General features: G+C 41.9%; 69 protein-coding genes, 3 tRNA genes and 4 pseudogenes (1 of these 76 running past the window's edge). 31 read left to right on the forward strand and 45 right to left on the reverse strand.

The annotated features are described in order from the left end of the window. Positions 1–181: 181 nt before the first annotated feature. Positions 182–255, reverse strand: a tRNA-Val gene (locus tag DYY67_RS01745). 80 nt (positions 256–335) lie between these two features. Here DYY67_RS01745 and bluB point away from each other — a divergent pair. Next, the gene (gene bluB / locus DYY67_RS01750; protein WP_166390243.1) at positions 336–1,040 is read left to right on the forward strand and encodes a 5,6-dimethylbenzimidazole synthase; all 705 of its coding nucleotides are present in this window, start codon (positions 336–338) and stop codon (positions 1,038–1,040) included. A 34-nt stretch (positions 1,041–1,074) separates the two neighbouring features. Then, positions 1,075–1,168: transfer RNA gene (locus tag DYY67_RS01755), tRNA-Arg, on the forward strand. A 20-nt stretch (positions 1,169–1,188) separates the two neighbouring features. Here DYY67_RS01755 and DYY67_RS01760 read toward each other — a convergent pair. The 3 genes from DYY67_RS01760 to DYY67_RS01770 all read right to left on the reverse strand — a co-directional run bounded on the left by DYY67_RS01760 (position 1,189) and on the right by DYY67_RS01770 (position 2,573). Beyond that, complete coding sequence (locus DYY67_RS01760) at positions 1,189–1,608, reverse strand: hypothetical protein (protein WP_166390245.1); 420 nt, start codon at positions 1,606–1,608, stop codon at positions 1,189–1,191. A gap of 177 nt (positions 1,609–1,785) precedes the next feature. After that, on the reverse strand, positions 1,786–2,073 hold the full coding sequence (locus tag DYY67_RS01765; protein WP_166390247.1) for a hypothetical protein: 288 nt from the start codon (positions 2,071–2,073) through the stop codon (positions 1,786–1,788). A 257-nt stretch (positions 2,074–2,330) separates the two neighbouring features. Further along, positions 2,331–2,573: a hypothetical protein gene (locus DYY67_RS01770; protein ID WP_166390249.1), complete on the reverse strand. Its 243-nt coding sequence runs from the start codon at positions 2,571–2,573 to the stop codon at positions 2,331–2,333. A gap of 281 nt (positions 2,574–2,854) precedes the next feature. Between DYY67_RS01770 and DYY67_RS01775 the strand changes: the two genes are divergently transcribed. Both DYY67_RS01775 and DYY67_RS01780 read left to right on the forward strand, forming a co-directional pair. Beyond that, the gene (locus DYY67_RS01775) at positions 2,855–3,334 is read left to right on the forward strand and encodes a peptidylprolyl isomerase (RefSeq protein ID WP_166390251.1); all 480 of its coding nucleotides are present in this window, start codon (positions 2,855–2,857) and stop codon (positions 3,332–3,334) included. 7 nt (positions 3,335–3,341) lie between these two features. Further along, positions 3,342–4,250 carry a hypothetical protein gene (locus tag DYY67_RS01780; protein WP_166390253.1) on the forward strand — a complete coding sequence of 303 codons (909 nt, stop codon included), beginning with the start codon at positions 3,342–3,344 and terminating at the stop codon, positions 4,248–4,250. 208 nt (positions 4,251–4,458) lie between these two features. Here DYY67_RS01780 and DYY67_RS01790 read toward each other — a convergent pair whose 3' ends face one another. Further along, entirely contained in the window at positions 4,459–4,932 is a 474-nt protein-coding gene (locus DYY67_RS01790) for a hypothetical protein (RefSeq protein ID WP_166390257.1), read from the reverse strand. 174 nt (positions 4,933–5,106) lie between these two features. Here DYY67_RS01790 and DYY67_RS01795 point away from each other — a divergent pair, with 174 nt between their 5' ends. Genes DYY67_RS01795 through DYY67_RS01805 form a run of 4 tightly spaced genes read left to right on the forward strand, consistent with a single transcriptional unit; the run spans position 5,107 to position 6,813 of the window. Then, positions 5,107–5,541 (forward strand): hypothetical protein, encoded by a 435-nt coding sequence (locus DYY67_RS01795; RefSeq protein ID WP_166390259.1) that lies wholly within the window; start codon positions 5,107–5,109, stop codon positions 5,539–5,541. Between the two features lie 12 nt (positions 5,542–5,553). Beyond that, positions 5,554–5,811 carry a hypothetical protein gene (locus DYY67_RS10440; protein ID WP_255492661.1) on the forward strand — a complete coding sequence of 86 codons (258 nt, stop codon included), beginning with the start codon at positions 5,554–5,556 and terminating at the stop codon, positions 5,809–5,811. Beyond that, positions 5,808–6,446, forward strand: a complete 639-nt coding sequence (locus tag DYY67_RS01800; protein WP_255492662.1) for a PfkB family carbohydrate kinase — start codon at positions 5,808–5,810, stop codon at positions 6,444–6,446. Before DYY67_RS10440 ends, DYY67_RS01800 begins: the two co-directional genes overlap by 4 nt. A 34-nt stretch (positions 6,447–6,480) precedes the next feature. Continuing rightward, positions 6,481–6,813, forward strand: a complete 333-nt coding sequence (locus DYY67_RS01805) for a dUTPase (protein ID WP_166390261.1) — start codon at positions 6,481–6,483, stop codon at positions 6,811–6,813. Positions 6,814–6,815: 2 nt separating this feature from the next. On the opposite strand, the gene DYY67_RS01810 is transcribed toward DYY67_RS01805, so the two are convergent. The 4 genes from DYY67_RS01810 to DYY67_RS11415 are packed head-to-tail and all read right to left on the reverse strand — an operon-like array spanning position 6,816 to position 8,382. Then, on the reverse strand, positions 6,816–7,295 hold the full coding sequence (locus tag DYY67_RS01810; RefSeq protein ID WP_255492663.1) for a tetrahydromethanopterin S-methyltransferase subunit A: 480 nt from the start codon (positions 7,293–7,295) through the stop codon (positions 6,816–6,818). Further along, on the reverse strand, positions 7,292–8,071 hold the full coding sequence (locus DYY67_RS01815) for a DegT/DnrJ/EryC1/StrS family aminotransferase (RefSeq protein ID WP_320415910.1): 780 nt from the start codon (positions 8,069–8,071) through the stop codon (positions 7,292–7,294). Before DYY67_RS01815 ends, DYY67_RS01810 begins: the two co-directional genes overlap by 4 nt. After that, entirely contained in the window at positions 8,058–8,249 is a 192-nt protein-coding gene (locus DYY67_RS11410) for a DegT/DnrJ/EryC1/StrS family aminotransferase (RefSeq protein WP_320415911.1), read from the reverse strand. The genes DYY67_RS01815 and DYY67_RS11410 overlap by 14 nt, the downstream gene beginning before the upstream one ends. Positions 8,250–8,256: 7 nt before the next feature. Continuing rightward, positions 8,257–8,382, reverse strand: a complete 126-nt coding sequence (locus tag DYY67_RS11415; RefSeq protein ID WP_320415912.1) for a hypothetical protein — start codon at positions 8,380–8,382, stop codon at positions 8,257–8,259. A gap of 90 nt (positions 8,383–8,472) precedes the next feature. On the opposite strand from DYY67_RS11415, the gene DYY67_RS01820 reads away from it, so the two are divergent. After that, complete coding sequence (locus DYY67_RS01820; RefSeq protein ID WP_166390263.1) at positions 8,473–9,024, forward strand: hypothetical protein; 552 nt, start codon at positions 8,473–8,475, stop codon at positions 9,022–9,024. A gap of 65 nt (positions 9,025–9,089) precedes the next feature. Continuing rightward, positions 9,090–10,146: pseudogene (locus DYY67_RS01825) on the forward strand (tyrosine--tRNA ligase). Here DYY67_RS01825 and DYY67_RS01830 read toward each other — a convergent pair. The 9 genes from DYY67_RS01830 to DYY67_RS01865 form a co-directional block, all read right to left on the reverse strand. After that, positions 10,139–11,119: a TIGR03560 family F420-dependent LLM class oxidoreductase gene (locus DYY67_RS01830; protein ID WP_166390265.1), complete on the reverse strand. Its 981-nt coding sequence runs from the start codon at positions 11,117–11,119 to the stop codon at positions 10,139–10,141. The pseudogene DYY67_RS01825 and the gene DYY67_RS01830 overlap by 8 nt on opposite strands. A gap of 7 nt (positions 11,120–11,126) precedes the next feature. Next, positions 11,127–11,909: a precorrin-3B C(17)-methyltransferase gene (gene cobJ / locus DYY67_RS01835; protein ID WP_166390267.1), complete on the reverse strand. Its 783-nt coding sequence runs from the start codon at positions 11,907–11,909 to the stop codon at positions 11,127–11,129. A gap of 37 nt (positions 11,910–11,946) precedes the next feature. After that, positions 11,947–12,450, reverse strand: coding sequence for a DUF7482 domain-containing protein (locus DYY67_RS01840; RefSeq protein ID WP_166390269.1), 504 nt, complete (start codon positions 12,448–12,450; stop codon positions 11,947–11,949). Then, a complete protein-coding gene (locus DYY67_RS01845) occupies positions 12,434–13,408 on the reverse strand; it encodes a DUF7482 domain-containing protein (RefSeq protein WP_166390271.1) in 975 nt (324 codons plus the stop codon). The genes DYY67_RS01840 and DYY67_RS01845 overlap by 17 nt, the downstream gene beginning before the upstream one ends. Before the next feature lie 50 nt (positions 13,409–13,458). Then, positions 13,459–14,637: an aspartate kinase gene (locus DYY67_RS01850; RefSeq protein ID WP_255492664.1), complete on the reverse strand. Its 1,179-nt coding sequence runs from the start codon at positions 14,635–14,637 to the stop codon at positions 13,459–13,461. Then, positions 14,624–14,860, reverse strand: coding sequence for an amino acid kinase family protein (locus DYY67_RS10445; protein WP_255492665.1), 237 nt, complete (start codon positions 14,858–14,860; stop codon positions 14,624–14,626). The genes DYY67_RS01850 and DYY67_RS10445 overlap by 14 nt, the downstream gene beginning before the upstream one ends. Positions 14,861–14,897: 37 nt before the next feature. Beyond that, positions 14,898–15,524, reverse strand: coding sequence for a proliferating cell nuclear antigen (pcna) (gene pcn, locus DYY67_RS01855; protein WP_255492666.1), 627 nt, complete (start codon positions 15,522–15,524; stop codon positions 14,898–14,900). A 224-nt stretch (positions 15,525–15,748) separates the two neighbouring features. Then, the gene (locus tag DYY67_RS01860; RefSeq protein ID WP_166390273.1) at positions 15,749–16,063 is read right to left on the reverse strand and encodes a transcription factor S; all 315 of its coding nucleotides are present in this window, start codon (positions 16,061–16,063) and stop codon (positions 15,749–15,751) included. Then, positions 16,064–16,345: an RpoL/Rpb11 RNA polymerase subunit family protein gene (locus DYY67_RS01865; RefSeq protein ID WP_166390275.1), complete on the reverse strand. Its 282-nt coding sequence runs from the start codon at positions 16,343–16,345 to the stop codon at positions 16,064–16,066. It abuts the gene before it with no gap. A gap of 44 nt (positions 16,346–16,389) precedes the next feature. On the opposite strand from DYY67_RS01865, the gene DYY67_RS01870 reads away from it, so the two are divergent. Beyond that, positions 16,390–16,743 carry a hypothetical protein gene (locus DYY67_RS01870; RefSeq protein WP_320415913.1) on the forward strand — a complete coding sequence of 118 codons (354 nt, stop codon included), beginning with the start codon at positions 16,390–16,392 and terminating at the stop codon, positions 16,741–16,743. Then, the gene (locus DYY67_RS11420; protein ID WP_320415914.1) at positions 16,740–16,931 is read left to right on the forward strand and encodes a hypothetical protein; all 192 of its coding nucleotides are present in this window, start codon (positions 16,740–16,742) and stop codon (positions 16,929–16,931) included. Before DYY67_RS01870 ends, DYY67_RS11420 begins: the two co-directional genes overlap by 4 nt. 186 nt (positions 16,932–17,117) lie before the next feature. On the opposite strand, the gene DYY67_RS11810 is transcribed toward DYY67_RS11420, so the two are convergent. The 3 genes from DYY67_RS11810 to DYY67_RS01880 all read right to left on the reverse strand — a co-directional run bounded on the left by DYY67_RS11810 (position 17,118) and on the right by DYY67_RS01880 (position 17,995). After that, entirely contained in the window at positions 17,118–17,363 is a 246-nt protein-coding gene (locus DYY67_RS11810; protein ID WP_445082562.1) for a dual specificity protein phosphatase family protein, read from the reverse strand. A 61-nt stretch (positions 17,364–17,424) separates the two neighbouring features. Further along, a complete protein-coding gene (locus DYY67_RS11815; protein ID WP_445082563.1) occupies positions 17,425–17,616 on the reverse strand; it encodes a hypothetical protein in 192 nt (63 codons plus the stop codon). 79 nt (positions 17,617–17,695) lie between these two features. Then, positions 17,696–17,995, reverse strand: a complete 300-nt coding sequence (locus DYY67_RS01880; RefSeq protein WP_166390277.1) for an NADH-quinone oxidoreductase subunit I — start codon at positions 17,993–17,995, stop codon at positions 17,696–17,698. A gap of 172 nt (positions 17,996–18,167) precedes the next feature. On the opposite strand from DYY67_RS01880, the gene DYY67_RS01885 reads away from it, so the two are divergent. From DYY67_RS01885 to DYY67_RS01895, 3 genes are all read left to right on the forward strand, one after another. Then, positions 18,168–18,443: a peptidylprolyl isomerase gene (locus DYY67_RS01885; protein ID WP_166390279.1), complete on the forward strand. Its 276-nt coding sequence runs from the start codon at positions 18,168–18,170 to the stop codon at positions 18,441–18,443. A 208-nt stretch (positions 18,444–18,651) separates the two neighbouring features. Continuing rightward, complete coding sequence (locus DYY67_RS01890; RefSeq protein WP_166390281.1) at positions 18,652–19,044, forward strand: hypothetical protein; 393 nt, start codon at positions 18,652–18,654, stop codon at positions 19,042–19,044. A 41-nt stretch (positions 19,045–19,085) separates the two neighbouring features. Next, positions 19,086–20,234, forward strand: coding sequence for an aminotransferase class V-fold PLP-dependent enzyme (locus DYY67_RS01895; protein ID WP_166390283.1), 1,149 nt, complete (start codon positions 19,086–19,088; stop codon positions 20,232–20,234). Here the strand turns inward: DYY67_RS01895 and DYY67_RS01900 are convergent, their stop codons facing one another. Beyond that, positions 20,235–20,492 carry an Lrp/AsnC ligand binding domain-containing protein gene (locus tag DYY67_RS01900; protein ID WP_166390285.1) on the reverse strand — a complete coding sequence of 86 codons (258 nt, stop codon included), beginning with the start codon at positions 20,490–20,492 and terminating at the stop codon, positions 20,235–20,237. It abuts the gene before it with no gap. 80 nt (positions 20,493–20,572) lie between these two features. On the opposite strand from DYY67_RS01900, the gene DYY67_RS01905 reads away from it, so the two are divergent. Further along, the gene (locus tag DYY67_RS01905; RefSeq protein ID WP_166390287.1) at positions 20,573–21,214 is read left to right on the forward strand and encodes a cyclase family protein; all 642 of its coding nucleotides are present in this window, start codon (positions 20,573–20,575) and stop codon (positions 21,212–21,214) included. On the opposite strand, the gene amrS is transcribed toward DYY67_RS01905, so the two are convergent. The 7 genes and pseudogenes from amrS to hsp20 all read right to left on the reverse strand — a co-directional run bounded on the left by amrS (position 21,211) and on the right by hsp20 (position 26,048). After that, entirely contained in the window at positions 21,211–23,043 is a 1,833-nt protein-coding gene (gene amrS, locus DYY67_RS01910; protein WP_166390370.1) for an AmmeMemoRadiSam system radical SAM enzyme, read from the reverse strand. The two genes, DYY67_RS01905 and amrS, sit on opposite strands and share 4 nt — an antisense overlap. 21 nt (positions 23,044–23,064) lie before the next feature. Beyond that, positions 23,065–23,346 (reverse strand): annotated as a pseudogene (locus tag DYY67_RS01915) (AmmeMemoRadiSam system radical SAM enzyme); the annotation flags it as partial. A gap of 13 nt (positions 23,347–23,359) precedes the next feature. Then, positions 23,360–23,728 carry an AAA family ATPase gene (locus tag DYY67_RS11820; RefSeq protein ID WP_445082567.1) on the reverse strand — a complete coding sequence of 123 codons (369 nt, stop codon included), beginning with the start codon at positions 23,726–23,728 and terminating at the stop codon, positions 23,360–23,362. After that, positions 23,702–24,038: pseudogene (locus DYY67_RS11825) on the reverse strand (AAA family ATPase); the annotation flags it as partial. The gene DYY67_RS11820 and the pseudogene DYY67_RS11825, both read right to left, overlap by 27 nt. Before the next feature lie 31 nt (positions 24,039–24,069). Further along, positions 24,070–24,927 (reverse strand): AAA family ATPase, encoded by an 858-nt coding sequence (locus DYY67_RS11830; protein ID WP_445082564.1) that lies wholly within the window; start codon positions 24,925–24,927, stop codon positions 24,070–24,072. After that, the gene (locus tag DYY67_RS11835; RefSeq protein WP_445082565.1) at positions 24,924–25,502 is read right to left on the reverse strand and encodes a hypothetical protein; all 579 of its coding nucleotides are present in this window, start codon (positions 25,500–25,502) and stop codon (positions 24,924–24,926) included. Before DYY67_RS11835 ends, DYY67_RS11830 begins: the two co-directional genes overlap by 4 nt. 30 nt (positions 25,503–25,532) lie before the next feature. Then, positions 25,533–26,048, reverse strand: coding sequence for an archaeal heat shock protein Hsp20 (hsp20, locus tag DYY67_RS01925; RefSeq protein ID WP_255492668.1), 516 nt, complete (start codon positions 26,046–26,048; stop codon positions 25,533–25,535). A 96-nt stretch (positions 26,049–26,144) separates the two neighbouring features. Between hsp20 and DYY67_RS01930 the strand changes: the two genes are divergently transcribed. Continuing rightward, entirely contained in the window at positions 26,145–26,813 is a 669-nt protein-coding gene (locus tag DYY67_RS01930; RefSeq protein ID WP_166390289.1) for an ACT domain-containing protein, read from the forward strand. 9 nt (positions 26,814–26,822) lie between these two features. Here DYY67_RS01930 and DYY67_RS01935 read toward each other — a convergent pair whose 3' ends face one another. Together DYY67_RS01935 and DYY67_RS01940 are read right to left on the reverse strand one after the other, a co-directional pair. Beyond that, positions 26,823–27,143, reverse strand: coding sequence for a hypothetical protein (locus DYY67_RS01935; protein WP_166390291.1), 321 nt, complete (start codon positions 27,141–27,143; stop codon positions 26,823–26,825). Positions 27,144–27,305: 162 nt separating this feature from the next. After that, positions 27,306–27,980: a hypothetical protein gene (locus tag DYY67_RS01940; RefSeq protein ID WP_166390293.1), complete on the reverse strand. Its 675-nt coding sequence runs from the start codon at positions 27,978–27,980 to the stop codon at positions 27,306–27,308. 84 nt (positions 27,981–28,064) lie between these two features. On the opposite strand from DYY67_RS01940, the gene DYY67_RS01945 reads away from it, so the two are divergent. Next, positions 28,065–28,766 (forward strand): SAM-dependent methyltransferase, encoded by a 702-nt coding sequence (locus DYY67_RS01945; RefSeq protein ID WP_166390374.1) that lies wholly within the window; start codon positions 28,065–28,067, stop codon positions 28,764–28,766. 7 nt (positions 28,767–28,773) lie between these two features. Here DYY67_RS01945 and DYY67_RS01950 read toward each other — a convergent pair whose 3' ends face one another. From DYY67_RS01950 to DYY67_RS01960, 3 genes are read right to left on the reverse strand one after another with little or no spacing between them, the layout of a single operon-like run. Beyond that, the gene (locus tag DYY67_RS01950) at positions 28,774–30,471 is read right to left on the reverse strand and encodes a cupredoxin domain-containing protein (protein ID WP_166390295.1); all 1,698 of its coding nucleotides are present in this window, start codon (positions 30,469–30,471) and stop codon (positions 28,774–28,776) included. 57 nt (positions 30,472–30,528) lie between these two features. Further along, positions 30,529–31,263, reverse strand: a complete 735-nt coding sequence (locus DYY67_RS01955) for a PAC2 family protein (protein WP_166390297.1) — start codon at positions 31,261–31,263, stop codon at positions 30,529–30,531. 36 nt (positions 31,264–31,299) lie between these two features. Then, positions 31,300–31,836 (reverse strand): stage II sporulation protein M, encoded by a 537-nt coding sequence (locus tag DYY67_RS01960; protein WP_445082566.1) that lies wholly within the window; start codon positions 31,834–31,836, stop codon positions 31,300–31,302. A gap of 78 nt (positions 31,837–31,914) precedes the next feature. Here DYY67_RS01960 and DYY67_RS01965 point away from each other — a divergent pair, with 78 nt between their 5' ends. Then, positions 31,915–33,345: a DNA-directed DNA polymerase II small subunit gene (locus tag DYY67_RS01965; protein ID WP_166390301.1), complete on the forward strand. Its 1,431-nt coding sequence runs from the start codon at positions 31,915–31,917 to the stop codon at positions 33,343–33,345. Here DYY67_RS01965 and DYY67_RS01970 read toward each other — a convergent pair whose 3' ends face one another. Beyond that, positions 33,346–34,554: a Cdc6/Cdc18 family protein gene (locus DYY67_RS01970; RefSeq protein WP_166390303.1), complete on the reverse strand. Its 1,209-nt coding sequence runs from the start codon at positions 34,552–34,554 to the stop codon at positions 33,346–33,348. A gap of 472 nt (positions 34,555–35,026) precedes the next feature. Here DYY67_RS01970 and DYY67_RS01975 point away from each other — a divergent pair, with 472 nt between their 5' ends. After that, on the forward strand, positions 35,027–35,449 hold the full coding sequence (locus DYY67_RS01975) for a hypothetical protein (RefSeq protein WP_166390305.1): 423 nt from the start codon (positions 35,027–35,029) through the stop codon (positions 35,447–35,449). Here the strand turns inward: DYY67_RS01975 and DYY67_RS01980 are convergent. The 3 genes from DYY67_RS01980 to DYY67_RS01990 all read right to left on the reverse strand — a co-directional run bounded on the left by DYY67_RS01980 (position 35,420) and on the right by DYY67_RS01990 (position 36,823). Next, positions 35,420–35,584, reverse strand: coding sequence for an AbrB/MazE/SpoVT family DNA-binding domain-containing protein (locus tag DYY67_RS01980; protein ID WP_166390307.1), 165 nt, complete (start codon positions 35,582–35,584; stop codon positions 35,420–35,422). The two genes, DYY67_RS01975 and DYY67_RS01980, sit on opposite strands and share 30 nt — an antisense overlap. A gap of 190 nt (positions 35,585–35,774) precedes the next feature. Beyond that, entirely contained in the window at positions 35,775–36,335 is a 561-nt protein-coding gene (locus DYY67_RS01985) for a winged helix DNA-binding protein (RefSeq protein WP_255492677.1), read from the reverse strand. Between the two features lie 125 nt (positions 36,336–36,460). Continuing rightward, positions 36,461–36,823: a hypothetical protein gene (locus tag DYY67_RS01990; protein ID WP_166390311.1), complete on the reverse strand. Its 363-nt coding sequence runs from the start codon at positions 36,821–36,823 to the stop codon at positions 36,461–36,463. Between the two features lie 64 nt (positions 36,824–36,887). On the opposite strand from DYY67_RS01990, the gene DYY67_RS01995 reads away from it, so the two are divergent. Further along, the gene (locus DYY67_RS01995) at positions 36,888–37,637 is read left to right on the forward strand and encodes a geranylgeranylglyceryl/heptaprenylglyceryl phosphate synthase (RefSeq protein WP_166390313.1); all 750 of its coding nucleotides are present in this window, start codon (positions 36,888–36,890) and stop codon (positions 37,635–37,637) included. A 1-nt stretch (position 37,638) separates the two neighbouring features. After that, positions 37,639–41,013: a DNA polymerase II large subunit gene (locus DYY67_RS02000; protein WP_166390315.1), complete on the forward strand. Its 3,375-nt coding sequence runs from the start codon at positions 37,639–37,641 to the stop codon at positions 41,011–41,013. On the opposite strand, the gene glyA is transcribed toward DYY67_RS02000, so the two are convergent. Then, positions 41,010–42,332, reverse strand: coding sequence for a serine hydroxymethyltransferase (glyA, locus tag DYY67_RS02005; protein WP_166390317.1), 1,323 nt, complete (start codon positions 42,330–42,332; stop codon positions 41,010–41,012). The genes DYY67_RS02000 and glyA overlap by 4 nt on opposite strands. A 121-nt stretch (positions 42,333–42,453) precedes the next feature. On the opposite strand from glyA, the gene thsB reads away from it, so the two are divergent. After that, positions 42,454–44,151: a thermosome subunit beta gene (thsB, locus tag DYY67_RS02010; protein ID WP_166390319.1), complete on the forward strand. Its 1,698-nt coding sequence runs from the start codon at positions 42,454–42,456 to the stop codon at positions 44,149–44,151. A gap of 53 nt (positions 44,152–44,204) precedes the next feature. Continuing rightward, entirely contained in the window at positions 44,205–44,483 is a 279-nt protein-coding gene (locus tag DYY67_RS02015) for a hypothetical protein (RefSeq protein ID WP_166390321.1), read from the forward strand. Here DYY67_RS02015 and glnA read toward each other — a convergent pair. Continuing rightward, positions 44,480–45,940 (reverse strand): type I glutamate--ammonia ligase, encoded by a 1,461-nt coding sequence (glnA, locus tag DYY67_RS02020; protein ID WP_166390324.1) that lies wholly within the window; start codon positions 45,938–45,940, stop codon positions 44,480–44,482. The genes DYY67_RS02015 and glnA overlap by 4 nt on opposite strands. A gap of 59 nt (positions 45,941–45,999) precedes the next feature. Here glnA and DYY67_RS02025 point away from each other — a divergent pair, with 59 nt between their 5' ends. Both DYY67_RS02025 and DYY67_RS02030 read left to right on the forward strand, forming a co-directional pair. Then, positions 46,000–46,557: a DNA replication complex subunit Gins51 gene (locus DYY67_RS02025; protein ID WP_166390326.1), complete on the forward strand. Its 558-nt coding sequence runs from the start codon at positions 46,000–46,002 to the stop codon at positions 46,555–46,557. Positions 46,558–46,584: 27 nt separating this feature from the next. Further along, a complete protein-coding gene (locus DYY67_RS02030) occupies positions 46,585–46,857 on the forward strand; it encodes a hypothetical protein (RefSeq protein ID WP_166390328.1) in 273 nt (90 codons plus the stop codon). On the opposite strand, the gene DYY67_RS02035 is transcribed toward DYY67_RS02030, so the two are convergent. Beyond that, positions 46,825–47,079, reverse strand: coding sequence for an AN1-type zinc finger protein (locus DYY67_RS02035; RefSeq protein WP_166390330.1), 255 nt, complete (start codon positions 47,077–47,079; stop codon positions 46,825–46,827). The genes DYY67_RS02030 and DYY67_RS02035 overlap by 33 nt on opposite strands. A gap of 120 nt (positions 47,080–47,199) precedes the next feature. On the opposite strand from DYY67_RS02035, the gene DYY67_RS02040 reads away from it, so the two are divergent. The 5 genes from DYY67_RS02040 to DYY67_RS02055 all read left to right on the forward strand — a co-directional run bounded on the left by DYY67_RS02040 (position 47,200) and on the right by DYY67_RS02055 (position 49,694). After that, positions 47,200–47,943: an SDR family oxidoreductase gene (locus DYY67_RS02040; RefSeq protein ID WP_166390332.1), complete on the forward strand. Its 744-nt coding sequence runs from the start codon at positions 47,200–47,202 to the stop codon at positions 47,941–47,943. A gap of 34 nt (positions 47,944–47,977) precedes the next feature. Beyond that, a complete protein-coding gene (locus tag DYY67_RS02045; protein WP_320415918.1) occupies positions 47,978–49,099 on the forward strand; it encodes an NAD(P)/FAD-dependent oxidoreductase in 1,122 nt (373 codons plus the stop codon). Between the two features lie 71 nt (positions 49,100–49,170). Next, positions 49,171–49,247 (forward strand) — tRNA-Pro (locus DYY67_RS02050). Positions 49,248–49,387: 140 nt separating this feature from the next. Then, complete coding sequence (locus DYY67_RS10450) at positions 49,388–49,516, forward strand: hypothetical protein (protein ID WP_255492673.1); 129 nt, start codon at positions 49,388–49,390, stop codon at positions 49,514–49,516. Continuing rightward, positions 49,503–49,694 (forward strand): hypothetical protein, encoded by a 192-nt coding sequence (locus DYY67_RS02055; RefSeq protein ID WP_166390334.1) that lies wholly within the window; start codon positions 49,503–49,505, stop codon positions 49,692–49,694. Before DYY67_RS10450 ends, DYY67_RS02055 begins: the two co-directional genes overlap by 14 nt. 83 nt (positions 49,695–49,777) lie before the next feature. On the opposite strand, the gene DYY67_RS02060 is transcribed toward DYY67_RS02055, so the two are convergent. From DYY67_RS02060 to DYY67_RS02075, 4 genes and pseudogenes are all read right to left on the reverse strand, one after another. Beyond that, positions 49,778–51,439: an ATP-dependent DNA helicase gene (locus DYY67_RS02060; RefSeq protein ID WP_320415915.1), complete on the reverse strand. Its 1,662-nt coding sequence runs from the start codon at positions 51,437–51,439 to the stop codon at positions 49,778–49,780. A 66-nt stretch (positions 51,440–51,505) separates the two neighbouring features. Continuing rightward, positions 51,506–51,649: a hypothetical protein gene (locus DYY67_RS02065; protein ID WP_166390336.1), complete on the reverse strand. Its 144-nt coding sequence runs from the start codon at positions 51,647–51,649 to the stop codon at positions 51,506–51,508. A gap of 162 nt (positions 51,650–51,811) precedes the next feature. Next, positions 51,812–52,222, reverse strand: a pseudogene (locus DYY67_RS02070) (DNA-3-methyladenine glycosylase family protein); the annotation flags it as partial. A 199-nt stretch (positions 52,223–52,421) separates the two neighbouring features. Further along, positions 52,422–53,204 carry the 3' portion of a cation diffusion facilitator family transporter gene (locus tag DYY67_RS02075; protein WP_166390338.1) on the reverse strand. Its footprint extends 573 nt past the window's final position, so only the last 783 of its 1,356 coding nucleotides appear in the window; its start codon lies off the right edge, out of view — the gene reads right to left on this strand; it ends in the stop codon at positions 52,422–52,424.

Below are 53,204 nucleotides of genomic sequence, written 5' to 3' on the forward strand. Positions count from 1 at the left end.
AATGACGGAATCTTTCAAGCGAAGTGAGGAATTACTTGACTTGGAGTTGTCAGTAAAATCTCCGCAATCAAAACAAAAAAGGGTTACAAAGATTTGCCCATCAAGCTACTGAGTTTGGACAGAAAGCAGTCCATAAGGATAGCTGTTCAAATCGCATCTCTGTTCGAAAAGACAGAGAAAATGGGCCGAGAGAGATTTGAACTCTCGACCACCCCCGTGTCAGGGGGGTATCCTACCAGGCTAGACCATCGGCCCAATGAAATACGACCTCATTGTGTATGTATTAATGTTTTAAAAAACAAGAGTAATATGCGAACGCTCTTGATGGATACCGTATGAATGGTGATTTTTCACCAGAAGAAAAAGATGGCTTTTACAAAGCAGTCTTTTCAAGACGAGATGTAAGGTCTCATTTTACTTCTGAGCCAATAGATGAAAAGGCCTTGTCAAGAATACTCAATGCAGCTCATCATGCACCTTCAGTGGGTTTCTCACAGCCGTGGAACTTTATTCTAATCAAGGACAAAGAATCAAGAAGAAAGGTAAAAGATTCTTTTGACAAAGAAAGAATCCGCTCCTCCAATCTAATAGAAGATCCCAAGAGATCAAAATATCTTTCATTGAGGCTTGAGGGAATATTGGATTCTGCATTAAATGTCTGTGTCACTTATGACCCTTCCAAGTTTGGGCCTTTTGTGATAGGAAGGTCCAGCATACCTGAGACCGGGATTTACAGCGTCTGCTGTGCCATACAAAACCTCTGGCTTGCAGCAAGGGCCGAAGACATAGGGGTAGGCTGGGTCAGCATACTTTCAAACGATGATCTCAAAAACATTCTCGATATCCCTGAACATGTCATTCCTGTTGCATACCTGTGTCTTGGTCATGTTACAGGCTTTGCTGAAAAGCCGGATCTAGAAAAGGCAGGCTGGCTTGACAGACTTGCTCTCAAAGATGTCGTATACTATGAAAAGTGGAACAATGTCAGTGATCCAAACTGGAAGCAAATTCGAGAAATGATAATTTCAAATCTAGATTAGGCTTAAATTGTTACCAAGTTTGATTTGCGTTAGTGGGCTCGTGGCGCAGAGTCTTAAATGACGCGAAACATGGATAGCGCGGTAGCCTCCTAAGTTACAGGCCGAGGGATCGAAGCCCTCCGAGCCCGCTTTTTCTTGACCTAAAATTCTAGGTAGAAGTGGCGCTCGATGTAGAGTTTACAACATACTTGAAAATTTCAACGGTGTAATCTCCCTCAAAAATGTTGGTTATGTGTCCCGCATGATCAACATTCATGACCCTGAAATATTTCTGATACGAACCGTCAGAGGTTACATTGCCTTGTGCAAAGTAAACCGGCTTGTTATTTTTGTAAATTTCAATGTCGACTGGATAACCTGGTGCAGCATTTTGTACCGTTCCCCAAACACAGCCATATGGAAGTTTTGGATCAGCTGGAATATTCATGTTGATTACAGATTTTTGCATTACAACATCATTTTCAGGAACTAGATTTTGTGCTGGTGCCATTGCCTGTGAAGCCGGAAATGCAAGGCCTGAAACTAAAAGAACTGTTATTGCCAGTATTGCAGGTATGATATACCTCATATTTTGCAATTTTGCATCGTTAGATATTAAGATGACGTATGATTCTCACTAATCAGTTGATAATAGAAGAAAAGCTAAATGACGGCTGCAGGTGTGACTGCCACTATGGAGGGGCCATTAGTTGTCCTTCTTGTAAAGAAAATCACGGAAAGCACGAGTGCCCTCACTGCAAGTAGTTTATTTCTTCTTGGCACTTTCTTTTGCTGCAAGCGCCTTGAGATTTGCCAGATCTGTCCTCAGTTTCTCTATCTCAACTAGAGTGTGAAGGCTTGCAATCTCTGCCTTGAGGTTTTCAATCTCTGTATCTTTGTTCTTCAATGTGCTTTGCAGATCATCCAAGTCAGCACTAAGTTCTGCTTTGGCGTGGCTTAGTTCACTAGAACTTATCTGAACAGTGTGTTGTCGACCAGAGTTAGTTGCTAGCTTTTTTTTTTCATCATGCTCATGGCCTCCCAAGTTATGCATGATACTGGGTGCTTTTCAGAGCTAGCCAGCATACAGCTACTATGAACCATGAGATTGCTGTAAAAACTATGAATATTTGTTTCCCATTATCTGGCACTATAAAATAACATATGGTCATAGGCCACTGCAAGGCAGGATGTTACAATAGTGGGTATGTCATACTGTCGTCCCATAAATTTACTTTTCAGGTGGCAGAATATAATAGTAATGGAAATTTCCAAACTAGAAAATGTGTTTATAAAAATAGAGGGATTTTACTAGTCACTGCTCTCAGCAGCAGACTTAGAATTGACCTCTAATTCTGGAACCTCAGACTGCAAAATCTTAATTTTCTGTAAAAGTTCGTTTCTAAGATCTCTTGCAACCCGTCTTACGGTTGGTCTTGGAACTCCAAGCTCTTCTACAACTTTTGTGTAGATATCTTGTTTATCTGTAAGACCTTTGTCAAGCAGAGTGTTAATTGCTTGCTTGATATTTGTGCTTTGGGTAGTACGATTCACGTTTTTTATTTTTCAGATCTTCTATATAAGACTGTTACTATGTTTTTGGTAATAACATGACACATGCAAAAATTGAGTTTTGCGTTTTGACCAAGTCCTGCGATCTTGTGTTTGCATCATAATTTTTTAAATTTTCCAGAGTTTTTGCCAAATAATTTTATTCAAGCTAAAATGTTTTTATCATACTTGATTTATTACAATAGAACAATCAAAGGAAACTCTTACTGAAAAAGTAAAATTGTGTAGAAAGGTTATTATGATAAAATGGTGGCTTGTGAAAGGTGGCAAGAGCAACTCTAGAGACCAGTTTTGGAAACATTATCTTTGAATTATCTCCCAATATTGCCCCTGAAACGGTACGAAACTTTACCAAGCTTGCAAAAAGCAATTTTTATGATGGAACTCTATTCCACAGAGTAATACCCGGGTTTATGATCCAGGGAGGCGACCCCAATACCAAGACTCCAAACAAGAGCAAATGGGGCATGGGAGGGCCTGGCTATACGATAAAGGCGGAATTTAATTCAAGATCACACCTGAGAGGCATAGTCTCAATGGCAAGAGCAAACGACCCAAACAGCGCAGGTTCACAGTTCTTCATAGTTACTACAGATAGTACATTTCTTGACAAGCAGTATACAGTATTTGCAGAGGTAGTGAGTGGAATGGACGTTGCTGACAAGATAGTAAACCTTCCAAGAGACAAAAATGATTGCCCTAATCAAGAAGCCAAAATACTACGCGTAACCGTATCAGAGTAGAATGACCATGTTAAAACTCCTCCTTGCCTGCGTGATAGCCGTAACAATTTTCTCAACTACGGCAGCATTTGCTCAGGTGTCTATGGGAGGACCCCCAAATGAAGACATCAAGGTAAGGCTTGATGAAAACGGAGCAGCTCATGTAGTTCATGCTGTACAGGGAAATGCCACAAGTCCAATTCATGTCGAGATGATTGCCGGAAATCTTGCCAACCTTACAGTTACTGATCAATTCAACAATTCAGTACAATATTCCACGATTAGCCAAAGTCCAATGTCTATCCTATTGTTGCCTACTCAAAGAAATGTAACGCTGATCAAATACGACATACCTAACGCACTAACTGACAATAACGGATTGTGGAGCTGGAATTACTATGCACCAAGCGATGCAGTCTTTACTGATTTTTATTTTCCTAAAGGAGTAGATATGATCTGGTCACAGGACAGACCAGTGTATCTTGGTGACAAGGCAGGCCTCCGACAGATTGGAAATGGCATGCATCTTGCATACACTATCAACGAGCCTGAAACTATACAAACTGTACAGTGGCAGAACCAGACATTTAATGTTGGAGTAAGAAGTCTTGCAAACATAGGACCTCCTGTTTTTGATCAATCATCAAAGGCATATGCATTCAACGTTGACAAGGCAAATTCCTATGTCACAGTGATAATGCCCAAGGCACTTTTGTGGGGACCATACCAAGCAACAATAAACACGAATCAAACTCTTACTAATCAATTCAATGACAATGGCACTCATGTTTGGATAGGAATGAAACCTTCCCATAATGGAACATTACAGATCACAGGAACAACTGCAATCCCAGAGTTCCCAATGTTTGTGCCATTAGCCATTGCAATCTCGGCAGTAGTTGCTCTAAGATTTTCAAATAGATTGAATTTCAACTAGATTATTAATAGTAAAAATTCATCGGGTTCCATGCAATGCGGATGCCATTGTATAAAATGCGGAAGCATGGAGTTGCAGTCCAATCGTGTTGGAGACATTGAAAATGACGGCTATTTTGACATGCACCACACGTGCCTAAAGTGCAACGCTCACTTTGATCATCTGGAAGGAGACGTGTTTGATTCCTGCAGCAAGTGCGGCTATAAGGCTAGTTAAGCTCTATCATCTTGGCAACAGAGTAGTAATTGCGCTTTTCCCGCAGGTCTTTTTGGAGTTCATAGCCAAAGGCCATGTCTGTTAGTGCCTTGGATACATCAAGGGGAACTGCTGCCCATCCGTACTCATGCAACTGGGCAACAACCTCAGAGGTTGTTCGTGGCTGGTCAAAGAACCCATCTTCTGCAAGTGTTCTAATCTTGCTCTTTATTTGCGCCTTGTCAAGGAATGTTGGCTTGACAAATTCTGGCTCGTGAATCTCTGCATCATTGAGCATGTTTAGGACTTCGGCGCCTTTGGCAGGCTGGCCGTACGAATAATCATGCTGAAGTGTACCCGGACTGTAATCTTTGACGTGTACTGAGAGGTTGTTTATCACCTGGTCCACGCTCTGATTGTCTATATAGAAATCCTTGGACTCGATCTCAATCTCATTTTGACCATACCTGATTCTAATTTTTGCCATTTGTAATATCCAGTCCTCGCTATTTTGATTTATTCTGTTAGCTCTAAGTAGCTTTAAAAACAGATCAAAAAGTTTACACAAGTTATTCGGATTTTTTTCCTACCTGTGCTAAAAAGGGATTTTGTCATTTCACCACTATGGAAAGAAGAAACAAGATCATAATCATAAGCGCAGTTGTTGCTGGCTATAGGCATATTTGGATACATCCAATATCTATCAGTATCCGATCTCCACGTCTCAATCATTCAAAGCAAGGTAGTGGATAGAAATGATACTGGCACGCTCTATAGCCTTCAACTCCAATTCAACAACCCCTCACTGCTGTTTCTAAACGTTGGAAAGACCAATTTTGTAGTATCTGCTAACGGAGAGAATCTTGGCAGCGGAGTATTGCAGCCATCAGTCATTCCAGCATTGGGAAAAACAGTTGCCCAGACTCCGTTCCTTGCCGACACGACAGTATTGAACAAGTATAACAATGCCAACAGTGTTCCCAGCCTAAAGCTAACAGGAACAAGCCAGTATAATGTCCTCTTTGCAACTGTCAGCATTCCGTTTACATACTATCCGACACAGGACGAAGCTAGAGCATTTATAGACGGCACGTAAAACCAGCAAAGTATGCTGACGGTTTTTGGATCTGTCGCGATAGATACCATTAGAACTCCTTCCAAAATAATTAAAAATGCACTGGGCGGTGCTGCCACATATGCTGCAGTGTCTGCAAGTTTTTTCCAAAAGCCCGGCCTTATTGCAGTGGTGGGACATGATTTTCCAAAGGGATATCAAAGTATACTGAAAAGGTTTGTAGATACCAAGGGCGTAGTACATGCAAACGGGAAAACTTTCGATATGACGGAAGCTACGACCTTACATTGAGTTCCAGGACAACCAACAAGACTGAATTAAATGTGCTGGGGGATTTCAAGCCAGTAGTTCCCAGCGAATACAGAAAATCAGAATTTGTTTACCTTGCAAATAACGATCCTGCTCAAAATACAAAGATAATCAAGGAATTTGACAGAGTAAAGTTTTCCATGTGCGATACTATCGATTTTTGGATTTCAACTAAGAGAAATGATGTCATAAAGATGATGGGAGCAGTAGATTCTGTTGTCATAAATGACGAGGAAGCCAAGTTGCTTACAAAGACTCACAACCTGATCAAGGCTGCAAAAAAGATCATGGAGTGGGGCACAAGATTTGTGGTCATAAAAAAGGGCGAGCATGGGTCACTGCTATTTTATGACGATGTCGTCTTTCCCTCGCCTGCCTTTTCGCTTGAAAATATTGTAGACCCTACAGGCGCAGGAGATTCTTTTGCAGGAGGCATGATTGGATACATGGCTAGCAAAAACAGCACAAAGTTGTCAACAATCAGAGAGGCAACAGTGTATGGAAACGTGATGGGCTCATTTGCCGTTGAAAAATACGGAATAGCAGGCTTGGTCAAGCTAAGAAAGTCACAGATCCAAAATAGATTCAATCAGTATAGAAAAATGGTCCACTTCTGACAAAGGTTATAGATATCAAATAAAAAAAGATCCCATGGAAGACAAGCTGGATACAATCTTCACGCTTCAAAAGAATTTAGAAAAGATGATGAATCTAGAGCGCTATCCAAGGGACACGCAAGGAAAAATTTCAGCATTGTGCACTGCCATAATTCATGAGGCAGTCGAACTGCAGCGAACAACCAATTGGAAATGGTGGAAAAAACCAACAGAATTTGATGAGGCGGCAGCAAGAGAGGAGCTTATTGACATATGGCACTTTGTAGTCCAGGCATCATTGGAGCTGAACATGACACCTGAAGACATACTAAAAGAATATCAAAAGAAACACCAGGTCAACAAACAAAGACAGCTTGACGGTTATTGAAATCAGTTTTTGCCGCCAATTTCCGGCCCAAGATTTGAAATGTCAGTCTCCCCCATCTTATCAATAATTCTTACTTGGTTTTGAAATCTTGACACTTCTTCATTTGTCAGCGACAAAATAGGATCCGGGCTTTTAGAGCCAATTATTTTTCCGTCAAAATCCATTCCATTTTGATGCAAACAAAGTAACGAATGCCCCGGCCTGTGTCCTACTGTATCTCTGCCACATAAAATAATGACGCGAATGTTTCCGTCAGATATTACATGCCTAACAAGCAGATCAATTCCCTTGTTTTCTGAAAGCAGTCTTCCAGCAATGTTAACTTTGGTCATAAGTGTAGAGCTTACAATTTCTTCAAGCAGCTTCATGCTGGATAAAGTACATACTGCTACACTGGATTTTGAATCACCAAAGTAAACCCTGTCCTCAATTGGAAGCAGAATCTTGCACAGCTCCCCTGCCATCTCTGCTATTGGATTCATTTTTCAACCAATTGATGGATAGTTTTTGAAATATAGTGGAGGTTGTCTTCTGTAACAAGAGGATGCACAGGCAAGCTCAGAACGGTAGAAGCTGCCCAGTCAGTCATCGGTAGTTCTATTTTACTTTTGTAAAATGGAGTTTTGTGTGCAGGAATTGAGTAATAGGCAGTTGCGCCGATTCCTTTTTCGTTTAGTTGTTTTGCCAGCTTGTCGCGATTCTTCGTAGAAATGGTATAAAGATACCAATTTACTTTGACGCCTGTCCTTTCCCTTGGCAAGATGAAATTTAGGTCATCCAAAAGTTCTGTTAGAATTTTGGCATTGTGTTCTCTTTTTTTGAGAAACTTTGGAAGTTTTTTCATTTGGATCTTGGCTATTGCAGCAGACAGTTCCGGAAGCCTGAGATTTAGCCCTAAAATTCTTGTATCGTATCCGTGCAACATTCCATGGTTTCTTATTTTACGCAGTTTTTCAAAGACCTCCTTGTCGTTTGTGACAATTGCTCCGCCTTCTCCCGATGTCATTACCTTTGCAGCATACATGCTAAAGCATCCTAGTCGTGAGAATGTCCCAGACTGTTTCTTCTTGTATGTTGTTCCCAATGACTGTGCCGCATCCTCAACTACATCGATATTGTGCCTGTCTGCTATCTCAGAAATCTCATCCATGTATGAAAAATTTCCATACAGATGCACTGGCATTATTGCCTTTGATTTTTTTGTAATCTTTTTCTTCAGATCATAAGGATCCATCGTATAATTATCAGGGAGCCACATCAACAAACACTGGCTTTGCCCCAACAGACATGACAGAGTTTGCAGTGGCTACAAAAGTAAATGACGGAAGCAGTACTTCATCTCCGCTTTTTATCCCAAGGGCATAAAGGGCTGCCTGCAGCGCCGCAGTTCCCGAATTTACCGCTACCGCATATCTTGATCCGGTGTATGATGACAATAGTTTTTCAAATTCTTGAACTCTCTTGCCTCCGGAATATGCCGGCAGTTGTTAGCGATTTTTCTAGCAAGACATCTCGTACTTCATTGATCTCTTCTTTTTCTATTACTGGAACGTTTATTGGAATTTTCAATTATGTGTTATCAGGCATAATACTATAATTAAACTTCCGAATGAAAGCAAAACCAATTCTTATATTTCAGGCGGGATCAATCGTAGTTTAATGAGGATCGGTTTAGAGAAGGATCAGTCAGGATACAAAGTATTTCTTTACATTTTCTACATATGCGGATTCATAATGCTATCCATAACGTTCTATGGGATTTATGGAATGACCATGGAATGGCAAAAAAATGGAACATATGTGATGGGCGAGATACTAGAAAAGACCGAGTTTCCAACAGCTCATTTTGCCAAGCTGACATCGTGGCTGTTCTTTTCTTCAATAATTGGCTGGTATTGCGTGACAAGAATTGGGTGGAAGAGAACAGTGGGGGTTCCTTCCTGGCAGCTCACACTGGTGCAGCTTATGCTTGCAAGTCTGGCAGCAATCTGCCTGTATGAGGCAATCTACAACTTTATTGTTCTCAATGCACAGATTACAGCCGGAATCATCAATGGAAAGGTTCCAGATATTGACTCTCTAACAATAGCTTATCCTGATCCTACCAGGCCATGGAACCTCAACTTTGCAACGAAAATGTTCCTTGCAGCAGTAATCATAAGCTCACACGCACTATATCTTAGCACAAGGCCAAGAAAGAAACTAGACTGATATTGATGCGTAGTCTTGAGCAAACCCGTAACTTTATAGCATCACAAGGGAAAATTTTACTCAAAGTGGACGTTACAGAAAAAATCAATCTTGTTACAAAAGACCCTACTGAAGAAGTAGTTACGCAAGAAGAACTGCTCAACCTGTTTAACACAAACGCCCATCCCAAGCATTACATCGGCTTGGAAATTTCTGGTTTTTTGCACCTTGGAAGTCTGATACTGACTGGATTTAAGATAAATGACTTTATCAAAGCTGGAGTAAAGTGCACCGTATTTTTAGCAGACTGGCATACCTACATCAATAACAAGTTGGGAGGAGACTGGGACAAGATCAAGATGGTCTCAAAATATTATGCCGATGCCTTCAAGCTGTTCTGCCCAGGTGTAGAGATTGTAGGGGGCTCTGATCTTTACGAGTCAAGAAAGGACTATTGGATGGATTTGGTCAAATTTGCAAAAAACATGTCACTTGACAGGACAATGCGCTCGCTTACAATAATGGGAAGAAGTGCAGATAAAGACAAGATTGAGCTAGGCCAGCTCTTCTATCCCCCAATGCAAGCCGTAGACATTCACTCGATGGATCTTGACATAGTTCATGCAGGAATGGATCAAAGAAAAATACACATGCTGGTGCGAGAGAATATTTCCCAAGATGAAGTGGAAGGTGCCGGTAGCAGTCCATCACCACATACTTGCAGGCCTGGGCGAGCCAGAGGCTGCAACTGATCCTGATTCACAGTTTATCTCAAGCAAAATGAGCAAGTCAAAGGCAACGTCTGGAATATTTATCCACGATTCAGAAGAAGAGATAAAATCCAAATTCAAAAAAGCTTGGTGTCCTGAGGGAATCGTAGAGAAAAACCCCATCTTGGAAATTTTCAGGTATGTCATATTTCACCAATTCAGTGAAATTACCATAGAAAGGCCGGAGAAATTTGGCGGCAATGTAAGCTATACCAGCTACCAACAGCTAGAGAAGGACTTTGCAGAAAAAAAGATACATCCTTCCGACCTGAAAACCAGTGCAGGAAAATATGTATCTGATATAGTCAGGCCAATAGGAGAGAAGCTGACCCTGTCTCCAGAGCTTTACGAAGCAATCAAGGGCACTACCTGAGAAGCGGAATAACTTTTTTAGAAAATGTTGAAAGCATGTCAAGCGATCTTGACAGGCCCACAAAATTGACTATGAAATAATTAATGCCAATTTTTTGATAGCGCCCAAGGTATTGCGCCACCTCGTCTGGCGTGCCAAGGGCTATGCTGTCTCTTGAGCGAAGAAGAAATTCCGCTATTGATTCATTTTTCTTCTTCAGCCCTGAAATAATTTTCTTTACGTCATCGCTGTCTTTTCCAACAAGTACGCGCAAAAGAACAGAGTTTTCAATTTCTTTGTGGTCTCGCTTTATCATCTTGCATTTTGTCTTCAGCAGGCTGATCTTTTCTTTTAGTATTTCAGGAGTGCCAAACGGATGATTATACCTAGTAGCATGTCTTGCCACAACCTCCATTAGCTTGCCTCCAGCGCCGCCCACCATTATTGGAGGGGTGGGATTTTGCATGGGTCTTGGATTACATGTTGCGTTTTTTATGGAATAGTGCTTGCCTTTGAAACTTGGCTTTTCGTTTTGCCACATTTTTTTGATTATTATAATAGATTCGTTGAGTTGCTCTATTCTTGCTGCAGCATTATGAAATTTGTAGCCATAGGAATTATACTCGTGTTCAAACCAGCCCGCACCGATGCCAAACTCAAGCCTGCCGTTGCTAATTGCATCGATTGTAGATGTCATTTTGGCAAGAAGCGACGGGTGCCTGTAAGAGTTGCACGTAACCACCTGGCCAATCCTCAATTTTGATGTGACAGATGCAATGGCAGAGATCAGAGTGTATGCTTCAAAAAATGGCCCGCTGCGATTGTTCCCATAATATGGAATGAAATGATCATAAACATATCCTGCAGCATAGCCAAGACTTTCTGCCTTTAGTGCAACATTTTTGGAAAAGAGAAATTGCTCATGAGAATTTTTTGTAGGGAATTCATCTAGCCATCCCTGCGGCAGGGTGAGTCCTACCTGAATTGGCGCCATGGCATATTCAGCGCGCCTGAGGCTCAGCTATATTGTATTTTGATGTGTATCCACGAGGATTTACCATCATGTCCTTGTATCTATACGTAGAAGAGTTGCCTATTATCACAGTAGTAATCATCCCTAGCTTGTCTTGATGATTTTCCATGTTTTCAAGATCAGTCAAGACAACCTCTTGTGATTCTCTGTATGCCCCCTTGACTATGGCTACTGGAGTGTTGGGAGCCCGGTATTTTAGCAAAAGTTTTCTTGTGTCTTGCAGCTGGTGAATTCTTTTCTTGCTTGCAGGGTTGTAGATCACAATTACAAAATCTCCTTGTGCTGCAGCTTCCACTCTTTTTGTTATAATCTCCCACGGTACAAGCAGGTCGCTCATGCTAACTACTGCAAAATCAGTCATAAGTGGCGAGCCAACTAGCGCCGCACAGGAGTTAAGAGAGGAAACTCCCGGAATTATCTCTACATACAGGCCAGTTTTTCTGTCCCAGCCTTCTTCTGCTAGAACTTCGTAAATCAATCCTGCCATGCCATAAATGCCAGGATCTCCACTTGAGACCAGAGAAACTATCTTTCCTGCCTTTGCAAGCTCGATGCATTGATGAGCCCGCTCAACTTCTTGCGTCATGGCATATCGATGGATTTCCTTTCCTTCAATGAGATCTTCTACCAAATTGACATACGTTTCATATCCTACAATTGTATTGCTTTCTTCAATTACCTGTTTAGCTCGAAAAGTCATGTGGTCATGATGGCCCGGTCCGACGCCTACGATGTATAATTTACCAGCCATCAACAATAAGAAATTTTTAGAGTAAATTTATCCGTTTTCATGAGCTGCTCTTTGGAATCTCAACTATGGGGCAGTCAAGCATGTAGTTGTTGTTGAAAACCAGCGCAGGCTGTACAGTGATTGTCCCTTGAGATTTTTCAAAGTTGATGTCATTCATGGTTTCTAGCAGTGTCGCATTTTGAGGATTTGCCCAAGTTACCATCGATATTTTGCAGATTGGGGAATATTTCGTATCGCCCAGCTGTGCACCAGAAATTCCTTCTTGAAAACCAAACGAGCCATCGCCCCTGATGCCGTTGGCAAAATTGTAAAGATCTCTTGCAGCAGGCAAGAGCGTAGACAGTGCCGGAGTATTCATCAGTCCCATCATTTTTGCAGGACCGTCAGGCGTACCTCCTGTAATGATATAATAAATTGTCTTTCCGTCCGGACCCCATCCTCGATGTGCCATGAATGTAACAAACTTGTTTGCAGTATCGATATTGAGCACCTGGTCTCCAGTGTATGCTGTTTGGCCAGATGATTCAGTGCTGTTTCTCACAGTCCATCTGTCCGCCTGGCCAGACCATTTGTGGAGTGTTGACTACATAATCTGTGACGGTTAGTGTTAGAGCGCCTGTTGCATTTGCAGCAAGAATATCTTTTGTAGAGTTTAGGAGTTGGGGCGTTCTTCCCGGGCTCCATGTGGCCTGCACTATCAGGCTAAGCGGGGTATAGCTGCTATCTGACGGTATATTTGAAAACACTTCGTTTTGGTACCCTTGGGTTCCATTGCCTGTTATTCCATTTGTGAATACATACATCTTGCTGAGCAATTTTTGCGGGGCTTGGGCCAGGAGAGGAGATTGCTGCACCTTCCAGTTTTGTTTGGCAGACACCTGGCTTGCCTCCATGCTGTTGCTTGAATCAGTCATGATATAGTAGACAGGCTGCCCGTTGTATGATCCCTTGTCTAGAGGAATGGTTACAGGAATCTCTGCCCTAGATAATTTCAAATTGTTTTCAGAAATAATCCGGGTGTTATTTTGCAGAAACTCTGGTGTTGTGCCCCTTATCCATCCATCAACGCTTATCGTTGCCGTAAATTGGGATGAGTTTGTATAGTGAAGCCCAATTGCAGATCCTGCAAAATCAAGAGTCCCGCCATTAGAGTCTGAATTAATTATGGTTTCAGCATACATGGTACTGTTGTTTACAGTCCACACGGGCTGGCCTTTTGAGTCGCTTTTGTCAATCTGATGAAGAATTATTATCTGAACAGGCTCGCTTGCAGTATATGTTAGCGTGCCAGTATACAGAGTGCCATTGCTTGGCAGCAATACCATTGCAAGCTGCTCATCACTGTGCCCAAGTCCGGGGTCCTGTGATGATGTCAGGGTTTGAGTAAATTGTATTTTTTTAACAGTTCCTGCAGTAGCTAAATTATTGGATAATAGAGGAATTGAAAATATGACGCCGACAGCAGCTGCAATGATTACTGCAACAAGCAACCTGTTCATGGTTCTCCAAAATGCCTGATCGGCATAAATATGCTTTTAGTAAAATGTACCTAAGTTTTTGACAAATCAAATTCATCGTGCAATGCTTGTACTGCAGCATTACAGTCCGAGTCCTTGACAACAAAGGCAATGTTAAGCTCAGACGAGCCTTGTGCAATCATTATCACGTTTACGCCCCTTTTTGCCACTGCAGTAAATACCTTTGATGCAACACCAGCTATTCCCCTCATTCCGGACCCAATTAGTGCTATAATTGAGACATCTACTGTAACATCGACTTTTTTGATTATTTTGCCAAGCAGGTTCATCTCAAGTGCATTGACAGCCTTGTCCATGTCATTCTTTTTTACAATAATTGATATGCTTGATTCCGACGGACTCTGGGAGATCATCATTACATTGACCCCAGCTTTTGCAAGAGTGGAAAATATTGTGGCTGCAGTTCCTGGAGCGCCTACCATGCTTCCTCCCCGCACATCAATCAGTCCTGTGTGTCTTATTGCGCTTACGCACTTTACTGTCTCTTTTGTGGCAGCCTTTGGATCCGCCGTTACTAGCGTGCCGGGATTTTTTATGTTAAACGTGTTTCTAATTCGTAGTATGATTTTTTTTGAAACTAGCGGCTCAAGTGCTCTTGGATGAATTTGTTTTGCGCCAAATAGAGCCATTTCCATTGCTTCAATATACGACACCTCTCGGATGAGCTTGGCATTTTTTACAATCTTTGGATCTGTTGTCATCAGACCATCCACGTCGCTCATCAACCACACCTCATCGGCCTTTATGCTTGATGCAATTATTGTGGCGGTATAATCAGACCCTCCCCTGCCAAATGTGGTTATGTTGCCATGCTGATCCGCGCCTGCAAAGCCTCCTATTACTGGCATTATCTTTTTCTGTGAAAGACTTTCAATTTTATGCGATACGTGCAGCCTTGTGGTATCCATCAATGGCTTTGCTTCGCCAAAATTTGAATCGGTGACAATTCCAGCATCTTTTCCTGCAAGCGGCACTGCCTTGACTCCTATGTCATTTAATGTAAAGGCAATCAGGTTAACTGATAATCTTTCTCCAAAGGAAATCAAATAGTCAGAAGATCGCGGGGTTACTTCCCCAAGAAGCAGCATGCCATGCAGCAGCTCCTCAAGCTCATCAAGATCGGCCCTCATTTTGCTTGCTAGATCCTTTCGGATTTTTGGATTTTTCACGCATTGATTAGAAATATCCATGTGCATCTCTGATTATTTTTTTTGCAAGAGAGTTGGCAGCTTCTGTATTCCTGTCCTTGACATGACTTGTTATTCTAATCAAGTCGTCTGTAACGCCACTCATTGCAGAAAAGACTGGGATTATCTTGTGATCTTTTGAAAGTGATTTTATCAGATTGGCTACATTTCGAACGTTTGCCGCAGAAGCAATTGATGTTCCGCCAAACTTTAGGACTAGCTTCAAACCAGTATTACCTGCCTATAATATCCTTAAAATGCTTTTAACTTTCAACTCTTGGGGCCAGATAGAAATGTATTCTGCCTACGTTTGCAACCTTAAACTCTAGCCGGAGTGGCATTTTGGTAGAGTATTCGCATACAACCGTACCAGCTACAGCTCCTACTGCCTTTACAATGCTGTTAAGATAATCAAGACTATAAGTTGCCGTACTGTCTTCTTTGACTTCAATTTCTGGCATCTCAGGCATTCCCTTCTCTAGTGTGATCACTGCCTCACCCGAGTCACCCCTGCCGGAAAATTCCGCCTTGCTGGCACTTGCAGTGATTGAGAGATATTCTGAAACCACCTGAATGTCGCCCAGAATTTTATCAAACTCAGTTGAAGTTACAACAACCTTTGCGTTATAGGTAATTTTTGGCAAAGGAGTATCTGTTGCAGAACTTTCTATTAGCCGCATTTTGTATTTCTTATTTTTTCCAATAGTAACAAGCAGTAATTTGTCCTCTGTAATGCTGATCTCAATATTGTCTTTTTTGTCAGATCTCTTGATTAGCTTGGCAAACTCGTCAATCCTTACACCAAACTTTACATCTTCATCGCAGACATATTTTTCAAATGCAGAATTAGGCCATGAGATATCAATTAATGCAACATGAGAAGGATCCATCCCTCGAAAAGCAATTCCCTCGCCCGTGCCTCAAAGGTTGCTTCTTCTACCAAGGTGGAAATAGCAGATATCACTGCTTTCCATTCATCAGAGCCTCCGGTCTTTGCAGAAAATACCAAACTTATTCACATGTCTAGCATGTTCAAGTTAAAGGTTCTGTCAAGGTTATTTTGTAATAACTTTGATCGATGACATAATTATGAATCGCAAACTTGCAAGAACAGTTATGCATAGTTTCGCCAAGTATAGCTGCAACTGACACAGCGATAGAATTGTGTCGTAGGTTCATCAGCGCTTCTTGTCTGCAACATCCACCATACGGCCTCGTTGTGTCCGCACTTGCCGCATTCAATTTTTATGACAGGTAAAGTTTCTTTTTTCTCTTTTTCGTCTAGTATGTTGATTGTAGAGCGGTCCTCTGCCTTTGCCTGTTTTTTTGCCTTGGTGCCTTTCTCGCTGTAACCACATTTAGGACATACAAATTCAACTTCTGAATCAGCTAGCTTGAGCCTGGCATTGCACTTGGGGCAAAATTTCATCTACGCACCCTTAATTTTTGAATTGATTGCTTTTTTTAGCTCATCAGAATAGCCTATTGCTGCCTTGACGGCCTTTTCAATTTCCTTGATCGGGTTTCCCTTTGAAGTGTTTACGCGCATTGCGTATTCCTTGGTCAGGGGGTGTTTTAGCACTACACCTGCAAATTCCACTGTAGGATCCTTGAGCAATTCATACTGGACGATGTATAGTGTAGCAATGTCAGATTTTCTTATGTCTAGGAGAACTTCCTTTGTAGAAGACTTTTTGACCTGAACGTCCATAAAGTCAAAAAACACTTATTGATGATATAAATCATTACGAAGAGTTGGCCAACGAAAAAAACACAATAGATGAGGTCTCACTAGAAAAATCTGTTGATAAAGTCACCATAAATGATAACATAGCAATAAATGTCAAGTTCTCCGTAACCGGAGGACTTCGTGAAGCATTCAATGAAAAAAATTGGGAGCGTGCATACAACAAACATGATAATGTATTCAAGCTCAAATATGGCGTTAAACTCTATTCCGGCGGATTACGAAAACGTGCGATCGGGACACCGCTTGACACGTACAAAAAGGCGCTCTTTTCTGGACACGAAATCCAAAGCTTACCCAGATGGCAGAAAAGAAGGTCTGGGTACAGATATCCAAGAACTTTGAGCCGCACATCCCAATGAACCAGGTAGAGGCACAGCAGCTATTGCTTGATTTTGACGAAAAAATAGATATCAAGGCATCAGAACTTGGCCCTGGAAAGCACAAGATTGGTGCAGAAGTCTATGTCTCTTGGTTCAAGCATGACTATGCTGAAGAATTTGATAGCAAGACCAGCTCTAAAGAAATAGAAATTGAAATCACCAAATAGGATATAAATGGAATTACTAGAGTAACGTCATGGCAAAATTCGATGGTATTAGAGGACAGGAATTGCTTGAAGTTGAAGACAAGTCTGAAAGAGACAACGAGATAACACTTGATCTTCAAAGACAACAGATTCCTCTTCATCAAACTTGAAAATGGAAAGATGGTAACTACATCAATACCAGAGTAGTTAGTTGTGTATGTGCTTGTAGTACAAGCTGATTGCTAATTCCTGAGATTCGGATTGTATCGAACCAGGTCTTTCTTTTCGTACTTTTTCTATAGAGTCCTTTGCAGATAATTTTTGATACTTTACAAGATAGCATGCAAGAATGGTTCCAGTCCTTCCTATTCCGGCTGCACAGTGAACCATAACGGGCTCGCTATTTTGGATTCGCTCGTTGATGAATTCTACTGCGTGATCAATCTGCTCCATGTCAGGTGCAGAAAAATCTTCTGTTGGAACATGCAGGTACTTTACATCCTTTACCCACGAATCAGGTCAAGGACTCCTCTGTCATTGTAACTATTGACCGGACTCCCTGCTTTACCACCCAGTCAATTTCTGAAGGTGTTGTGGGCATTCCACTGCCTGCAAGCTTGTTGTCAAGCAGCCAACTAAAGTTAGTAGGCTTTTTTGTGATCTTGCCGTGCATTTTTCTCCAGAGATTACCAGGTTTGCTCAACATCTAGAGATGGACACATTCCATATATTTAGAAACCGAAGGTTAGGGTGAGAATAATAAAAAGGAGTTATGTTGAACCTGTCTATTCGGCTAGTTCAGTCCAACCTTTGACGAATATAGAGTTTCGATAGAGTGGTACTGGTTGTCCTGGAGTAAAGTCCATTGGTCTCATCCAAAAGATTGCCTTTGTTGGGCAAACGCCGATGCATGCACCGTCTGAGATGCATCTTTCTGGATAAAATACAAATGCTTTACCTCTCTTCCAGCCTTCTACTGGTTTTACTCTTAATACGTCTGGGCCTAGTGATGTACAAATCTCTACGCAGAGTGCACATCCTATGCACATTTGTTCGCCGATATCTGGAATAATTCCAACTGGCATGAATGTATTTCGAGAATAGATCTTAATATAACTTGCTGAAAAAATCGATGTTATAACGGCGTTTGGAAATTTTATAACAGTGTTAGAATTAGATCGGCTCATTCTAATCTTTTAGAATGAGAGACGATTTTCGAACCGACGTTTTTTTATAATTTGCCAACAACCTGTGATTATGGTAAGCAAAATTCATTGCTCGCACATATTGGTAGAAAAATTAAGTGTGGCCCAAGAGATCAAAACAAAATTATCAAGCGGCGAGAGCTTTTCAAAACTTGCCCAACAATACTCAATTGATGTTTCAAAGAAAAGAGGCGGAGACTTGGGCCTTTTTGGAAGGGGCGCCATGGTAAAGGAATTTGAAAAAGCTGCATTTGCCCTGGAAAAGGGTCAGATTTCCGATATTGTAAAAACACAGTTTGGATATCACATAATCAAGAGACTTGATTAAATAAGAATAGAGTTTGCCGGCAGCACTAGTTTGTTTGAATCTCCCAAGAGAGTTCACAATAATTCCTTCCTTTCCTTGCTCAAGCAGTATTTTCTTGCTGTTTTTTGTCTCGATGAATCGTTTTCCGGTTGGTGATAAAACCCATCCCTCTTCTTTCTTGTATCTTGCCATGCTTGATATGACAATGTAGGACTTGGTGAGGCGAGTAATGCTTGCAATCAATACAATGACTGACGCTACCACCTTTCCAACATCTTTTTTGTGGTGCAGCATGTTGAAGAGGCCGTTGATTGAATCTATTACAACTGTCACTTGCGATGTGCTTGCCTTGACCAGTATTTCTGTCAATATTTCACCAATCGTATCTTCAGAAGGCCGGTACAAAGTGAGATTGTCCTGTGCCGGAATCATACCTGACACTACATATCCACTGTACAACAAATCAAGATCCAGATACAGTACGCTAGTTTTTGCCTCACTGACAAGTTTTGATATAAAGCCTGCCTTTACAAAAGGATCAGAATACAAAACAGAGTTGATCTGTGTTTGTGAAAGAATGTCATTTAGTTTTGGAGTTGGATTGTCAGATTCATCACCATGATTTTTAAACAACACAATAACTAGCCAGAGCGTAATATAATAATGAATTTGAGTTCTGATTTTTCACAAGAATTTCCTTATGCAGATAGAGTTTATCTGAACAATGCATCAACATCCAGAATGCCAAAGGAATCCATACAGGCAATGAATGATTTTCTGGTACAGTACAATGAATACGGCCCCGATTCTGAATTATCAGACAATTTTGTAAAAGAACGACTTAACAGTCTACGTAAAGCAATTTCCCAGATAATCAAGTGCAAGCAGGAAGAAATTGTCCTAACGCAAAGCGTTACTGATGGAATAAACTTTGTAGCCAATGGCATGAAATTCAAGCAGGGCGCAAACATCATAACACGCGGCTCAAATCATGAGCATCCTGCAAATCATTATCCCTGGGTAAGGGCAGGCCAAAAAATAGGATTAAGGGAGATAGCTATTGACGAGACAGGATATTTCCAGTTTGATTCGTTAAAAAATATGGTTGATGGAAACACTCAGCTTGTTGTTCTAAGCCACGCGCTGTTTAACACTGGAGCAATTCTTCCAGTGGAAGAGATAGGCGAGTATCTTGCACAAAAGAGCATACCTTACTTTATTGATGCCGCACAAACAGTTGGATGCATCAGCAATGTCGATGTAACCAAAATAAAATGTGATTTCATGTCATTTAACGGATCAAAGTGGCTTTGCGGCCCAATGGGCATGGGAATATTTTTCTGCAAAAAAGAATCAAGCGAACTGATAGAACCTTTGCAGATAGGCGGCGAGTCTGCAATTTTTCACGACAACAAAATAGTTCACAAAGAAATGCCTGCAAGATTCCAGGCGGGGTTTCGCAACTGGGTAGGGGCTGCAGGACTTGAGGCATCTGTAAATTTCCTTCTCAAGACAGGAATTGAAAAGATAAGAAATCAAAACATCAAACTTGCAAACCTGATGCGCGAAGAGTTGTCAAAGATGCGTGACGTGGTATTGTTTGGACCCCAAGAAGACAGAAAGAGAACAAGCATAGTATCGTTTGCCATCAAGGACCAGAACCCAGAATTACTAGTCAAAAGGCTGGAGAAGGAAAACATGATACTTGCCGTGCGAGAGATATTTTCCAAGAAAATAATCAGGGCTTCGCCGCACTTTTTTAACACAGAATCAGAGATTTTACGGGTAACTGACGCATTAAGAAGAAATTAGCTACTTTTCCTGCTCTTCTATTACCATCATTGTCAGGGTAGAGTAGACCTTGTCTATCTTTCGTATGTTATTGGTAATGATATTTCTCAAATGATCCATTGAATCAGCCGTGATCTTGACTATGATATCATAAACGCCATAAACCCCCTGAACTTCGTATTTTACTCCGCTTTCCTTGTCCAGTATTTGCTTGATTTTCTGAATTATCTCGACATCAGAGCCTAGATCAGAATTTATCAGTATGTAAGTAGTTGGCATGAGGTAATTTTCTGTTTCACAATATTTAACTTTTGGTTATGAATGTCAAAATTGATTTGCCACCGATTACAACTAACTTTGTGGAACCAATTGACCTAACACTTGAGATTTCAAACAAGCTTCCAAGTTTTCCAGGCTCTCCACGCCCCCAATTCATTTCATGGGCAGACAAAAAATCCGACGGGTACAATCTTGAGCTTATTTTCCTCAGCTCGCACACTGGCACACACCTTGATGCGCCGTATCATTTCATAGAAAAAGGGATCAAGATAGACAAGATTCCCCTCAACAGACTGGTGACAAGTGCAATTTTATGCAACATACGAAAGGGCCCCAACATGCCAATCACACGGGCTGACATTGTCACCTTTGAAGCAAGAAAAGGCAAGATACCACCCAATTGCGCCATAATTTTTGGGACTGGCTGGTCAAGGAATACAGCAAGAAAAGACTATTTCACCAAAAACCCGGGGCTTTCACCAAGTGCAGCCAAATACCTGTCAGAAAAGAGGGTCAGCCTGATAGGCATCGATTCTCCCAGCATAGATTTGGGCAAGGATTCAAAATTTTCTGCCCATCATCTTCTACTGAAGAGTGGAATTTTGATTTTGGAGAATCTTTGCAATCTTGACAAGATTCAAAAAACCAGCTTCATGCTGATAGTGCTGCCCCTCAAGCTAAAGGATGCCACAGGATCTCCTGTTAGGGCAGTAGCAATCTAGAATACAAACTGAAATCTATTTTGCTTGTAATTTTCTGCCAGCTTTCCTTCTATCGGGATATGGTTGCCGCAGAATTTGCAGTTATTGTTGTCATCAAGATGCCAGCCTTGGATATCAAATCCATATCTTTTTACCACAATTTTTTTGCATCCAGAACAGTATGTATGCTCAAGAGGATGCCCCGGAACATTTCCCAGATATGCATAGTTGAGGCCCTCTTTTTTTGCTATTTCATGGTGTTTTTCAAGCGTCTTAATTGGCGTTGACTCAAATTCCATCATCTTATAGTCTGGATGAAATCTTAGAAAGTGAATTGGCATGTCAGGTCCAAATTCATTGTAGACAAATTTGCAAAGCTTGGCAGCATGCTCCAAGTCATCACCCACTTGAGGAACCACGAGATCAGTAATCTCCACATGAATTCTGGTCTTGTCCCTTATTTCCTTGAGAGTGTCAAAGATTGGTTGCGGGTCTGGAACGCCAATGTATTTTCGTGTAAATTGCGGTTCTGCGTTTCCCTTAAAGTCTACAGTGATGCAGTCAAGGAACTCATCCATCATCTTTACAGTTTCCGGAGTGTCGTAGCCGTTTGATACAAAAATATTGAATAGCCCATTTTTTCTTGCAATGACTCCACAGTCTCTTGCAAACTCGATGAATATTGACGGCTGATTGTATGTGTAAGCAATTCCCTGAGAGCCCGAGCTTGTGGCCATGTCTACCACCTCTTGCGGTGTCATGTCAGCTCCCTCGATTTTTCTTCGCTGACTGATATCATAATTCTGGCAATATTTGCAATTGTGCAACAATATGCCATCTCCCACATAATTATGGTTTGGAATACATTCAAAACTAAATACTTGGGTGGTTTTGCCTGTAGGTTTTACTTGTTTAACTTCCACCCAAGTTCTTTTGTTTTTTCTTACTAAAGGCGAAACATACTCTATAATGAGAGCTTCAACCTCATCAGCATGACTGTAGATTTGTCTGCCAGAAATCCGTATGGTTTTCCACCCATTTGCAGCCAAGGCCTTGTCTCTAATTTTATCAGTTTGTTGGATTTTTTCAGAATTGTAGTGCCACCATCCATCAATCTCAATATCGATTTTAGCTTCGATTATGGCAGCATCTGCAATGTAGAAACTTTTTGAGCCTTCAGTATGTGTCTCTGTTTTAATTCGATACTCTTTTTCATATTTTATGCTCATTCGATCAAGAAGATCATAAAGTAATTTTTGAGATTCTGATGGGTGTTTATGAAGCCATTTTCGTAATCTTTCAGCATTTTTGTGCCAACCATGAGAGGGATCTTCAATGAACCTAGCTTTGCTTGTTTCATGTGATCTTTTTGCTACAAGGGGATCATACATTGGATTATTAGTTTTCATTCTAGCGCTATACTTTACTCGCATTTCTTTTGGCATTTCATATTCTTTCAAGTAACAGACTCCTCGATGGCGGTTCCATTCATCAAAACCTACAATTACTTGATCACAATTCTTGCATGAGAATTTGGATTCTTGAATTGAATTCAGTCTTTTTTGCTTCCAAACTTTGGTATTTTGATACCACACCTTGACGATTTGATCTCCTCTTTCTAATGTTTCAGCTGTTTTCCATCCACGGGTTGTAAATACTGGATGCTCTCGTGTGAGATACAACTTTCCATGTCCTCTACTTCCATACCTAACTTCCAAAAGTTCCGCAAATCTTGAACCGGTATGTGTTACAACATTAGGAATTATTTCAAAATTACCCTCAACATTATATGACCACACCTTATTTCCACTGGTTATTTTTTCAATAGATTTCTTGGAACCATCAGCCATCAAGATTTTAGTTCCTTTTGGCTGACAAAGCCAATTGCAGCCAGTAGTGGCAATGGAAAATATGCTGGACCCAGGCCTGTAGTGTGTTACGGGTTTTTTCTCGATTGGGTCAACATGGCCTGTTATCACCTTGCCATATGCCAAAAGATCAAGCCTGCCGTTGTTGTTTGCCCTTATACCACAAAGACCTATCTGGCTTTTCCCGATCTCGCAATATCTAGCGCAGGCTGTGCATCTTACCTTATCGTCAGGTAGTTTCTGATAAAGAACTGCTTCTTTTGCCGTTACTGTATCAAGCCTGATTTAATCATATAAGCTATAATGCAGCAGCTTGTCGCGGCGTGACTTTTCCTGGTCGTAGTTTCTCAATTGCGTTTTCAATGTCTTCCTGTGTTATCTTTATCGACTTGACAGACTTTTCTGCCTTGGTAACGTATCTCCTTATTGCACTCATCGCAGCCCTGTTGCACACGCCCTCAATTTCTGCGCCGCTGAACCCGTCGGTTACTTCTACAAGTTTTGCAATGTTCACGCCATTTGCAAGCGGCTTGTTTTTGGTGTGTATCTTGAATATGTTTTCTCGTCCTTTAGGGTCCGGTAACGGCACTTCCAGTATACGGTCAAATCTTCCAGGCCTTAGCAATGCACTGTCTATCAAGTCTACCCTGTTAGTAGCTCCAATCACGAGCACATTGTGAAGTTCTTCGAGGCCGTCAATCTCGGTTAAGAGCTGAGAGACAATGTTTTCTGCAACATGCGAGTCTGATCCGCCAGAGCCTCTGCTTGGTGCAAGAGAATCCATCTCATCCAAGAATATTATGCATGGCGCAGCTTGTCGCGCTTTGCGAAATATTTCGCGTATGCCTTTTTCTGATCTCCCCAACCCACTTTGAGAGCAGTTCTGGTCCCTTGATGCTTATGAAATTAGATTCTGTTGTGTGCGCTACTGCCTTTGCAATGAGTGTCTTTCCTGTTCCAGGAGGTCCATAGAGCAAGATGCCTTTTGGTGTTTTGACATCGGTGTATTCAAATGCCTCCTTGTGCTTTAGGGGCCACTCCTACTGCCTCGTAAAGTTCATCCTTTAATGATTCCAGCCCGCCAACATCTTCCCATGTAACGTTAGGAACTTGAACTAGAACTTCCCTTAGTGCAGATGGCCTTACTTCTTTTAGTGCATCCTTAAAGTCGTTCTCAGTGATTACAATCTTTTGTAAAACTTCTGCAGGAATCTTTTCTTCCTCCAAATCAATGTCAGGCAATATTCTTCGCAAGGATCTCATTGCAGCTTCTTTTGCAAGAGTCTCAAGGTCTGCCCCGACAAATCCATGAGTCACTTTGGCAATCTGTTCCAAGTTGACCTTGTCTTCAAGTGGCATTCCTCGCGTATGTATGTCAAGTATTTCCTTTCTTCCAGCCGCATCCGGTATTCCTATCTCAATTTCTCTGTCAAATCTACCTGGCCTTCTCAGTGCAGGATCAATTGAGTCAGGCCTGTTGGTGGCAGCAATTACTACAACTTTTCCTCGCGATTTCATGCCGTCCATCAATGTCAACAACTGGGATACCACTCTTTTTTCCACCTCGCCGGTTACCTCCTCTCGCTTTGGCGCAATAGAGTCAACCTCGTCTATGAAAATTATGCTTGGCGTGTTTTCTTCTGCCTGCTTGAATAATTCGCGCAGCCTTTCCTCGCTCTCGCCATAGAATTTGCCTATTATTTCAGGACCGCTAATTGAGATGAAATGAGAATTGGTCTCGCCTGCAACTGCTTTTGCAATGAGCGTTTTTCCTGTTCCCGGTGGCCCATAGAGCAATACGCCTTTTGGCGCCTCTACTCCAATTTTTTCAAATAGTTCCGGATGACGCATTGGAAGCTCTATCATTTCGCGTATCTTTTGTACCTCATTTTTGAGGCCCCCAGATCATCATATGTAATTCTTGGTACAGAGTTGTCAACGACTTTGGTCATTGAGCCTAGCTTGAATTCAGTTTCCTCTGTGACCACAACAGGTTTTCCAGATGGTGCAGCGCTTGTTATCACAAGCTGGGTTTTTCCGCCAAGCTGTGTTGTTACTATAAGAGTGTCGCCGATGGTTAGTACGTGGCCAATGTAGTTTGCCTGCATATATTCTTGCAAGCCTTCTGCACTGAGTTTTTCAATTGGAGAGACTGTTACTTGTTTGGCTTGCTGTGCGTCAACTTTTTTTACAGAAATTTTTTCGCCAATTCCCGAACCAATGTTTTGTCTTGTGGTTCCATCTATCTTTATTATTCCAGTTCCATATTGCTCGGCAGAGCCAGGCCACAGCTTTGTGTGACTCTTCCTGTTTCCCACTAGTTCTAGTATATTGCCAGTCTCCCAGTTGTTGTCTTCAACAATTTTAGGATCAACTACGGCAATGCCTTTGCCCACATGTCTCTGCGACGCCTCTGCAATTCTTAATGTAATTTCACTCATAATTTAATCACCATAAAAAATAAAGGAAGTTTATTCAACCTCCACAGTTTTTCCTTTTGGTCGTTCCTCTTCTTTTAGCTGGAACTTTACTTCCAGGATTCCGTTGGCATAGGTTGCCTTGACAGAATTTTCATCGACCTTGTGTTTGATGGGTATCTTGGTGTGGTATTTTCTTTCTTCGTGTTCTGCATCAATTAGGATCGTGTGTCCTACCACTTCGATCTTGATGTCTTTCTTTTCAACACCTGGCATCTCGGCTACAATTTTCAGGGCCTTCTCCTTTTCATCTACAATCACATCGGCAAGAGGTTCTCTTGTCTCTGCAGTTGCAGGAAGACCTGGTCTGACGTTTCCGTACTCTTTGACTACAGGTTTGCCATCAGGTCCTACTGTCACAGAGTAACCATAGTAGTATGGACCAAATGTCTGCACGTTTGTAGAGTCGCCCATATTGTTCCACATGTTGTCTAGTTCCTTGAAAGGTCGCAACATTCTTTGGAAGAGGTTGTCGAACTCATCTGATTCTATCATGTCATAATTTCTCATAGTATGTAATAGTTATGACATTATATAAAGTTTAAGGAAATTCTATGCCTTATTATTACATAAATTAATATAGCTGACATCAGTAAATCTCTTTGTATGCGTACAACTAGTCTTTCAGTCCCAGATACCGTTCGAGAGATAATCACCAAAAATAGGTCAATTTATGATTGCGTCAAGATGGACGTGGTAAACTATACAGCACTTGCTGTCAAGATCCAAAAAGAGGTCGAGTCTCAGATGGGCGGGCCTGTAAATCTCAACACAATTGTGGTGGCAATCAAGAGGTATGCAGATTCCTTTGAGAAAAAGGACGATGTGCAAAGCGAATCTGTACTAAAGAATGCAAGACTCTCGCTTACAGATGGAATACTAGATATCAAATTCTCCGCGCAAGATTTTGCCATGGAGGATGCCGTGGCACTAATGGATGGATTTACTCGAATTGATCCAGATTACGAATTTTTCAGATTTACAGACTCGTTTAGGTTCTTAACTGAAGATATCAGCGATGTTAGAAAATTGCTTGATACCTTTTCTTCGCACAAGAATTTTTTCCAAACCGGGCTTGCAAAGATAAGTATCCACATCCCACAATCTGAAAATGAGTCAGATGTGGTGTCGTACGTATCAGAGATCTTGCATGATAACGGGATTGAACTTGTCAATGCCTTTTTTGGCCAAGATGACATCATCCTGGTATTGCGCGAAAGAGATGCCGCAAGGGCATATGAGATCCTACGTGGAGAAATTTCCCGAAAAAGCTAATATCGATTCCTAGATTCCAAGAGACTCTGCTCTTGTTATTTCTAGATACACCTTATCCCCTACTGAGAGGTTTAGTTCCTTGTATTCGTGCATATCCAGTTTAATAGAGGTAATTCCACCGCCCATGCCGCCCATTCCTCCTGCCATCATTTTGTTGAGGCCTTTGATCATGTCATCCATGTTGGTAAATCCCATGACGCCAGAGCCAAAGGGCGACATTGGAGTACTGTTTTGCTCTTTGAAATCTTTAGACGAGGATAGCGATACCACTACATATGGTGCGCCATCTGGAGAACCCTCAATCCTTACTACAATGTACTCCTTCTTCATACTCTAGTTCTACACAATACGGTATTTTATCTTTCGCTCATTTCCAAAGGATCGGAATGATTACAAAATGCAGTAATTTACAGGGTTTCCATTTGTTGGTTTATTTGTTAACCCGTCTTTTGTCCATTACAATAGTTTTCAGGAGAAGGTGGTTTTGCAGCCTTAGATTTTTTGCAATGTTTTTCTTTTTCTTTTAACCATGACTAGGCCCACGGCTAGTGCACCAGCTACTATGCCAATTGAGGCATAGTCAAGCCAGGAAGACGTGTCGCTGCCAACAAACTTGATTGAGCCCAATAGCTGCTCATAGTTTGGCAGATCACCGTCAAAGTTCTTCTCCTCGCTTGCATAAGTTATCGTATAAAATTGATCATTTGCAAGTACGATTGCTTGCTCAAATTTTATCACACTGCTGCTGTTCTGTGAAACAAAGTTTTCTTGTAGCAGTAGTGTTTTTGCAGCAGCCCCGCCTATGGTTCCGTCCTGCTCTGACAAGAGCGCTATGTTGCCTGACTGGTTGGAGCTGGTCAATCCATTAATTTTATTTTTGACATAATCATCAAGTGACGTTCCATTTGCCTTTTCAACAATAAATGAAATCGAGGACACAAGCCCGGTTGAATATGGAGCTATCACTGCAATGTCTGGCGCATTGGGCTGGGATTTTTTTGGCTCCTGTACTGTCCAGCCTGCCGGGGCCTGAAATGTTATGCCAAGTGACGGATTTGCATAGTTCCCTTGGGAATCTAGCGTAGAGTTTTGCGATGCAGCAAGAGAACTTGGAACAAAGCTGATCAGAAGTAAAAAGAAAGAGACCGAAATTATCTTGGCATTCAATGATAAAGAGTTCTGGCCGGCAAATAAAAGCTAATTGTGATTCCCAAATTGTGAATTATATTGAACATTGCAAAAGATGTCATAATGGGAAAGGTTTTTGCAGTGGGAGTAGGGCCTGGCTCACCAAAATATGTTACAGATGTAGTAAAGGATATCGTGATAAATTCTGATGTCATCATTGGTTACAAGTATACGCTCAAGACAATTGAAGAGCTGACCAAAAATAAAGAAATACATGAAATCACAATGCAGGATCAAGAAGAGGCATACCAAAAGGTCTCAAAGTCACTTGGAAACAGGACTTGTGTTGTGCCGTTTACAGGAGACGTAAATTTTTCCGAATCAGAGGTTGTTGATAGATTAATTGAAATTTTCGGCGACGTGCAGGTGATTCCAGGCATAAGCTCAGTGCAGGTAGCCGCATCAAAGGCAAGAGTGCCGCTTGACAAAAGCCGAGTCATAACTATGCATATATCAACAAGCATTGAAGAAAAAAAGCTCGAGCTCCAAAAAGCGCTAATAGATGGACTGAGTGTGGTGCTGGTGCCGCGTCCATGGCCCAAGGAACCATCCAAACATTTCATGCAGTCAGAGATTGCAGTCTACCTGAAAAATCACGGGTTTGACACATCAAGCATGAAGGTGCATGTTTTTGAGTTTCTCACAACCGAAAAGGAGACTTGCTTTGTTGGAACGGTAAAAGATTTGGAAGGAAGACAGTTCTCTGATCTTTCCGTAATGGTGTTTGACCAGACAAGATTGGAATCTTATATCAATTTCAAGTAATACTATTCTAGTGAAGGGTTGGCATAGGGCCCGTATATGTACCGCGATCTAGGATATGAGTCTGTGTGGATGATGGAATTGAGACAATTATGCCATTCATCCATGTGTATGACGGATCATAGAACCTGGTTATTCCAGTACTATTGATGATTACCTGGAAGGTATGGCCTGGTGCAATTGAGCCGCTCTTAATCTTGCCGTCTGGAACATATGGATTGACTGTACTGTATGTTGCAGTACCGCTCCATATTGAATGAGGAACAGAGTCGTTGTTGGTCCAGATTACAGTAGTGCCAGGAGTAATCTGTACTTGATCCGGAGTATAATATCCATTAACATAGTTTTGATTTTGCTGCGAGGCAGCTCCTCCAGATGCGGATGATCCCGGCAAAATACTTACTTGCATTGGCGGCGCCGATGATATTTGCGAGATCGAAAGTATGTTACCGTTTATCCATGTGTTTGATGGATCATAGAAAGAGTATACGCCTGTTCCGGGTATTGTAAACTTGAGGCTTTGGCCCGGAGCTATTATGCCAGTGTCTATCTTTCCATCAGGAGTAAAGGAGGGAGAGGTGATGAGTTGTTGTCCCTTGGTGCCAGTTGTGATAGATTGCTGCTGGCCGCTCACAATTCGGTGTGCAACAGAGTCCTGGTTTACCCAAATAATTGTAGAGCCCGGTGTAACTTGTACAGAAGATGGAGACAGGTATCGATTAGTTGTGGCAGTTGATGCCCCAGGCAATATGTTGATCTGCACTGTTTGTGTTGCAGTGGATGCTGTCATTGGACTAATCACTCCCACCATCCAGGTATAGCTTGGATCAAAGAATGTGATATCGCCAGCAGTTTGATCTGCCGGTAAATTGAGGTATTTTGCTGCTGCAGAACTAAGATAAGCTTTGGAATTGAAATTGGTTATTGTGTATTGAAAAGATTTTCCGGGAGCTATTGTGCCGCTGTCTATCATTCCGTCAGAGGTAAATGTTGGTGCGGAAGAATTTCCTCCATTAACAGATGCAACCCCGCTCATTATTCTATGTGGCACATTGTCATTGTTTGTCCAGATTATGGTGGTGCCAGGAGCTACGGTTGTAACCGATGGTGAAAAGAAGACCAAGTTGGTTGGGCTTGATGCGCCAGAAACTATGCTTATTCTTACAATGTTTGATTGTGTTGTATTCTGTAATGGGGTTGTTGTTTGCGAAGTTGGCGGAGTAACAGGTGGTGTGTATGTTCCAGCAGTAATTACTTTTCCGCTGTAAATAACTTTGAATGTTTCCGAGCCCACTATCTTGCCAGTTATGCTGTAAACAACACCGTCTTGATTGCTTTGTATCTGTCTTCCAAAGAGATTGACCTGTATTGTGTTGCCGCCCTGGTCCTCTGCATTTCCTTTAAGAAGTAGAAATTTTCCATCCCGCAATAGTGTGGTTGTCCAGTTGCCAGAGTTGAGATAATTATCGCCATTGATTGTAACAAGCCCGTTATCTAGTGTGGAAAGTATGCTGCTTCCACTCTGGGTGCCTGCAGTTAGCTGTATGTCAAGTGTGGAATCAAGAATGTTCTGTGTCCCTGCTACAAAGCCTGTAGCCTCAATCAGATATTTGTCGCTTGACACAAAATCAGAATATGCGTTAGACGGAAAACATAGTAAAACCAGAAATCCCGTAATTGCAATTAGAGATGATACACTGGACCTCATTTGATTAGCTAAACCCAAAACTCGTATTTAATGGCTGGGTGTAATTTCTTCAAACAATTAGGCAATTCCGGGTTGATTATCTCTTTTTGCCAGTCCATTCATGTAGCTCATTTGCTGTTCCATGAACTGTTTCCTCTTTTCCTCCTCCTCTAGTTCTTTCATGTCAAGTGGCCCAAGCTCCAAAACTTGCAAAAGTTTTGCAAGTATGAGCTGAGCCGACTTTGGCTGGATGACATTTGGGTTGTCTATCTCTCCCAGAATGCAAATGCTGTCAAGCTGCTTTTCCTTTGCAATTCCCAGTACCAACCCATTGAATCCGGTTATCTGGCCTTGTGTGTTGAGCAGTTCCAACTTTTTCTTCTTCAGCAAGCTCAGGTGCTTTGGTGTTGTTGTAGCTGCAAACAATTTGGGTTCGGCAGGACTTGGCTGCCTCAAGGCAGCTCCAATGGAATAGAGCGTACTTACCTTGAGTTTTTTTGCCATGCCAACTACCTCATAGCACAACTCGTAGAGACGCCTGGGATCAGACGGATTAAACTCTCCTGAAAATAATACAATGTTTTCCTTTTGCAAATAATGAAACTTGTAGCTTGACTGATCATATTTTATCAGTCCTTGCTCATACGATACCGCTGGCGGCCAGAACGCATAGATCTCTGCAAATAATTTTGCCTTTAGTTTTTTTACAAGAAACTCCATGCCAATTCCAGCAACGTTTCCCATGTCTGGAAGTGCAGCTATCATTGCGGGCCTGTTTAGTTTTGGAAGCGTGTGGATCTTAAGGCCAAGCATTACCTTGACTGTTCTTGCGTTAAAATAAAAACGAATCTAGTGTGCTTTGGGATTGACAAGTGTCGAGCCAAACTGCTGGATCATGGCATATTCAATAAATGCAGCTGCAAGCAACAGTGCAACCACAATTCCTATCTCGATTACGGTTGGACGTAACGCTTCTCTGAGGTTTCCCCTTCTCAGTATGGCATTGATGAGAAGAAAGCTTCTTGACATTCCAATGGAATATGCAATTAGCTCCATTACTCCAAAAGGCGAGAGATAGATTATTGCAAGCGGTGGAAGTTTTGCAAGTGCAGGTGTGGTGGACACTAGTGCCTTGAACGCAAGCCCGGTTGACCATGCGGCAAAGGAGCCCCACGCAATTCCAAAGCCCGGCACGAACATGGGCAGCGCAACAGTTGTGTTATGAGTGAAAATTCCTATTGCGTCAATTCCTTCCACGGTATGTTGGAACTCTTTGACAAATGATTTAGAGTCTTCTTCTGAGATATTACTTTCACTGCCAATAGAGTATGCAACTGAAAATATTGCAATGAAGATCAGAAAAATCAGAAACCGTCTTTTTACCAACAACGAGTTTGTCTTGAGGAGTTATTTGAGGGTTGACAGCTCGAACAGATTTAATTAAAAGCTGTATTATGACAGTTTGTGAAAGAAGAGGTATCCTCGGCAGTAACATATGCACTGAGCAAGGGATTTCAGATTCATCCTGATGCCTTTAAGATATTGGAAAAAATTGATGTAAAGGAACTCCAAAATATCATCAAGCAGGTTGTTCGTGAAAAGGCAAAGCAAAACTTGTTTTTGATAAATCAAAGTGACCTGAAGATGTTCGTAGAGTCAGAAGTTGACGACAGTGTTGAGGACAGGCATGAGATATTGTTTGACCCTACAAAAAAGGTCACGTCTGCAGAGGGAATAGATGGATTTACAGCCCTTTTTTCTGACAGATACTCAAAACTGCTTAAAATAATGATGCAGAGATCACAGGCAAAGAAGCTTACACCAATCAAAAATGTGACAGACGGCAAGCTTGGTGAGGAGGCATTTGTTGCAGGCCTCCTGATGGACAGAAAAATTGAGCGTGATGTAACTAAACTAGTAATAGATGATCCTACAGGTTCTGTTGAGATCCTTGTATGGAATCAAGAGTTGCAGGAGACTGCAAACTCGCTTTTGATGGACCAGTTTGTAATGGTGGGCGTTGCAAATGGCAAAAATGGAGGATTTATCGCAAAAGAGCTCCTAGTTCCAGATATCCCAGAACACATAGCAAACCGCTCAAAGACTGAGACGTATGCTGTCCTGATATCAGACATTCACATAGGCAGTAGATATTTCATGGAAAAAGAGTTTACAGAGTTTATTTCCTGGCTTTCAAGCCCTGATCCAATTGCAAGAAAGGTCAGGTTTCTTTTGATATGTGGTGATATAGTTGACGGGATTGGAATCTTTCCAAATCAAGACAAGGAGTTGCTCATCATGGATATGGACGGCCAGATGGCAAAGGCGGCAGAGCTTCTAGACAAGATTCCAAAACACATCAAGACTTTCATAATTCCTGGCAACCATGACCCAGGCAGAAGGGCTCTCCCCCAGCCTGCCATACCAGAAAAACACAACATGAGTTTGTGGAACAGAGAGAACTTTTTCATGTTGGGAAATCCTGCCTTTTTGGATCTTAACGGCGTAAAGGTCTTGATGTTTCACGGCCAGAGTCTTGATGATGTAGTGGGAACCACTCCAGGCCTAAGCTATGCACAGCCGGCAAGGGCTATGCGGGCATTATTGAGGACAAGGCACCTCAGCCCAATTTATGGAAAGCGCACCCCAATTGCACCAGAGCTTGAAGATTTTATGGTGATAAATGAGGTCCCCGATATCTTTCATTCAGGCCATGTTCATGTCGTTGATCTTGACATGTACAAGGGAACATTGATAGTAAATTCCGGGGCCTGGCAGAGCCAGACGGGATTCCAGGCAAGTGGCGGCATTGTCCCAACACCTGGAATAGCCGTAATCATAAACTTGGCCACAATGAAGGTCTTTACAAAAGACTTTACCGAAAAGGAAGACTAGCTACACCAAGTCTTCCAAGGACAAGTCTTCCTTGAATGCTTTTTTTACAGTATCTGGATTTAATGTTAAAGCAAATTTCTTTGTTCTTCCATGCATGCCTTGATGGATTATCTTGCCTGAGATAAGGCCTGTCATCTCGATCTCGCTTAGCATCTGGGTCACTCTGCGCTGTGTAAGCTCCTTCTGTCTTGTGACCTTGCAGAGGTTCTTGTAGGATTGGTATATCTCGCCTGTCGTGCTGCCGTTTGCCTTCATTACTGCAAGTATGAGTAATTTTTCATGGAGGGGGTATGAGTTGAGCGCGGTTGTTTCCTTGTCCTCTTCCATCTTCAGCGAGGCCCTGCGGATGTGGTCTTCTTTTACCGTATCTGACTGTTCCCGTTCTGCTATCTCGCCTGCCACACGAAGCAGGTCTATTGCCCGCCTGGCATCGCCATGCTCCTGGCCTGACATTGCAGAACATAGGTTCAGGGCTGCAGGCTCCACTATGTTTGGAACAAAGGCTTCCTTGATCCTGTCTGTCAGTATCTCATTGATCTGGTTAACCGTATAATTGGTAAAGACAATCTCCTCCTCACTTAGGCTGCTTAGTACGCGGGGGTCCAGCCTTTCCTTGAATGTCAGGTCATTTGATATGCCAATCAGGGTAAGTGAGCCTTTCTTCAGTCTCTCGTTTGCCCGTGTTAACGAATAGAAGACATCCTTTCCTGACTTTGATACAAGTTCTGCCAGATAGTCAATTTCATCTACCACAAAGACCGTGTTGAGGCCATTGTTTTGAATTACCGCCATCAGCCTGTTGAAAACTTCACTGATTGATAATCCGGTTGTTGGTAGCTCCTTTTGTGATGTAAGTCCCAACTGTCGGCCAAACTTTACCAACAGGCCATATAACGTGGTTTCTTCCTTTGCGTTTGCGTATAGTAGTTGTATTGGAAATGAGCCGTCCTTGACCCTCTCCTGAATCTTATCTAGTACTTTTTTTACAACTAGTGTCTTGCCTGTTCCCGGCTTGCCATATATCAAAAGGTTTGATGGCCTAGCTTTTTTTAGTAATGGAATAAGCGATTGGGTAACTATTTTTTGCTCTTCTTCCCTATGCAGTACCATGTTTGGTATGAATGTAAAATGCAGCACTTCCCTATTCTTGAATAGTGATTTGCCGCTTGTTGCATCATCAAGTAATTTATCAATAGGATCTCTTGTCATCAACCCACACACCATCGTTTCTTCTCTGTCCACATATGGACTCTACCATACTAATTAGATTAGAATAGAATAACTAATTCAAATTTAGTATATCATTAATTATTTTTATTTTCTTAAAAAAAATTATTTTTAATAAAGCTAGAGTGGAAGAATAGGTGTGTGGGTGTTCCTAGAACTTGTTAACAATTAGTGAAGTTGGTGTTAAGATGGAGCCACAAAGAGCCCAAAATGACCCCTTTATTTCCACTCTAGGCGTGAAGATGGTCCTTAACATTGTTAATATGCTGGAATGGACCCCTTTATTTCCACTCTAGGCGTAGTTTTGGTCTATCCTTGGATAAAAGCATGGAAAGCCTGTTAAGATGAAAAAACTATCCAGGCGTGGGCTAGGCAGTGAATGTTAACAAACTTGATTGTTAACAATTCTTCTATGATCTGTTCAAGTGTTAAGGTGTTAACCTGATCGATCACGATGGCCCGAAAACGAATACGAATAGACCTGGAAGACGCAGAAGGCGCCAAGTACAACCTTAGCCTAGAAGGCAATGTTACCCGCGAAAAGATGCTAAAGATATTTGAATTAATGGATTTGATGAACATAGAGGAACCCGAGGAATCAGTACACCTTGATACCGTCGGGGCCAAAATATGGAACATTGTGGACAAGCATTTCCCAATGGGCAAGTTCACCTCATCGGACATACTTGAAAAATATGAGGATGAGTATGAGGAGCCAATCAAACTAAGCGTGATATCCACATACCTCTCAAGGTTTGCCCTTAAGGGAAGGGTCGCAAGGGAGAGAAACGGAAAGGAATGGAACTACCAAAGTACTCAAACTAGCCCAAAAAGAACGGCCTTCAACCTAGGAAATCATTGCCTTTTTGACAACTAAACGGTCCCCCTCTACTGTTACCTTGACATAGTCTCCCTTCTGAAGGTCAAGATATCTCCTAAAGTCCTTGGGGATTGAGATCGTGCCTGCCGAGGTTATCTTTATGAGCTGCTCCACGTCTGACACATACTTCATTATAAGTTCAATAATTTAAGATTTTATAATAAAATAAGATTAATAATTTATGCTAATTTTTCTCTATTTTTGACCCAAAAACCCATTTGGATGGTTTTGCAACAACCAAAAACCTCCAAAACCAAGATCAAGTTCTTGATCAAACCAGAATCAAAACCTTGTCGACTTGGATTAAACTGGGATCAAAACCCTACTGGCTTTCCACTGTTGGGGCCTTGAGCGACCCTATCCTAATGAGCCCTTTCTCCGTTATCTTGTAGGTAAAGGGCTTTGTCCGCATGTCTCGCTCAACCAGACCCTCCTCAAAGAGCTTCTTCATCATGCGTGATGTATGTTCCCTAGTTCTTCCTATTGTGACCTGGATGTCACGTGATGTCATGGGTTTTTCTGTGATTAATCGCAATACGTACTCTATTGCGCTTCCAAAACTCATATTATGTGTCCTCTCCTTTGGTTTCTCTTCTTTTACCTCAGTGACTATGATAGGCTCTGCCTTCTGCTCCTTTGGCCTTGGAATTTGTGCCTGTACAAGTTCTTCAGGTTCCTTGGCAAGTTCTAGTGAATCTAACTTAATTTTCATATCTATTAACAAATTTTCATAATATTGCAATCGTTCCACCAATATTTTCAGATCATTGCTCTGTGAACCTAGGCGTGGCTTGACTTTGTTGTATATTGCTATGCACACAATGCCAATTACAAATGAAGCTATTACGCCCAAAATTGTTCCTACGTCTATGTCTACTAACATCACTACATGTCATAAGCTAATGTGATTTATCATCTTTGAGTAAAATAGTTTTACACAATACACATCAATCACAAACATCTTTATCACAAACTACGCATGGCCTGTACGCTTACACGCACAAAAAATCACAGCTTGCACATCCGTGTCAACAATTCCTGTATCACAATGATGACTTGTTCCTCACGTTCAGGGAAAACATCACTATTTTTTATCACAGAAACCTGTTCTGAGAGGCGATTTATCACATCCATGTCCTCTTCACGAAGGATACCTAGCGCTTTGAGCAGTATCCATGAATAACATAACGCCTGGAACTTCTCCTGCGACTGTCCAACTTGCCTGTAGAAAGCCCCCTTAGTTATGCCAAACTGCGAGTTTGATAAGTTCCGTCTTTTTAAAATAATTTCAATTTGACGCTCTGTAAATGATGATTTTTTTATAATTTGTTTTATTATATTATTCAAATTATCTTCTGGAAGTGTACTCAAAGCTATACATATCTGTATAACTTTGTTCAATTAAACTTTTAATGAATAGCCATCAACCAGTCATATGCAAAGCGTAGAACAATACCTGACAGCCTCCAGAAAGAAGAAAGGAGCTTTACTCTTCGTATTAATTGACTCTGAAAATGATGGAAAAAACTCTGCCGCACAGCTTGCCAAGGATGCAGAGAAGAGCGGTGCCTCTATCATATTGGTTGGAGGCTCATCTGCAACTGACCAGATAGCCATGGCAGAGACCGTTAAAAACATCAAAAGATCTGTCAAGATTCCCGTGATACTGTTTCCAGGAAATGTTACAGGCGTTGTTCCTGGTGCAGATGCCATACTGTTTAGCTCGCTATTGAATTCTGACAACCCGTATTTTATTTCACAAGCCCAGGCGCTGGGGGCTCCAAATGTACTCAGATTCGGACTAGAGCCCCTGCCAACTGCCTACATCATAATTGGTGAGGGCACAACAGTATGGCATGTCGGCTCTGCAAGGACCATTCCATTTGACAAGCCAAGCTTGGCTGCCATGTATGCCCTGTCTGCACAATTCATGGGAATGAGATTTGTATATCTTGAAGCAGGCTCTGGCGCAAAATCAAATGTTAGGCCAGAGATGGTAGCAGCTGTTAGAAAACTCTTCAAGGGATTTCTCATAGTTGGCGGGGGAATACGAAACGCCCGTACTGCAGGCGAGATCGTAAAGGCAGGCGCCGATGCCATAGTAATTGGCACATTTATTGAAAAAGGCGGAAGTTTCAAGACAATAGCAGATATAGTAAAAACCATCCAGTCTGTAAGGAAGTAGTATGTCTGAAAATATTGCATTGAGACTCAAGGAAGTCCCAATGCCTGAATCGTATTTTGATTATTACAGCAATTTATCAAATGAGGTATTTTCTATTTTTGAAAAAGCTGCTGCAGCAAAAGCCACCCTGGCAGACTCGTCTGGAATGGTAGAGCCCAAGATAGCGTTTGACTTGGCTGATCGTGTATCCAAAATGCACGATATAGATGTCACAGAAAACCTCCGAAACCTAATCCAGACAACAACAAAGGAGCTTGCAGCGCTCAAGCTTGCAGAAGAGATTGCACAGGGCAAGTATTCTGGTCCTGAGACAGAGCTGCAAGAGAAGCTTGACCTGGCCGTGCGTGTAGGGCTGGCAATAGTTACTGAAGGCGTTACAATTGCCCCTCTCCAGGGAATAAGTGAGGTCAAGATAAAGAAAAATGCAGACGGTTCTGACTATCTCTCAATCTCATTTGCAGGGCCGATACGCTCTGCAGGGGGCACGGAAGCGGCATCCACCATACTAATTGCAGACCATGTTCGCAAAATTGCCGGACTTGACAAGTACCAAGCCAATTCCTATGATGATGAGACAGGTAGATTTGTAGAGGAACTGCGCCTCTATGAGAGGGAGGTAGGAAGCTTTCAGTTCCATGTTCCAGATGAGGACGTGGTGGCTACCATTTCCAATATTCCTGTGGAGCTTAACGGCATAGATACCGATCCAGTAGAGATTGTAAGCCACAGAAACATGGTAAGGATAAACACCAACAGGGTTCGGGGAGGTGCACTTCGTGTGCTCAACGACGGACTTATCGGCAGATCCCGCAAGCTGCTAAAACTCATTGATTTATTCAAGCTAGACGGCTGGGAGTGGCTCAAGGACCTAAAGGGTGCAATCCAGACCGGAGATGAGGATGCAGCAGCCCACAGGATGAGGGAGGTGATCACTGGCAGATCCGTTCTTTCAATGCCAAAAAAACTAGGCGGGTTTAGGTTACGATATGGCCGTGCATGCAACACAGGCTTTGCATCAGTAGGGGTTCATCCAGTGGTTGCAGAAATTTTAGATCACGTTATTGCAGTTGGCACACAGATAAAGCTAGACATACCTGGAAAGGCCTCAACTATTGCATTTGTTGACTCGATTGATACTCCAGTTGTCAGACTTGACAATGGAAATGTGGTCAAGATACGGGACACATTACATGGGATTCAGCTAAAGCCACACATTGAAAAAATTCTACACCTTGGGGACATTCTCATAAGCTATGGCGATTTTCTTGAGAACAATGCAGAGCTTGTCCCAACTGGATATGTAGAGGAGTTTTGGATTGAGGAGCTAAAAGAAAAGGTTGCCAAGTACGAACCAGACGACTCTGATCTATTAAGCAACATCCACAAGGTTCCGGACCTTGAGGAGGCATTTAGGATATCGCTTAACTTTGGAATCGGGCTCCATCCGCATTATCTGTATTATTGGGACCAGATTACAGCCGAAGAGCTAGAAAAGATCCTCAATCCCGACAAGATAGAGTCAGACCTGATAGTTTATCAAAAAGATACTAAAGATATCTTGGAAAAACTTGGCGTGCCCCATGATGTGGCAGGCGATACAATTATGCTAAAAGACGACGAGGCAAAAATTTTCTCTTATCTGCTTTTTAGAAAGCCAATCCAGCTGGACAAGACACTCTCAGTTCCGGAAATAATCTCAATGTCGTCTGGAATCAAGGTAAGACCCAAGTTCTCAACGGCGGTGGGTGTGAGGGTGGGCAGGCCTGAAAAGGCATCACTTCGAAAGATGAAGCCCCCGGTACATACGCTCTTTCCGGTTGGAAGCAAGGGCGGCGCATCGCGTGATCTTCTCAAGGCAACAAAACAACCCAACTTTTACTGCAACATCAATAACAGAATGTGCAAGAACTGCAATCTTCCTTCAATCAGTATAACATGCCAGCGATGCAAGACCAAGACTGTTGTAACACATGTCTGCCCAAAGTGTCGCAATGAATTAGAAGAGACCCACTGCCCCAAGTGCAAAGTTAGAACATCTGCCCACTCGTATCAGGCATTTCCACTCAAGGAACTGTTGTATTCTGCGCAGGAAAGAACTGGCGTTAGGGCCCAGGAGCCATTCAAGGGGGTAAAGGAGCTCATCAACCAGGACAGAGTGCCAGAGCCGCTGGAAAAAGGTCTCATACGACAGAGCCTGAACCTCAATGTCTTCAAGGACGGCACAATCAGATTTGATGCAACAAACGCACCCCTCTCACACTTCAAGCCGTCATGGATTGGCACAACACCTGAGAAACTTGTAGAGCTTGGCTATACGCATGACACTGATGGCAAGCCACTTGTAAATCCTGACCAGCTAGTTGAGCTAAAAACTCAGGACGTTATAATTCCAAAAGAATGCGGAGAAAATCTAGTTCTAGTCTGCCAATACTTGGACCGCGAACTTGTAAAATTATTTGCCCATCCAACATACTATAATGCAAAAAAGACCGATGACTTGGTTGGCCACCTGATAATTGGACTTGCACCGCACACCTCTGTTGGAATTGTGGGAAGAATAATTGGGTATACCAATACACAGGTTTGTCTCGGCACTGCAGTATGGCATTCTGCAAAAAGAAGGGACGCTGACGGCGATGCAGATTCCATAATGCTGTTGATGGACAGCCTGCTTAACTTTTCAAGATTGTTTCTGTCTGACAGGATTGGGGGGCTGATGGATGCGCCGCTGCTTGTACAGCCAATCGTTATACCGCAAGAAGTCCAAAGACAAGCCCACAACTTTGAGATAACGCAAATCTACCCGTTATCATTTTTTGAGGCAACACTGCAAAAAGAAAAAGCAAGCGAGATCAAAGGCGTTGAAATTCTAAAATCAAGGCTGGAGACTGAAAGACAGTTCTATGGCTATGGATTTACACATGGTACCAGCACCCTTACCACGTCAAAGTCACGCAGCGCGTATTCCACGCTAGGGTCGGTTCTTGAAAAACTAGACATGCAAATCAGGACTGCAGACATGATCAATGCAGTAGACCCAAGCGAGGTGGTCTCCATGGTAATGACTACCCACCTCTTGCCTGATATCATGGGAAACCTTAGGGCATATTCTGGCCAGTCATTTAGGTGCACGGCATGTGGTGCAAGTTACAGGAGAGTCCCACTTGCAGGAAAATGCCTCGAATGTGAAAACAAGCTCATTCAAACAATGACAAGGCCTTCTGTCCAAAAATATCTCAAGCTTGCAAAAAGAATGCTTGGCAAGTACAGCATCGAGCCATATCTTAGAGGAAGGGTCCTCTCGCTACTTGACGAGCTTGAACTTGTATTTGGTAAAGAAGATGGCAGCCAGGCCTTGCTTACAGATTACGCCTAACGAAGCTTGACATAGTCATATCCGCCCATCTTACTCTCAAAGCAATAGTGGACTTTTTGGAACTTTTTCCTAAATCGCTTTACTTCCATTGCAATTTTCTTTTTGTCTTTTTTATCAACAACTACATTTTTGATAAATTCTGCAACCTGCCTCATTTGAGATTCTTTCATGCCAAGTCTTGTTAGCTCGGCAACCCCAAGTCGCATGCCGCCAGGATGGAAATAGTTACGACCTGCCTTGATGTCTCCTGGAATAAGCTGCCTGTTTATGATTATGTTTGCCTTTTCTAGATCAGCTTCAATGGTACCGCCATCTCCAAATGAAAGAACATTTACCACAATCTGGTGTGATTTTGTAAATCCACGTTTTTCTCCAAGTACCATAAAACCAGATGAGCTCAAGGCTTCTGCCAAGGCCTTTGCATTCTTGACTACCTGGGCTGCATATTTTTTTCCAAATTCCAACATCTCTGCAAATGCAATGGCTTTTCCAGCCATGTGATGCAAGTGATGATTGCTTGTCATGCCAGGAAAAGTTGCCTTTTTGATATCGTCGCTATACTTGTCAAATGAACATATCATGCCTCCCTGAGGACCAAACAATGTCTTGTGGGTACTCATGGTCATTGCATCAGCGCCCTCCCTTAGAGGATCCTGAAACTGGCCGCCTGCAATAAGTCCTGCAACATGTGCTCCGTCATAATTTATGAACATCTTGTAACTTTTGAGAAAATCTGAAAGCTCCTTTACTGGATGGGGAAACAAAAAGACCGAGCCACCAAACATTGCAATCTTTGGAGTCTTGCCTGCCTTTTCAAGTTCCTGCACCTTTTGCTTTGTCTTGTCAACATCAATTGTCATCTCTTCGGCATCAAATGGGTAAAACTCAATATCTAGTCCGTGAACAAGTCCTGCAGTGCCTGCATGCTCCTTCTTGCCGTGCGAGATGTGGCCGCCAGATGGAATCGATGGTGCAAGCATTACGTCTCCTGGATTGCTAAATGCGGAATAGATTGCCAAGTTAGCAACAACACCTGAGATGGGCCTTACATCGACAAATTCTGCCTTGAATAACTTTTGGGCAAGTTCCATACACTTGAACTCTACCTTGTCGATGTAGATGCACCCGGCATAGACCCGCTCTCCTGGCCAGCCTTCTGCATATCTATTTGCAAAATCAGAAATGGTTGCTTCCCTGACTGCGGGGCTTGGAATGTTCTCACTTGCAATTAATGGAATAGAATCTGCAAACCATTGGTTATGTGTCTTAAGCATTGACAGCACCTCATTGTAAGCAACACGTGGTGAGGAACGCGCCATGCATTGTTCGCCCACTTTTCCTAATTTAAAAACATCGTTCTGAATTATTCCAAAATTTGGCAGATCATGGGGTTTGGTCTACATAAAGAAATAATAAGGGAAAATCGATCTCAGCTAAAATATGTCGATTCAAGCCTCATCGGGGGGAATTCCGGTTGTTATACTAAAAGACGGTTCAACTCAGACCAAGGGCCGTGATGCTCAGAAAAATAACATTTCAGCAGCAAAACTGATCGCAGAAATTATTCATACAAGCCTTGGCCCACGTGGAATGGACAAGATGCTTGTAGACTCACTTGGCGATGTTACAATTACAAACGACGGTGCTACTATTCTAAAAGAAATTGATGTCCAACACCCAGCAGCAAAGATGCTAGTTGAGATCTCAAAGGCAACTGATAATGAGGTGGGAGACGGAACAACTTCTGCAGTAATACTTGCAGGTGCACTTTTAGAAAATGCAGAAGCTCTAGTTTTACAGGATGTTCATCCAACGATTATAGTTGATGGTTACAGAAAGGCTGCCCAGAAAGCAAAAGAGCTTTTGGAAAAGATGGCAGACAAGGTTTCTCCTACTGACAAAGATGTTCTTGAAAGAATAGCAAGGACATCAATGCAGACAAAACTTGTCAGAAGAGATTCTGCAAACCTGGCAGACATGATAGTAAAGGCAGTAGTGGCAGTTGCAGAAAAAGCCGAGGAAGGATACAGAGTAGACATTGATGATATCAAGGTAGAAAAAAAGGCCGGTGGTTCCATCAAGGATTCCAGCATTACCAAAGGAATCATACTTGACAAGGAAGTAGTCCACAGCGGAATGCCAAAGAAGATTGAAAAGGCAAAGATTGCAATCATAAACAACGCACTTGAGATTGACAAGACAGAATTTGATGCCAAGATAAACATACAGAACCCGCAACAGATGAAGTCATTTCTTGACGAGGAAGGCAGAATGATCAAGAACATGGTTGACAAGGTTGTTGCATCTGGCGCCAATGTTTTGTTCTGTCAAAAGGGCATAGATGACATGGCACAACACTATCTTGCAAAGGCAGGAGTTCTCACTGTTAGAAGAGTAAAAGAAAGCGACATGACAAAACTTGCAAAAGCAACTGGTGCAAGAATGATTACAAATCTTGATGATTTATTTGAAAAGGATCTTGGTTCTGCTGAACTAGTAGAAGAGCGAAAGATCGAAAGTGACAGATGGGTATTCGTTGAAGGATGCAAGCATCCCAAGGCAGTAACTCTTCTTGTAAGAGCAGGCTCTCAAAGAGTTGTTGACGAAGTTGAAAGATCTGTACACGATGCATTAATGGTTGTAAAGGATGTAATGGAAAATCCAATGATAGTAGCAGGCGGCGGTGCTCCAGAAACTTATGCTGCAACAAAACTTCGCGAATGGGCAAAATCACTTGAAGGAAGAGAGCAATTAGCAGTCGAAAAATTTGCAGATTCTCTTGAAGTAATTCCAATTACGCTTGCCGAGAATGCTGGAATGGATCCAATTGATACTCTAGCTTCGCTGCGATCAAAGCAATTGAAGGGAAACAAGTGGACTGGCATTGATGTTATGAAAGGCCAGGTGGCAAGCATGCACGCCACAGATATCTTTGAACCATTGTCAGTTAAAAATCAGATAATTTCATCTGCAACAGAGGCAGCATGCATGATTCTAAGAATTGATGATGTAATTTCAGTAACCAAGACTTCCGGCGGACCTCCAGGTGGCGGCATGGGAGGAATGGGTGGTATGGAAGGAATGGGCGGCATGGGTGGTATGGGCGGAATGGGTATGCCACCTATGGGCATGGAATAAAAAGAATTTTTTCTTCTCAAAGGTTTATTTGACTAATCTAGATAGGCAATCCTATGCAGATAGGCAGCAACAAAATCTTGGCTGGTGCAAAATACATCTATCTGGCAGTCTTCTTTGCGCTGCTCTCTGGAGCTTTCTATCCTGTTATCACTCATAGTGCTTGGGATCCAGTCATAGTGGGAACATTGATTCTCTTTGTAGGTCTTGCAGGAGCAGTCTCCCTTTACAAGGCAGGATCTGGAGAACGTCACAGGAAAGCCTATCTCATAGTCGGTCTAGCTGTTATGGCACTGGCGTTGTTTCTGGTATACGCCGCAATAGGACGAGTCTAGATATCAAAATAAAGATAAAACTCGTGAGGATGGGGTCTTATTGAGATCTCGTGATCATCTGCCCTTTCTACCTCGATTATCTTGTCAATAGTATCGCCTGAAAATATTGGACTGAGGAATTTTCTGTCGTTTTCAAGTTCATCAAGTGCTTCTCCTAGCGATGCAGGCAGGTCCTTGATTCCCTTTGCATCGCGTTGAGCTTTTGTCATCTTGTAAATGTCTTCATTGACCGGATCGCCTGGGTCCATCTTCTTTTTAATTCCATCTAGTCCTGCAGCAAGCACGGCTGCAAATACAAGATATGGATTTGAGGATGGATCAGGTGCCCTAAACTCTAACCTCTTGATCTTTTCATACTTGTCTCCCTTAAAGTGAGCCGGAATTCTAATTATTGCAGATCTGTTGCTTGCACTCCATGCAATATACACAGGTGCCTCATATCCTGGAACCAACCTGTGGTAGGAGTTTGTTGTTGGTGCAACAATTGCAGACAATGCCCTTGCATGATTCATGATTCCACCGCAGTAGTATCTTGCAGTTTGGCTTATCTCCTCTTTGTCGTCTTTGTCATAGAACATGTTCTTGCCATTCTTCCACAGACTCACATTGGTGTGCATTCCGGAACCCGCATCCATGGAAATTGGTTTTGGCATCATGGTTGCGACCTTGTCATACTTTGTGGCAATGTTTCTTACAACGTACTTGTAGGTCTGTGCACCATCTGCAGCGTTTGTCATGGTGTCATATCTTATGTCGATCTCGCACTGTCCCGCAGTTGCTACCTCGTGGTGATGATTGTCACATAAAATTCCAAAATACTCGTTCAAGCATTCTACACAATCGTTTCTGTATTCTGTCAGGGTGTCAGCCGGGGTGCTAGGATAGTATCCCTTCTTTAGTGCCATCGGGTATCCCTTTCCTTCCTGATTCCACGGGGCTTCCTTTGACTCTATTGAATATGACTGGCCCTTGTATGGCGTTAATACATCCCATTGGATCTTGTCAAAAACGAAGAACTCTACCTCTGGACCCCAATAGCTTGTATCAAAACCCTGCGTGTTGAGATATTTTTCTGCCTTTTGCGTTATGCCTCTTGGATCAGCTTCCAGTCTACCTTTTCCCCAACCCCAATATACATCACAAATCAATCTTGCAGTCTTGGAATTTGTCATCCAAGGAATTACCGCATATGTGTTGGGATCTGGCTTTAGTATCATATCAGAATCTTGGACGGAGGCAAATCCCACAATTGAGGATCCATCTAGCTTTGGCAGACCGTCTTGCATCTGTTGAGGGGTAAACAAGTTGGCTGAAATTGTTGTATGATGAAATCTTCCCCTAAGGCCCGTAAATTGTAAATCAATGAATTTTATCTGATCATGTTTAATCTTTGCAAAAACTTCATCAGCCGAATAAGAAACTGATACTGGCTCTCCACCAATCACTTTATATGGCAATTTTGCACCTTGATCATAACACAAAGGAGTCTATGATTTAAGCATTGTTGGGTGTGTAAATGTCAGAAATAAAAAAAATTGACGCAAATTCATTGTATGCCTTGCTTGTCAGGGAAGTAGAAAATGATTCAGTACAAGAGCTAGATTCTAAACTGTATAACAATATTGCAGAATTTCTTGGAAATTTAAAAAACCAGGACTATGACGGAGCTGAATCGAAGATCAAAGACTCGCTTGTAAAAATGATAACTGAAATGACATCACTTCTTTTAAAAATTAGAATTGAGAAAGCAACGGGTCTTGAAGAGATTGATTATTCAAATCTTCTTGATGAAGAGAGATTTATTTTAGATTCTGAAGATGAGCTAAGGCAGAGAAAGGAAACCATTCTCTCTGCAACACTAAATGGAAGATTAAAGCTTCTTGAGACCGTGGCAAACAATCACAGGTCTAGAACTATTGTTGTGAGGTTTCTCAAGCCAATAGACCAGATTGTGGGAACAGACCTTCAGACATATGGTCCATTTGAAGCCGAAGATGTTGCAACCTTGCCGTTTGAGAATGCGCGTGCCCTGATTGCCAAAAAGGTAGCAGTAAAGATAAGTTGGGAAGACTAGAAATTAGACAACATAGTGTGACACGATATGCCTAATGAGACCGATCTTTACGTTTACTTTGAAATTATACTGTATCCTGTTGTAGGCATGCTTGTCATAGAAATGATTAGCAGAAAAGCCAAGATACCAAACTGGATAAAATTACTGGCTCAGGCACTGATGTGTGTTGGATTTGGTATAGCCTATCTTGTCATGCAAATGTCTAACTGGCTTACTGCAGGCGTACTATTGGCTTTGGCAATTGCCTTGTTTTATCAAGCAAAACTATCAAAATTTCATCCGCAAAAAGCTCTCTACTGACCAAACTTGCCAAATACCTCGTTTCATGAATCCCTGTCTTCCAATTCCTTTTCTTCTTTGAACCTTGTTTTCTCCAAATCTTCTTGTTCTTATCTGGTGCAGCTTGACACACCTGTGGTCTTCTGGTAATCTGTGCTCTGCACAAAACTTGTCGTTACAGTAATTGCATTGAAAGGGAAGATCTTGTTTTTCTCCGCAATATGCGCAGTCAAATTGCTCCATGGTTTAGATCGCACTTGATCCTAATTTAGTGTTGAGAAACAAAGTTAATTTCTATAATTATTGGAATTAATTGACAAGACTTATTTACGTAACGTGCACTGATGAAAAATGATTTTTAGTATGACAATAAAAGGTCAAGTTGCTATAGTGACTGGTGCAAGCAGTGGGATTGGTTATGCTACTGCATTATCAATAGCAAAGGCAGGTGCCAAGGTTGTTGTTGGTGCGCGAAGAAAGGACAGACTAGAACAACTGCAAAAAGAAATTGAAAAAATTGGCGGAGAATGCATTACTGTATCCTGTGATGTTACAAAACGCAGAGATTGCGATAATCTAATTGATGCTGCAATAAAAAAATGGGGCAGAGTAGACATTCTTGTCAACAACGCAGGCCTCATGCCATTGAGCTTTGTGAAAAATCTCAAGGTTGATGAATGGGATCAAATGGTTGATGTAAACATAAAGGGAGTCTTGTATTGTACAGCTGCTACAATACCTCATATGCTAAAGCAAAACTCTGGTCACATTGTAAACATTTCATCAATTGCAGGAAGAGTGGTCTTTCCTGCAGGAAGTGTATACTGTGCAACAAAATATGCAGTCAGGGCATTCAGTGAGGGACTACGACAGGAGCTTTCTGCAAGAAATAACATTCGAGTTACAACAATAGAACCTGGAGTAGTGGACACCGAACTTACAAACACGATTACTGATAAATCACTTGAAACATTTGTAAAATCTGCAAAGACCATGCAGGCACTCAAGTCAGAGGACATTGCAAATTCTATATTGTTTGCTATAGAATCACCTTCGCACATGAACGTAAACGAGATAACCATAAGGCCGACAACTCAAGAAAGATGAGTGGCGTTCTGGCATAAGACCAACGAATATAGTAATTTTAGGTGGGGGATTTGGCGGGCTTGCTGCTGCCAACGAGATTCGTGAGAACCTTACTCAGGACACTAGAATCACAATAGTTGACAAAAAAGACTGGTTCATGATGGACTTGGTCAAGCTTTGGATAATTGCAGGTTTTAGAGAATTTGAGACCTCAAAGCGACAACTTGAAACCATTACAAAAAAGGGAATTGAATTTATCAATGAAGAGGCAGTAAAGATAGATCTTGAGAACAAAATTGTAAGGACAAACTATCGCAGACTGCACTATGATTATCTGATAATTGCACTGGGAGTTGAGCTGGCTCCAGAGCAGATTCCAGGACTGAAGGAGAATAGCTTGGTGTTGTATGACCTAAACGATGTTCCAAAGATTCGAGATGCAATACGTCACATAAAGGCAGGCAAGATATCTATGGCAATTACGGGCCTGCCATACAAATGTCCCCCAGCGCCATATGAGGCGGCACTCTTGATAAGATCAGTTCTTGAAGAGACAGGGACAAGCAATTCCATCCAGATGGATTTTTACAGTCCAACTCCCATCACACTTCCGGCAGGGGGTCCTAAGGTAAGCGAGGAAATCTTGCAGATTTTAAAATCAAAGAACATCGAGTTTCACGGAAACCACAAGACTATATCCGTAGAGCAAAACAAACTCAAATTTGAGTCTGGAGAGGCAGACTTTGATTTGTTGATTACTGTTCCTCCGCACAAGGCGCCTTTTGTAGCAGTTGACTGCGGGCTTGCGCAGCCAGGAAAGTTTATTGAAGTAAACAGGGACTGCAAGACAAAATTTGAAAATGTCTATGCAATAGGTGATGTAAATCAGATAATGGTAACAGACAAGATAGCAGTTCCAAAGGCAGGAATATTTGCAGAAAGTGAAGGAATAACTGTTGCAAGAAACATTATATCCAAAATCAAAAAAGAGCAAGGCGTTGCGACATTTGATGGCAAGGGAGGCTGTTTCTTGGAAACAGGAAAAAAGACTGCGGGATATATTCGAGTTGACATGTATGCAACTCCATCTCCTGTAACTGAGCTAGATGCACCATCGTCTGATTATTTTTCAGAAAAGGAAAAGTTTGAAAAAGAACGGCTTGAAAAGTGGCTATAACAATCAGGCCAAATTTTTGTACAAAAGTTAATCCTACCATTTAATAATTTCAACAATTCCCTGCAACTTGAGGGACCGTAGTCTAGCTTGGTATGATGCTAGCCTGGGGTGCTAGAGGTCGCCGGTTCAAGTCCGGCCGGTCCCACCATTTGATCTAAAACATGAAGAGCTCAAAAGCAAAGCAACTCAAAATCTCTCCATCTCATGAGATCTTGTCATAATTTTTAATGCAGATGCTAGCTCTGATTTGTCAATCCCTCTTTTGTAGAAAATTGTCATTTAGAAAGCATGGGAAAAAGAAAATTTGTCATAGACCTTGGCAGTGAGAAGATAGAAGTTGAGGGCCATCCAACACAAAAACGTAGCCATCAAGTATCTCATGAAAAGGCGCAGATCCCTTCTGATGACTCGAGATAAAGTCAAGGTGGAAAAACTGTATGAGGCAGTACCAAAGACAATCTCAATTGTGGGGGGGCATGTGACAAAGACCTACAAGATAAACTGGGAACGAGAAGGCACAACAGAATTTGAGGGCTCTAGGTTTGTATTCACACTTGCAGAACTTGAAAACCCAATACACGAGATAGCGTGCTAGATTTTCGTTTCAGGTGATAGTATAGCTAATACAATTTCAGAATTTTTCACGTAGAGCTTGGATAGCTTGGAAATCCCAAGACATCATGATATGATTTTGGTACCATTGACTTGCATTGAAGCAGCAAGTCGATCTGCTGCAGTATCAACTACATACGTCACAGCCCAGTCCTGTTCACTCCTAATCGACCTTCCAAAACCCTGCAATAGTTTTACAACTGTTTGTGACTTGTACCACAAGGGAAACCTCTGCATCTTGTTTTTCGTTCTTTTCTCGCTCAGATTGGGATATGGTACCTTTGCTATTATCTGGAATCTTGACAAGTCATCCTTCAAATCTACACCTTCCCACAATGAAGATGAAAGCAGTACGCCATTTTCATCCATGGCATGTTCTTGAATTATCTCGTCTTGGGTCATGCCGTTTTCATTCCTGCTGTGGCAAATCCTAATTCTGCTTCTGTTCTTCTCTGAAAGTTGGTTTCGTATATCCAAGCACTTTTTCTCAGAGGAAGTAAGTATGAGACCTCTCTCATCGGCATGCTGTGTTAATATCTCGTCAATTTTGGATATCACTGCAAGCTCATCGTCTCTACTTGATGAATAGCTGAGTTTTCTGATATTTAGAAAATTGATTCTTCTTTTGTCAGGCAAGAAAGGTGATTTTGGTGTATCTACAAACGCAACATCTGACGGCTCAAGACCAGTATTTTCACAAAAACTTGCCTTGTCTATGGTAGCTGACATGAAGATCTGTGTGTCAATGTCAAAGAACGCCTTGACATATTTTGAAATATCAAGTGGCTTTATTGAAAGTGACCTAAAATTTCCCCTCTCGTCAATGTAAGGATCATTTAGGACAAAATTTTCCTTGTTTAATTCCAGTTCGACATGGGCATTTGCCATCTTTTCATATCGTGATTCAAGTTTTGCAAGTAGCATATAATCTGGATTTGTCTGAAATGACCTGCTTTCTTGGAGCTCCTTGATTTGTCTTGAATATGATTTTGCAAGATCATCGATCAACGTAACAACAAGTTCCATATCGTTGAGGGAATAACTCTTAATGTCAATTCCGCATTCCTGTATCTGTCCATTGTAAATGTCCACGCCAATGAACTGAATTATCTGGTCCTCTATCTTGTGGGCCTCATCAAATATTGCAACTGGTTTTCCGATATAATCTGCATATGCCTTTCTGCCAAATCTCATAAGTTGAAAATAAGATGCGTAATTCCAAATAGAATGGTCAGAAATTAAGGCGCGGTATTTTTGTTCATAGTAAAAACACTGTGGAACTTTGGAGTCAGATTGCAATTCGCCCATTTTAGGTTTGAATTTGCAGCTCTCTTTTACCTCCTTTCCTTTCATCCTGACTGTCTCCTCGCATAATCCCTTCTCACATGTAAGCCCTCTCTGTATGGCTTGCTTTACATCAGACTTTTCTATTCCCTGATGTTCCATTAATTTAAGGCATGCAAAGTTTGATTTTCCCTTGACGGGATTGAGAAACTTGAGATCTTTTGAATACTGGTCTTGGAGTTGTTTTGAGGCAGTAATTATGAACGATTTCCCATAATATCGTGCAAGCGTAGCTGCAATGAGTGACTTGCCAACTCCTGTTGGTGCGGAAAGAACAACGATCTTGTAGTCTGACTTGAGCTGTTGCTCTATGCCACGCAATATGTCCTTCTGTATTTGTCTTGGCTCAAATTCCTCTGGGAAATATTCTACAACTGCAGTCATCTTTTTTTCAGTTTGATAAAATCTTGCTAAACTGGTACTACTTAATTCATTGGAATGAATCTTGATTTATTTTCGGATGGAAACAATTAACTTTCCGTTTGACTTGTCTCTGATGTTTATCTGCTGTGGATGTACCTGAAAATAAACATGTCCTAACAACTCAACTGCCTTGTCCAAATTGTCGGCATCTTTTTTGTCAAATAATTCCACCAAGCTACGCAGTAAGAGTCTGGTCTTTGGAACGCCATGTTTTTTGATAAAATTGTCTACGCTTTCACTATTGTAGAACTCTGTCCGCTGTCGTATTGCTTCCTCTGTATCAGGATTGATCGAGGTCGTGGTCTGGTATTGGTCGTCCTTCCTAATAAGATCTCATCCGATCTTGTCAAATTTTTGTAGGCTTTTCCAGAGATACCAAGTAGCCACGCTTCTGTATGGGCTCCACCTCTTACCAATTCTTTCAACCTCGCTTGGCTCTGGCAATTCTACAAGTGAAAATGCCTTCTGCACGCCTTTTCGCAACCCAAGATCATGAACTGGTAGAACATCCTGTCTTCCAAGCGAAAATATGAGAAACATCTCGGCAGTCCATCTTCCAATCCCTTTTACCTGTGTTAGATGTAAGATCACTTCCTCATCACTCATCTTCGATAGCGCTCTCATCTTGATCTTGCCTTGGTCTACATTCTTTGCCAAATCCTTGATGTATTCTATCTTCATGCTTGAAAGCCCTACAGAACGCAGTTTGGACTTTTTTGTGGCAAGTATATCCGGCGCAGTTGGAAACTTTGGATAAAGCGTCCTTGAACCTAGAAAAGATTACCTCAGCAGCCCTTGTTGCAAGTTGCTGGGATATTATGGATTCTACCAAGACTGCAAAATGATGATTTCTCTTCTTTAACGAATAATCTCCTACTGAATCAATAATTTTCCTAGTATTGGATCTCTTCTGAGATACCTTACTCCATCATGTAATTCCATATCAATTTGGTTCGGGATGTATTGTTACTATGGCATTTTTTATCTGATTTTTTATCTTGTACTCTATTTCTGAAATGATACCATGAACTTCTTCTATTGTAAGGCTGCCGTTAAAGGAGCAGTCAATGTCTACCTTGAAAATGTCTTGAAGCTGGAATGTAATGACACGACCAATTTTTTTAACACTTGGATATTCTTTGGTGATGTTGGCTACCTGCTCCTCAATTGTCAGGTCCTCCACAGGAACACTTTTTGGAATTGATACATAGGGTTCAAGGTGAACTGTAATGTGGTTTATGTTTTCAACTGATTTTTTTATCTGGACTTCGATCTCGTCTGATACCTTGTGAGCTTCTTCAAGAGACATGTTTCGGTCAACCAACACGTGTAAGCTAATAAAGATCCCATCCTTTGCAGTGTAGCTTATGTTGTGAATGCCCTCAACTCCCTTGACAGAAGAGGCTGCATTATTTATGATGTAATCAATTGGTACATCCTTCCAAGTGGGTTCAAAATGAACGGTGACCTTGCTGTTTGCAATATTATCCTTGATGTTTTTTTCCACGTTTGCACTTATCTTGTGAGCTTCTTCAAAACTAGCGGTGCCTTTCAAAGATATTGTAACTTCGGCAAAAATATCGCTTCCAGATCTTCGTATCTGTACAGATTCTGTTTTCATTACTCCTTCGGTATCATCTACTATGTCATGAACCGTTTTGACCATGCTTTCGGGTACCGCATCGGTAAGCTCCATTGCGTTTTTGTAGATAAGCTTCAGGCTCAA

The sequence above is a fragment of the Candidatus Nitrosotalea sp. TS genome, assembly GCF_011319465.1.
Classification (GTDB): domain Archaea; phylum Thermoproteota; class Nitrososphaeria; order Nitrososphaerales; family Nitrosopumilaceae; genus Nitrosotalea.

What these genes read in the sequence shown, in the direction of transcription:
- DYY67_RS01850 (WP_255492664.1), bottom strand. Translation starts at nt 14,637, where the DNA reads ATGGATATTTCTAATCAATGCGTGAAAAATCCAAAAATCCGAAAGGAT.
- DYY67_RS01765 (WP_166390247.1), bottom strand. Translation starts at nt 2,073, where the DNA reads ATGCATAACTTGGGAGGCCATGAGCATGATGAAAAAAAAAAGCTAGCA.
- DYY67_RS01900 (WP_166390285.1), bottom strand. Translation starts at nt 20,492, where the DNA reads ATGCCAACTACTTACATACTGATAAATTCTGATCTAGGCTCTGATGTC.
- DYY67_RS02040 (WP_166390332.1), top strand. Translation starts at nt 47,200, where the DNA reads ATGACAATAAAAGGTCAAGTTGCTATAGTGACTGGTGCAAGCAGTGGG.
- DYY67_RS01950 (WP_166390295.1), bottom strand. Translation starts at nt 30,471, where the DNA reads ATGAGGTCCAGTGTATCATCTCTAATTGCAATTACGGGATTTCTGGTT.
- DYY67_RS01880 (WP_166390277.1), bottom strand. Translation starts at nt 17,995, where the DNA reads ATGCCAGTTGGAATTATTCCAGATATCGGCGAACAAATGTGCATAGGA.
- DYY67_RS01845 (WP_166390271.1), bottom strand. Translation starts at nt 13,408, where the DNA reads ATGAACAGGTTGCTTGTTGCAGTAATCATTGCAGCTGCTGTCGGCGTC.
- DYY67_RS01865 (WP_166390275.1), bottom strand. Translation starts at nt 16,345, where the DNA reads ATGGACGTTCAGGTCAAAAAGTCTTCTACAAAGGAAGTTCTCCTAGAC.
- DYY67_RS01975 (WP_166390305.1), top strand. Translation starts at nt 35,027, where the DNA reads ATGGCCCGAAAACGAATACGAATAGACCTGGAAGACGCAGAAGGCGCC.
- DYY67_RS01810 (WP_255492663.1), bottom strand. Translation starts at nt 7,295, where the DNA reads ATGAATCCAATAGCAGAGATGGCAGGGGAGCTGTGCAAGATTCTGCTT.
- DYY67_RS02030 (WP_166390328.1), top strand. Translation starts at nt 46,585, where the DNA reads ATGCCTAATGAGACCGATCTTTACGTTTACTTTGAAATTATACTGTAT.
- DYY67_RS01830 (WP_166390265.1), bottom strand. Translation starts at nt 11,119, where the DNA reads ATGGCGCCAATTCAGGTAGGACTCACCCTGCCGCAGGGATGGCTAGAT.
- cobJ (WP_166390267.1), bottom strand. Translation starts at nt 11,909, where the DNA reads ATGGCTGGTAAATTATACATCGTAGGCGTCGGACCGGGCCATCATGAC.
- DYY67_RS01820 (WP_166390263.1), top strand. Translation starts at nt 8,473, where the DNA reads ATGAGGATCGGTTTAGAGAAGGATCAGTCAGGATACAAAGTATTTCTT.
- DYY67_RS02025 (WP_166390326.1), top strand. Translation starts at nt 46,000, where the DNA reads ATGTCAGAAATAAAAAAAATTGACGCAAATTCATTGTATGCCTTGCTT.
- glyA (WP_166390317.1), bottom strand. Translation starts at nt 42,332, where the DNA reads ATGGCGCGTTCCTCACCACGTGTTGCTTACAATGAGGTGCTGTCAATG.
- DYY67_RS01930 (WP_166390289.1), top strand. Translation starts at nt 26,145, where the DNA reads ATGCGTACAACTAGTCTTTCAGTCCCAGATACCGTTCGAGAGATAATC.
- thsB (WP_166390319.1), top strand. Translation starts at nt 42,454, where the DNA reads ATGTCGATTCAAGCCTCATCGGGGGGAATTCCGGTTGTTATACTAAAA.
- DYY67_RS01985 (WP_255492677.1), bottom strand. Translation starts at nt 36,335, where the DNA reads ATGTTAGTAGACATAGACGTAGGAACAATTTTGGGCGTAATAGCTTCA.
- DYY67_RS01890 (WP_166390281.1), top strand. Translation starts at nt 18,652, where the DNA reads ATGCTTGCAATCAATACAATGACTGACGCTACCACCTTTCCAACATCT.
- DYY67_RS01980 (WP_166390307.1), bottom strand. Translation starts at nt 35,584, where the DNA reads ATGAAGTATGTGTCAGACGTGGAGCAGCTCATAAAGATAACCTCGGCA.
- DYY67_RS02035 (WP_166390330.1), bottom strand. Translation starts at nt 47,079, where the DNA reads ATGGAGCAATTTGACTGCGCATATTGCGGAGAAAAACAAGATCTTCCC.
- amrS (WP_166390370.1), bottom strand. Translation starts at nt 23,043, where the DNA reads ATGGCTGATGGTTCCAAGAAATCTATTGAAAAAATAACCAGTGGAAAT.
- DYY67_RS10450 (WP_255492673.1), top strand. Translation starts at nt 49,388, where the DNA reads ATGGGAAAAAGAAAATTTGTCATAGACCTTGGCAGTGAGAAGATAGAA.
- DYY67_RS01995 (WP_166390313.1), top strand. Translation starts at nt 36,888, where the DNA reads ATGCAAAGCGTAGAACAATACCTGACAGCCTCCAGAAAGAAGAAAGGA.
- DYY67_RS01790 (WP_166390257.1), bottom strand. Translation starts at nt 4,932, where the DNA reads ATGGCAAAAATTAGAATCAGGTATGGTCAAAATGAGATTGAGATCGAG.
- DYY67_RS02000 (WP_166390315.1), top strand. Translation starts at nt 37,639, where the DNA reads ATGTCTGAAAATATTGCATTGAGACTCAAGGAAGTCCCAATGCCTGAA.
- bluB (WP_166390243.1), top strand. Translation starts at nt 336, where the DNA reads ATGAATGGTGATTTTTCACCAGAAGAAAAAGATGGCTTTTACAAAGCA.
- DYY67_RS10440 (WP_255492661.1), top strand. Translation starts at nt 5,554, where the DNA reads ATGCTGACGGTTTTTGGATCTGTCGCGATAGATACCATTAGAACTCCT.
- DYY67_RS01945 (WP_166390374.1), top strand. Translation starts at nt 28,065, where the DNA reads ATGGGAAAGGTTTTTGCAGTGGGAGTAGGGCCTGGCTCACCAAAATAT.
- DYY67_RS11815 (WP_445082563.1), bottom strand. Translation starts at nt 17,616, where the DNA reads ATGTTGAGCAAACCTGGTAATCTCTGGAGAAAAATGCACGGCAAGATC.
- DYY67_RS01955 (WP_166390297.1), bottom strand. Translation starts at nt 31,263, where the DNA reads ATGCTTGGCCTTAAGATCCACACGCTTCCAAAACTAAACAGGCCCGCA.
- DYY67_RS01970 (WP_166390303.1), bottom strand. Translation starts at nt 34,554, where the DNA reads ATGACAAGAGATCCTATTGATAAATTACTTGATGATGCAACAAGCGGC.
- DYY67_RS01895 (WP_166390283.1), top strand. Translation starts at nt 19,086, where the DNA reads ATGAATTTGAGTTCTGATTTTTCACAAGAATTTCCTTATGCAGATAGA.
- DYY67_RS01815 (WP_320415910.1), bottom strand. Translation starts at nt 8,071, where the DNA reads ATGTGGCTCCCTGATAATTATACGATGGATCCTTATGATCTGAAGAAA.
- DYY67_RS11810 (WP_445082562.1), bottom strand. Translation starts at nt 17,363, where the DNA reads ATGGAGCAGATTGATCACGCAGTAGAATTCATCAACGAGCGAATCCAA.
- DYY67_RS11830 (WP_445082564.1), bottom strand. Translation starts at nt 24,927, where the DNA reads ATGATAGAGCTTCCAATGCGTCATCCGGAACTATTTGAAAAAATTGGA.
- DYY67_RS11420 (WP_320415914.1), top strand. Translation starts at nt 16,740, where the DNA reads ATGAACCAGGTAGAGGCACAGCAGCTATTGCTTGATTTTGACGAAAAA.
- DYY67_RS02015 (WP_166390321.1), top strand. Translation starts at nt 44,205, where the DNA reads ATGCAGATAGGCAGCAACAAAATCTTGGCTGGTGCAAAATACATCTAT.
- DYY67_RS01780 (WP_166390253.1), top strand. Translation starts at nt 3,342, where the DNA reads ATGTTAAAACTCCTCCTTGCCTGCGTGATAGCCGTAACAATTTTCTCA.
- DYY67_RS01805 (WP_166390261.1), top strand. Translation starts at nt 6,481, where the DNA reads ATGGAAGACAAGCTGGATACAATCTTCACGCTTCAAAAGAATTTAGAA.
- DYY67_RS01760 (WP_166390245.1), bottom strand. Translation starts at nt 1,608, where the DNA reads ATGAGGTATATCATACCTGCAATACTGGCAATAACAGTTCTTTTAGTT.
- DYY67_RS02055 (WP_166390334.1), top strand. Translation starts at nt 49,503, where the DNA reads ATGACTCGAGATAAAGTCAAGGTGGAAAAACTGTATGAGGCAGTACCA.
- DYY67_RS01885 (WP_166390279.1), top strand. Translation starts at nt 18,168, where the DNA reads ATGGTAAGCAAAATTCATTGCTCGCACATATTGGTAGAAAAATTAAGT.
- DYY67_RS02060 (WP_320415915.1), bottom strand. Translation starts at nt 51,439, where the DNA reads ATGACTGCAGTTGTAGAATATTTCCCAGAGGAATTTGAGCCAAGACAA.
- DYY67_RS01860 (WP_166390273.1), bottom strand. Translation starts at nt 16,063, where the DNA reads ATGAAATTTTGCCCCAAGTGCAATGCCAGGCTCAAGCTAGCTGATTCA.
- pcn (WP_255492666.1), bottom strand. Translation starts at nt 15,524, where the DNA reads ATGGATCCTTCTCATGTTGCATTAATTGATATCTCATGGCCTAATTCT.
- DYY67_RS11835 (WP_445082565.1), bottom strand. Translation starts at nt 25,502, where the DNA reads ATGAGTGAAATTACATTAAGAATTGCAGAGGCGTCGCAGAGACATGTG.
- DYY67_RS01935 (WP_166390291.1), bottom strand. Translation starts at nt 27,143, where the DNA reads ATGAAGAAGGAGTACATTGTAGTAAGGATTGAGGGTTCTCCAGATGGC.
- hsp20 (WP_255492668.1), bottom strand. Translation starts at nt 26,048, where the DNA reads ATGAGAAATTATGACATGATAGAATCAGATGAGTTCGACAACCTCTTC.